This is a genomic window from Methylomonas defluvii (genome assembly GCF_033949435.1).
Classification (GTDB): Bacteria; Pseudomonadota; Gammaproteobacteria; order Methylococcales; family Methylomonadaceae; genus Methylomonas; species Methylomonas defluvii.
Genome location: NZ_JAXARY010000020.1, coordinates 1 through 57,671, shown reverse-complemented (window position 1 = coordinate 57,671; position 57,671 = coordinate 1). Strand labels below are relative to the sequence as shown.

The window sequence follows — 57,671 nt, the reverse complement described above, 5'->3', positions numbered from 1 at the left end:
AAAACCAATGCCCGCACCACCTCGCCGCTGGATGCCAATCTGCAAATCCTCGCAGGCGAACAAAGTACGGACGGCTTCGAAGCCGGTCTGGCCGGCGAAGTGTTGCCGAAATGGGATGTATCGCTGACCTATGCGTATCTTGACTCGAAAATCAGCAAATCCACATCAACAGCCACCGGCTCGGTCAGCGGCTTAGTGAAATCGTTCGAGGGGATGACGGCCGTCAACGTGCCGGAACACAGCGGCGTAGCCTGGAGCACTTATCATCTAACAGACAACTGGGAGATCGGCGGCGGCGTGTACTACGCCAGCCACCGTTATGCCGACAGCGTCAACGAAGCGGTATTACCGGGTTACGCCCGCCTGGACGCAGTGGTGGCCTATCATCAAAAACATTACGACGTGCAACTCAACGTGTTCAACCTGACCGATACCGTCTACTACGAATCCGGACAAACCAACTCGGCCTTGCCGGGCACGCCGGTATCCGGGCAGTTGACGGTGAGCTTTAAATACTAAACTCGACGTGTGCGAACGGTTAAACAACATCCGCTATTGGTGAGATGGTTTAACCGTTCCGCCCAATCCGCAACCCCCTTATTTGCAATTGCCATAGCCCGCTTTTGGACCCCGACTCATGAACACCGCAACCGACTCATTATTGACGCCAGCCAACCGCCCGCCCAAGAAAACCAACGGCGGCTACTTGTTTTTACCGAAAAGTCTATCGCGCGGCGCCTTTCTGAAATGGCTGCGCCGCACCCATGCCTGGTTCGGGCTGTGGGGCGCGGCGTTGGGCTTGCTGTTCGGCTTTACCGGGATTTTAATGAATCATCGTGACATCTTGAAAATTCCGATTGGCCGCATGGAACAAAAAGAAATTCAGCTGGCCTTGCCGGAACCGCATCCCGCGGACCCAAAAGCAATGGCAACCTGGCTGGGTGAAACGCTGAGCATCGATACGTCCCACGCCAAAATCCGCAAGGAACCCGGTAAAACCGTGACCTGGAACAATCAGCCGGTTCAACAGCCGGCCTCCTGGCAGATCAACGTGCGCAATCCGCAAAAACTGTTGTCTGCCGACTATTGGGAGGGCAACGCCTTTGTCACGGTCAAGCAAGGCGAGGCCAACCTGTTGACCACTTTGAATAATCTGCATAAGGGCACCGGCATGGGCATGGGCTGGGTCTTATTGGTGGATACCTTGGCAGGCGGTTTAATCTTGCTGGCCTTGACCGGCACCTTGTTGTGGACCAGGCTGCACGGCAACCGTTTAGCCGCCGCCGGTTTGGGGCTGGGCTCCATGAGTCTGGCGGTGTTTTTTGCCTTGCAAGCCATCTCGGGTTAGACCATGTTGATCCAAATTCCGGAAGTTCTTTCCCCTGCCGAACTGCAACAGCTCGGCGATATGCTGGCCGACGCGCCTTGGGCGGATGGCCTCATCACTGCCGGCAGTCAGTCGGCACAGGTCAAAAACAATTGGCAACTGCCGGAGCAAACCGAGCAAAGTCAGGCGGCCCGTGCCATCCTGCTGAACGCCCTGAATCGCAATCCCCTGTTTCTGTCGGCTGCTCTGCCGAAAAAGATTTTCCCGCCGTTGTTCAATCGCTATGCTGGAGAACACAACACCTTCGGCAACCACATCGATAACGCTATCCGCCACTGCCCGATCAGCGGCGAACGGGTGCGTACCGATTTATCGGCGACGGTTTTTCTGGCGGAGCCTGACAGCTACGACGGCGGCGAACTGGTCATCGAAGACACCTACGGCGAACATGCCGTGAAACTCGCGGCTGGGGATATGGTGTTGTATCCCGGTTCCAGCCTGCATCGGGTGGAACCGGTGACGCGCGGCGCGCGGCTGGCTTCGTTCTTCTGGCTGGAAAGCATGGTGCGGGAAACCGAACGCCGCCGCCTGTTATTTGAAATGGATATGGCTATCCTGGAATTGCGCAACACCCAAGGCGACACCGCGCCGACCGTCAACCTGACCGGCTGTTACCACAACCTGCTGAGAATGTGGGCGGAGGTGTGAAACCCGCCTGATAGTTATTCCGGCTCCTATGTAGACCCAGTATCGTCATCCCTCGAAAGCGGTAACCTTAGCGCAGCCCTTTTGGCCCTGGGCGGCGCGGGGCCGCTGACATATCAGGGCCGGGGAACAACAAACTGCGTCAGCTTAAGTCCTCGTGCCACTGCCGTTGGCATACCGCTGAAAACTTTATCTTCATCCCGCCACCAACGGCCAACAGCGCATCCCCTCCTCCCCTATTTGCTTGGCCCTCACGCGCAGCACATTCCATCGCACCTGTCAGGGCAGAACGCTGTCAGTCGACAGATTGACCTATTGACCGGCCTTTTCTTGCGTTCACCATTTCCATTAAGGCGGGCAGCATGATACTTGCGGTCCGGAATGGCCAGCACCTTTATGCGCCTGACAAAGTAGAATGCATAAATGCTACAAAAACTTTGTGATAAATCGATGCTGCGCTACATTTGCAACTGAAGAATTAACCCGAGAGACACGCTGTCTCTTGCCATGCCCAATTTGCTACAGAATGAAAAATACCTTTTACCCCGTTTGGATAGGCGCGCTGTGCTTGGCTATTCATACGGAGATTGCTTCGGCCGATACCGATTTAACCGAGTTGAATTTAGAAGAACTGCTATCGGTAAAAATCACGTCCGTTTCCAAAAAAACCCAAGCGCTAGGCGATGCGGCGGCGGCGGTATTTGTCATCAGCAACGACGACATCAAACGCGCCGGCGCCACTAACATTCCCGATGCACTACGTTTGGCTCCCGGCATCGACGTCGGCCGCATCGACGCCAACAAATGGGCCGTCAGCTCACGCGGTTTTAATGGCCGGTTTTCCAATAAATTACTGGTGCTGATCGACGGTAGAAATATCTACACGCCGGCTTTCTCGGGTGTGTATTGGGAAATGCAAGATGTCATGCTGGAGGACGTGGAGCGCATCGAGGTGATTCGCGGCTCCGGCGCGGCACTGTGGGGAGCCAACGCCGTGAATGGCGTCATCAACATCATCACCAAACACGCCGCCGATACCCAAGGCGGCTTACTCAGCGCCGGCGGCGGTAGCGAGGAACGCGGATTCGGTGCATTCCGTTATGGCGGCAAACTAAACGAAAACACCAGCGGCCGCGCCTATCTCAAAGGTTTTGATCGTGACACGCTCAGCAGAGCCGACGGCCAGCCCGCCGGCGATGCCTGGAGCAAAATGCAAGGCGGCTTTCGCATAGACTCCGACTGGTCGGCCGCCGACTCCGCCACCGTGCAAGGCGATGTTTATCATAGCAATTTAAACCAGCAAATCGGATTAGCTATGTTCACCGCGCCTTATCGAGAAACGATTGCCGACCAGGTACAAGCCACCGGCGGTAATTTGCTGGGCCGACTACAACATCGCATTTCCGACACCTCAAATTACGCTCTACAACTCTACTTCGACAGCTATGACCGCAGAGAAAGTTTTATTGAAGAAGAGCGTTATACCGGCGACGTCGATTTTCAACACCGCTTTGCGCTAAACGACTGGAACGACATTATCTGGGGAGCGGGTTATCGGTATACCTATACCAAAGAAAACCAAGTGAAGCAGACCTTAGTTAATTTCACGCCACCTCAACGCGGCGAGAGTTATTTCAGTACCTTTCTCCAAGACCAATTAACCTTGGTGGACGAGCAGCTATGGCTGACACTGGGTTCCAAACTGGAGCATAACGATTACACCGGCATCGAAGTGCAACCCAGCGCACGCTTACTCTGGGGACCTGACCCCAATCACCGGCTGTGGGCGGCTATCTCCCGAGGCGTGCGCATTCCGTCGCGGGTGGATGCGCATATGGAGTTAATCGGCCAAGTGGTGCCGCCGCTGACCAGCCCCAACAGCACGCCCTTACCCCTGGCCCTCGCGGTAACCGGTTCCAACGCTTATCAATCCGAAGAGGTGTTGGCTTATGAAACCGGCTATCGATACACCCCCAGCAACAGCTTCTCCCTGGATGTATCGTTGTTTTATAACGATTATCAAAATCTGCGCTCCTATCATCCTGGAGCGACAGACCCGGCAAATGTACCGTTTTTTATCAAACAGCCTTTGATCATCGATAATACCGGCAAGGGCAAAACCTATGGCGTGGAAACTGCAATAGTTTGGAAGATGCTGGATTGGTGGCGCTGGGACCTCAGTTATAGCGTTTTGAAAACCGAACTATCCAGCAACCCGTATTACCAGGAAGCGGTGTCGCCGCAGCACAAAACCTCATTGCGGGCGATGCTCAATCCGACACCGGACGTTACCCTGGATGCCTGGCTGCGATATGTGGACAACGCCAGCGCCTTTACCCTAAGCGGGCCGGCATATATCAAAGCCTACACCACCCTGGATTTGCGTCTGGCCTGGAAGCTCAATCAAGCCGTCGAATTATCGCTGGTCGGCCAAAACCTGTTGGACAACCAACATCTGGAATACATTCAGGAAACTTTCACCCAGGCTGCCGAAGTGCAACGCGGCGTTTACGGCAAAGTGGTTTGGGAGTTTTAAGCCTCCGGTCTCGAACCGCTCGCTTAAGGCTTTAAAAATCGCAGCGTCATTCGATCACTTTCGCCAATCGCGGCGTATTTATCCCTATCCTTGCTGCCTTGGCTGAATGCCGGCGGCAAGCGCCACACGCCACCCTCGCGGTCTTTGTTGTCCAACGGGTTGGCGTTGATCTCGCTGGCAGCCTGCAATACAAAGCCAGCGGCACCGGCCCAGGCAATCAGCTGATTTTGGCCGATATAACCGGAGAAATCGTCGTTCGCCACATCGCCATTTGCCCGATGTTCGACCAGCCCCAGCGTACCGCCAGGTTTAAGCACGTCGAAAAAACCTTTGAACATCAACGCCACGCTATCCGCTTCCCGCCAGTTATGGACATTGCGAAACGTCAGCACCACATCCGCTGAAGCGGGTGCGCCAAACGTCGGCTTGGCTTCGTCATACAGCCGAATCTCCGGGCTGCCGTATAGGCTTGGTGCAGCACGCAATTTGCGCTCAAGCGCGTTGAGTTGCTTTGCATAATAATGCTTGGCGCTGTTCTTGACGGCACTCTCAGGGTTTATCACCGCGGCGATGTAATGGCCGTTTTCCCGGAGCAAAGGCGCCAGAATCTCCGCGTACCAACCATAACCCGGCGTAATTTCGATCACAGTCTGTTGCGGATTCACGCCGAAGAACGTCAGCGTTTGCAACGGATGCCGCCAGTTGTCGCGGGCGACGTTGGCAGGGTCGCGCCACTTGCCGGCAACCGCTGCTTCCAGTGTCAGCACCGGCCCCGCCCCCGTCGCTGTGGAATGTGCGTCCTCCGACGCAGGACAGGCAACCAGCGCGGCGATAACTGCGGTGGCAAGCAGTATTCGAATCACAGTCGCTTCAGCCCTCTTTGCATTCGGCTTATATTCAAGGCAATCCAAAAGACTACGGCTTTTTAATGCACAGTGCTTCAAAATCAGCCAACGGTATCGGCTTACTGAACAAGTAGCCCTGATATAACTGACAGCCTTGCCGTTCCAAGAATGTCAACTGCTCTTCGGTTTCAACGCCTTCGGCGATACTTTCGATACCCAAGTTATCGGCCATGCCGATGATGGTTTGCACAATCACCGCATCACTTTGGGATACCGTAATATTGCGCACGAAGGACTGATCGATCTTCAATTGGTCTATCGGTAACTTGGTCAGATAGTTCAGCGACGAATAGCCGGTGCCAAAATCGTCCATCGAAAAACGCACGCCAAAATCACGCAGTTGCTGCATCTTCACAATCGCATCGTCAATGTCATCCAGCACCAAACTCTCGGTGAGCTCAAGTTTCAGCCGATTGGGGCTCAAGTCGTAGCGCGCCAGGGCAAGCCGCACTTGCTCAACGAAATCATCCTGATGAAACTGCAGGGCGCTGACATTCACAGCAAGCTGTAACTCAGACTTAAGCGGATCGTTTTCCCAGGCTTTGAGCTGCGCACAAGCCGAGTCCATGACCCATTTACCAATCGGCAAGATCAAGCCAGTGTCCTCAGCCAATGGAATAAATTCCGCAGGCGAAACCAGGCCGCGCTCGGGATGGAGCCAACGTATCAAGACTTCTGCGCCAAGAATCTGACCGGCGCGGTTGACCTGCATCTGGTAATAAAGCACCAATTGCTGCTCGCTTAGCGCCACACGCAAATTGCTTTCCAATACCGCGCGGGTTTCCAAAGCGGCCTGCATCACCGGATCGTAAAACAGCAGCTTGTTACGGCCGCCGCGTTTGGCTTGGTAAAGCGCGGTATCGGTGTATTTCAGCAATTCCTCTGCCGTAATATGTTGGTTGCGAAACATGCAGATACCCATGCTGGCCGAGCAATGGTGATCGTATCCCTGCAACGAATAAGGCTGATTAATGGCAGAAAGAATTTTACCGGCCAGCATTTTGGTATGGGCAGACGCCCGGGTTTCGTCCGCACTTAGGCTGTTCAATATCATCACAAATTCGTCGCCGCCCAACCTGGCGACGGTATCGCCTTCGCGCACGCATTCTCGCAGACGTTGGGCAACCTCGATCAGCAGCAAGTCGCCAATTGTATGGCCTTTGGTGTCGTTGAGCGCTTTGAAGTTATCCAGGTCAATAAACAAGGCCGCGCCATGCTTATCATGCCGGGCATTGGTGACTATGGCTTGTTGCAGGCGGTCGTAAAGCAGACGGCGATTCGGCAGATTGGTTAACGGATCGTAAAACGCTAGGCGCTCGATCTCGGCTTCCGCCTGTTTTTGAGCCAACGCGCGGCTGAAATTTTCCAAGGCGAAGTTAATATCCATGGACATTTCGACCAACAGGTCCCGCGCCGCATCGTCGAAGGCGTTCGCCTCGTCGGCGTACAGTACGAATGCGCCGACCGCCTGGTCGTTTTTGAGTAAAGGCAACGCAGCCGACGCCGCCCAGCCGGCGCGCAAGCCTTGCTCTCGCCACGGCACGGTCATCGGATCGTTAATAAAATCCTGACACCAACAAGGGCGTTGTTCGCGGATTGCCACGCTGGCGGGACCGCGGCCGAAAGCACTGGCGGCATCCATGCACATATCGATAGTAGCCAACTCTTCCGCGCCTTCCCCAAAACTGGCGACCGGGCGTATCGAGCACTGATCGGCCGCAAACAAGCCAACCCAAGCCATTTTCATACCGCCAAACTCCACGGCAGCGCGGCAAATTTCCAGAAACAGTTCGGTTTCATCGGCACTGTGGACGATGGCTTTATTGCAATGACTCAAGGCCGCATAGAGCTGCATATGGCGTTGGACTTTCGCTTCTGCCGCTTTACGCTCGGTCACGTCGCGGGCAATGCCGAGCACGCCTATCGGTTTGCCGTCCTGATTCAATACCGGTGTCTTCAGAGTTTCGAACAAGCCGTAGTAACCGTTATCAGCGAAAGTCAGCCATTCTTCGTTGGCGCAAACCTTGCCGGCGGCCAGAGCTTTGCGATCATGGTCCCGGAAAAAATCGGCCAGTTCCCTGGAGGTAAATTCGTAATCGGTCTTGCCGACGATGTCGGCTTCCTTGGCGCCGTATAAGCGTTCGAATTGCAGATTGCAACTGATATACACACCCTGCAGATCCTTTAACCAGACCAGATCGGGAATAGTCCGCAGCAAGGTGTGCATGAGGCTATGGGCCGCAACCAGATCGTTCAGACTGGCTCTGAGCTTTTTCTCGCTCTCCAGGAGCTGGTGGCTACGCTCTTCCACCAACTCTTCCAGATGATTGCGCAGCCGGTCGATTTCCAAATGTGTGCGCACGCGCGCCAGCAGCTCCTCACGTTGATACGGCTTGGTGACAAAGTCCACCGCGCCCAGCTCAAAGCCTTGGACTTTTTCGTCCGGGTCCGACAGCGCACTGATGAAAATAATCGGCACATGGCGGGTATCCGGATGCGCTTTGAGCAGACGGCAAACCTCAAAGCCGCCCATACCCGGCATCAAAATATCCAGCAACACCAAATCAGGCGGATTGGCAGTAGCAAAATTAACGGCCAGCTCACCGTTTATCGCCGAGCGCACCTCGTACCCTTCAGCCTTAAGCAGGTCCGACAGTAACTTCAAAGACGCCGAAGTGTCGTCAACGACCAGAATTTTGCCTGCATTTACCATGATGTTTTAGTGAGTTCCCAATACATTAAGAATAGTCGGATATTCATAAGCTTCGGCAAGCCGAGTCAATGCAGCGGCCACCCGCAGATCATAAGCCGCAATCTGTTGAATAATCCCGCCTATACGCTCACTGTCCAGATTATTCACCGCCAACTGCAAATCCTCGCGTAAATTCTGCGGCACGACCGACAGCATCTCCGGCGTCAAAATCACGTCCTCCGGCATCATTGCCGATGAGTCTGCATAAACATAGCGCACGCCCAAGAGCCGGCTCAGACAATCGTAAATTTCGTTGGCCCGGAAAGGCTTACAGATTAAGTCGTCCATGCCGGCCGCCATAATATCCGCCCGTTGCTCGGTGAAAGCCGACGCCGTGACCGCCACTATCTTCACCTGTTTGCCGCCCGGCAAGCTTCGAATGATTCTGGTCGCTTCCAAACCATCCATTACGGGCATCTGTCTATCCATCCAGATTAAGTGTGGTTGCCAACTTTGGAAACATACCACGCCCAACTCGCCGTTCTCGGCTACCTTAACCTGAAAGCCCACGGCCTCCATCAGATTCACCAGCAATAATCGATTCTCCAGCTGATCTTCGATTACCAGAATCCGATAATTATCCTGCCCCGGCATCAGCCCCAGCACCATGCGTTCTTCCAATCGGTACAAATCGGTAATATCGGCGGCCTGCGCCTGCTTCAGCGGCACATCAATGCGAAACAGCGAACCCTTTCCCGGTGAACTCTCCAGACTGATTGAGCCCTTCATTAATTGCACAAATTGGCGGGTGATGCTTAAGCCCAGCCCGGTACCTTTGTTGTTGGCCAGGTGTCCTATCTGCACAAACGGTTCGAAAATGTGCTTTTGGTCTTCAGCGGCAATCCCAGGACCGGAGTCCTCCACTTCAATCAACAGATGGGCGATGGCGTTGTTCTTGGTGGACAGGCGTATGACCACCCCGCCTTGCTGGGTAAATTTCAACGCATTGCCCACCAGATTGATCAATATCTGGCGCAAGCGGGCCTGGTCACCGATGATATAGCGCGGAAATGAGGAAGACTGATCGACGACTATTTGCAGATTTTTCTCGGCCGCGCGTACCTGCATCATCTTCATCACATCCAGCACCATTTCCCCCAAATCGAATGGCGCGTCTTCCAATTGGACCCGGCCCGCTTCTATCTTGGCCATTTCCAGCACGTCATTAATCAAATTCAGCAAGTGCTCGCCGCTACGATTGATAATTTCGACATTGGCGCGATCACCGTCTTGTAGCCGGGCATTTTTCAGCAGAATGGCGGAAAAGCCGAGAATCGCGTTCATCGGGGTGCGTAATTCGTGGCTCATGTTAGCCAGGAATACGCTCTTGGCTTTATTAGCCGCTTCGGCGGCGTCGCGAGCCAACAGCAATTCCGCCGTCCGTTGCTGCACAGTGTTTTCCAACTCGTTTCGGTAGCGCATCAGTTCGTTTTCTGCGCGTTTGCGATCAGTGATGTCGCGCGCAATTTTGGAAGCCCCGACAATTTCGCCTTTTGAATTTCGTAGCGGCGACACCGTTACCGAAACGTCAATCAATTGCCCATCCTTACGGCGGCGGATCGTCTCGTAATGCCTAATCGATTCTCCCCGCCTGACTCTATCCTGAATTTCCCGCTCCTCATTTTGGCATTCTCCGGGTATCAAAATAGCAATCGAATGACCGACGATCTCGTCGGCCCTATAGCCAAACATGCGTTCCGCACCCTTGTTCCAGCTGGTAATGACGCTATCGAGAGTTTTACCGATGATGGCATCTTCAGTGGATTCAATGATCGCGGCGTATTCCGACAACAATTTCTCGGCGTTCTTGCGTTCGCTAATATCCCGGCAAATTGCCAGATTGTATGTCTTGCCATCAAACTCAAAACAGTTACCGGTCACTTCCACAGGGAAAACCCGCCCATTACGTGTCCGGTGACTGGTTTCGAATTGCATTTGGCGACTCACGGACAACACCGGCCAAAATTTCTCCCACACGTCCGGCGACCAGCTGGGATCAATATCAAACACCCCCATTCCGCGGGTAAGCTCATCTCGACTATAGCCTAATCGGTTGGCGGCCCCCTGATTCGCATAAAGAAATTTCGGATCGTTCCCCGGCATCAGGAATATGGATTCCTTCACTTGATCCAGGGCATAAGTCAGCAATTGCAGTTGGTGCTGCGCCTGTTTCCGCTCGGTCAGATCATAAACCAAGCCAACGAACCCGCTAACGGCGCCGCCCTCTCCCTGTAAGGCCGTTATAGACAGATTGACCGGCACGCGCGTCCCGTCCTTGCAGATAAAAGTCCACTCGTTTTCTTCGCGTAGACCCCGTTGAGAATGCGCGGTAAACACTTCAAATCCCGGATTAATCAAGACACCCAGTTCTGCAGACAATGTCTGAGCACGCCGTTGGATCTCGGCTGCATCGTGCCAAAGTGCCGGGGTGTGTTGGCCTATCAACTCGTCGGCCGTATACCCCAACAAGCGCTCCGCGGCTAAATTGAAGCTGGTAACAGTGCCGTCGGCGGATGTAGAGACGATGGCATAGGCCGCGTTGTCCAAAATCGTACGATGAAAGGCGTTAAGCCGGGACAATGCCATTTCACGTTCTTCAACCGCTTCCAACATGGCGTTGAAGCTTCCCCCCAAGCGCGCCAATTCATCGGCGCCGACGACAGGAACCCGGTGCCGGTAGTCGGCGGACAGCCGAACCCGCTCCGCAGCGACGGTTAAGGAAGCAATCGGCTGAATGATAGTCCGCCGCAGCACCGCCAGTTGCCCTAAGGTAGCGGCCAACAGCACCAGCATACCGGCACCGAATAACCAGAGCAGCTGGTGAGTTTGCTGACTCAATTGCTCCAAACCCATCACGATGCGCAAGCGCCCGCCTTTGCCTAAACCCTGCAGTAACTCCGCGGTATCGTGGTTTAGATAAATGCCATCGGCTAAGGTTGGCATACTCCGCGGCGGCTCGGAGGCAGTGTGGTTGAGGCTGGCCAGCATCCGCCCGTCATCTAAAAAAATATCCGCCTCTTGAATTTGCGGATTGGCGCGCAAGGTATCCAGCACTTCCTGAGCCCGCGAGGGATCTTCGAAAGCCACCGCCGCCTCTGTGCCCACAGCAACCAACTGCGCGTAAGGCTCCATGATCTGCCGCACGCGCTGTTCCAGGGTCATACTGTGAAACAGCGCCAGCCCCGCCACAGCCAACACAAACGCCAACAGCGCCGCTCCCCAGAGCACTGCCGCAAGTCTGTTGTAAATAGTGGCTTGGATGGACATGACTTATCTCATTCGGCGCAGCTCGCCGTTTTCCAAAATCTCACTGGACACTTCCAACATTTTGGTCTGAATCGTCAAGGAAACCGCTCGGGCTTGATCGAGGTTGACGCTCATCCGCACCCTATCCGTCACTTCAAATCCTATGACTCCACCATCCGGCAAGAATTCCGGCTCGTCACTGACCGTCAGAACCGGTTGCTGTTTCAACACCGCCAGCGCCGTGCGCCGCTTTGCGGCATCCGCATAAGCCATGAAAACTATCTGACACGGCGGCAATTCTGCCACCGTGGCGGCGCGAACAATGACAAAGCTGCGGCCCTGCTCGGTTCGTCCACGCAAGGTGGTTTCTAAAATATCGCCAAACGGATCGGGCCCCAGCACACCGATACACCAAGGGGCATTTCCGGCGGGAAGCGCCTGTTTCGGCCAAACCACGTAATGAGCAAAATTACGCAGAAAGGCCGCTTTTACTTTATAGGGGTTATCGACTATCACCTCCTGGCCGACTGCCAAACCCGGCAGCAACAACAGCGCAGCAAGCCAAAGGGCCGCCCTGGCATGGCGCCTCGGACATAGCTTATTGCCTGCACATTGATCGCAAGCCCCTGATGAATTCACAGTCAAAACCGCACTCCTTGCGTAACCCATCCGGCATAGCGCCCAACATCGGCAATGTCCAATACTAACCGGCTTGCCGCTGCGAAACAGTACCGATAGTCGGCTAGTGTCATAGTCTTAGCCCCGGTATCAAAACTTCACCGAAAAGTTGATCATCAACTCGCGGGGCCTGCTACGGCTGCTTTGCGAAGGCCGGTATTGTTCGTCCAGCAGGTTTTTGCCCATCAGATCCACGCTCATACTATGCCCTCCCACTTCCCAGGTATAACCGATGAGGGCGTTCAACAAAGCATAAGTCTGCCGCGAATTAGCCGGGCTATCGGGTAACAAAGTCTGATCGAAGACCAGATTGACACCGCCGCCCAAATGCAGGCCGCGCAACGCCTCAATGCTAAAGTCGTAACGTGTCCATAGATTAGCCAGATGCGGCGCACTCATTTGCAGCGGCGCGTTGTGGAAGCGATTGACGTTCTTGTAGTTAGCCAGCCCCGCTGCATCGAGCGTGCCAGGGTCTTGGGCGAGGATGGCATGATCCTGACCGCTGAATTCGGTGATCCTGGCATCCATATAGCTGTAGGACAGATACAGTTGCCAGTCGTCTGTCAGTTTAGCGGTGGCGTCCCATTCAATACCCCGGGAACGCTGTTCACCGCTTTGCAGACCGTAAATGGTGATGCCGCCGGCGGAATTGGTCAACGCCATATCGTTGACGATGTTTTTATTTAAGATCTCGAAGTAAGTCAGCGTGCTGGATAAACGACCGTCAAACCAGTCCGCTTTAATGCCGACATCGTAACCCCAGCCCTCAGTCGGCTTGGGAATCGACGTGCTACCGTCCAGATTGTTGGCCGGAAAAGTGCCCGGCACGAACGATTCCGCGTAACTGGCGAACAACGACCATTCGGGTGTCAGCTTGAAGAGCAGCCCGTATTGAGGTGTGACCGCACTTGCGGTGGCGCCCTGTGCTTGGCCGGTCAGACGGTTTGTGTATTGGCTTTCTGTTGATGTCCAGCGCCAACCGGCCAACAGCAGCAAACGGTCATCGAAAAAACCGAAGGTAGAGCTGCCGTAGACCGATTTGTCGACAGCGTTCACGTTCTCGTCCGTGAGGCTTGTCGTCAGCCGGGATAAGGGTATCGCCGTATGGCGGTTCCAGGTGTTGGGATTGCCGAGATCCCACAAAGGCAAGGGCGAAGCGGTGGGATTGCTCCCCAAGGCCGGATCATTGGGTGCCTGGCCGGCGGCGCGATGGAAGTTGCGGTCAATGTATTGACCGCCCAGCAGCAAGCGCAGACTGGCGACGCCCAGGTCATACTTACCCACGCCTTGCAGTTCTATCGTGTCGTCACGGTTGCTGTAGGCTTGCTGCCTGACTCGGCGACCCTGCATCAACGTCGTGTTATTACTCATGCCCAAGTTACCGGTAAACAGCGCATCGACATCGTATTCCAGATGCGAATAGCCGGTACGTAGATTCCAGTGTTCGTCGGCCTTAAAGTCTATCCAGGTACTGAGATTGTGGGTGTGACTATGCCGATAGTCGCTGTAAGCCATGCTGTTCCAATTGTCGGGCAAGCCCGGCACATCGACGCCGGAAAGGTTGGGGTCCGCGGCAGTGGGCAATATGCCGGCCTGCGTGTTGTAGCCGGGCTTTTGCATCAGCTGGGGCTCTTCGATCTTTTCGAAGTTTTCGTATTTTACCGAGACACTCAGGCGGTCGCTGGGTTGCCAAAGCAAAGAAGGCGAGATATTCCAGGAATGCGCATCATAAGGCTCCCAGTAATGCATATCCTGATCATAGGAAGCCGCCAGCCGGTAGAACAGGTTTTTTGTAGCCGGTCCCGTTACGTCAACATCAAAACGGTACTCACCGTAGGAACCGTAACGCGCATCCGCAGCAGCGGCAAACCGGCGCTGCGGGTTTTTGGTAATGACGTTGACGATACCGCCGGGTGCGACCTGACCGTACAGAAACGATGCCGGCCCCTTGACCACTTCAAGCCGCGAGATATTGGTGAAATCCAAAATGGACGGACCGTGGACGCCGTCGCGCAACGTGTGAATATTGCCGCCGGCCAAAGAACCCACCGCAAAGCCGCGAATGGCCAAGTTGGCATTGCCTTCGTTGAAGTCGTTGCTGCGGTAAGTGACTCCCGGCGAATAGCGGGCTATGTCGAAAATATCGCGGGGTTTTTGATCCTTGATGAACGACTCGGTAAAGGCTTGGAGCGCAAACGGCAAGTCGCTGATCGGTGCATCGAAACGGGAGCCGGACACCGAATTCGAGGCAAGGTATCCGCTATCAAGCTGGGAAGACACATCGAACGGCGACACCTTGACATTCACCAGCTCCAGCAGATCCATATCCGCCACATCCCTGCCGACCTCATCGGCCTGTTCGGAAAGACGGGTGTCGATAACAGCATCGTCAGCCGCTTTCAAATCAGTCGAAAACGTCCGGCCAGCCTTGGAATCGGCTTCAAAGTCGCCGCCGGGTTCCGCCGCCAGCGTTAATGGCTGGCGCAGCACGCTAAACACAAAAACCAGTCCGATAGACCAGCCGACGCCAAATTGAGACCCACAGTCTTTCATTTTGCATCCCCCCAGTGAGATTTATTAACCCGGCCCTTAATCATTGCCCACACCAGCCTGGACTTCGACGAGCTCAGCCCGGACGGCATACCCGCGACCATAGGGCCGGGTTAATAACGCGAAGATCTAGTTATTTTTATGAAACCGCGGGACAACACCCGCCGTTCACTAAACAGCTTAGTTCAGTTGGTAACGGAGGGCAATTTCTACGAACGTGGGGATGGGGTTTCTCGCCAGCACCCGGCGAGAAGGAAGAAACGACGGCTGGATAGACTTGCCGCCGTCTATTTAGCCTGACTTAACACAGAGGCCAGATTGACGCCCTTGGGACTGGAAATACACAAAATGATAGGCCCGACGCTGAGCATTGCCAGCTTGTTGACGGCACCGACAATGACGATCTGTTCGATCTCGCCCAAACCCAGCGAGGTTTCACCGTGCTGTGCAGCACGAATGGTTTCCTGAATAATCGCCCCGAACGCATCCATATTGGGCGCTTCCGCGGATTGGGCCAGAATCAGGCCGTCGTGGTAGGCTGCGCAAGCGCTTACGCCATTGATCTTGACCACTTTATCCACGACAGACTGCACGGCGTCAATGAATGCCGCACGCTTTAAGCGGGTGGCTTCGCTGACATTGACGATGTCGGCCGCAGGTTGCCGGCGCGCGGTGAGATAATCGTCGGCGAGCGTATCCAACTGCGCCAACTGCGATTCAAACCAATGCATAGTTAAGCTCTAGACGGCGGTTAATTGGCCAGATAACTGGTGAACAATTTTTTCAATACCGGAATGGTTTCTTTTAATTCAAACCGCACCCGCCCCAACAACGCTTCCCGCTGGGTGACCAGAGCCAAAATAAAGCCCGCGTCTATCGGCGTCGATAAAATGTAGCCGTCGTTGTTTTCGCAGATCACCATATTGGTTAAATGATGGCCGACATGTTGCGCCGCTTTGGCCGCCGCGCCGAATACCACCTGTACCGAAGCGCCGATGGCGTCGGTGTTGATTTCAAAATCGCGGTGAATATGCGTGACAAAGCCGTCGCTATCGACAATGGCCGCCGCCGACACGCCCTGGATGTTCATCAGATTGCGCAAGATGGAATCGATTTCGTTGTTCTGAGATTTGCGCGGATCGAGAAATTGGACATTACTACTCATGTTGCTCTCCTGATGCTTTTAATAATTATCAACCTACAGTAAATCGACGCGGATTAAACATGTCTTGTCGCCCAGCGCGTTGCACTTGGTTTCGGTGGCCTTTACATTACGATTGAAAAAAGTTTTGACAATACCGCCGACCATGCCGGCTTCGAAATGGCAAATAGGCGCCGACACATGATGAATACCGGCGCAGGACACGCATTCATCCACTCTTAACTCCAACACGCCCGCGGACAAGTCCACTTTATCCGGCACCACCAAACCGATACTCAACTGCCGGCACAGCAATTTGATTTTGCCGACATAGGTTTCCAGGTCTTTATCGATATTGGCGGCGGCAATTTGGCCCATCGCCAAACCCAAACTCTGGCCCGAGTGATAAACCAGCGAAGGAGCACCCTGGCCTAATATGTCTTCTACGTTGGAACCCAAAGCCACCATGCGCAAGGCTTGAAACAAGCGAATGGGAATCAGCGGGCCCAGATCGTTGCGATTTTCTATATCGAACTCGCCGGAAATAATACCGTCGAGAATTTGCTGCTGGGCTATCTGATAGTCTGATTTACTGTTTTGTATCATAGCGTCTACCCTCTTCAATTCGGTTAATTATCCACACACTGCAATTCGACCCGACGATTTAAGGCCTGGCCCTCTTTGGTATCGTTCGGCGCCGCCGGATTTCTCATACCTTCCGATGCGGTGAAGATGGCTGTTGAGCCGATACCTTTGCCGACCAACAGTCTTTTAACGGCATTAGCCCGCGTCAAGCCCAACTGCACGTTGGCGGCATCACTACCCAAATTGCAGGTATGCCCGGTTAGTTTGATCCGGCTTTGGCAGCTTCTGGCCGCGCTCAAAAGTTCGTTGCTGCTGTTCGCAGATTCCGGCGTTAATTTGCTGGAATCGAATTTGAAATACACGGTAAAAGACGGCGTGCCAGAGATTTGCGCCGCAGTATCCGGCGAGACTTTAGGAATACCCGCCGCGGTCGGCTCAGTAGGTAACTCAGGCATCGGATCCGATGTTTGCGGATTGTCGTTGGCGGATGCCGACTGTTGCGCCTCTTGCTTAGCAGCAATCGCTTGATCCGGTTTAGCGTCGGCAAGCAAGGTTGGAGCGGCTTCTGTTGAGGGCTGCGGCGCTTGGGTATCGGGGGTTGCCGGCTCAGGACCGGTGTCTGGTGTTGCTGGTTTATTCAAGGCTGAGGTCTGGGTAATAGCTGCCGGCTTTTGCGCTAAATCAGGCACTAAAACCGCCACCACGGCCAGCAAACCAATCACGCCAAGCAACCACGGCACATTGCTGCGCAAGGGTTTTTTAAAGGTTTTGTCTGATTTGCCTTGCGGATTGGCAGAACTCAGCCGCGCTTTGTCCGTAGACGGAATAATGCCATCCAGGCCGTCGTGATCGAGTGATCGAGGTTTTTTCATGGAATTCCCTTAAGTTCCGTTTGCCAGAAGCCTGCTGAATATTTGCAGGGACAGTGTGAGCAAGCACCGACTTAAATTTGTTGGGCTATCATATGCAAGTTTCCCTGCAGAATCAAAATTGATGCTGGTTCAAATAATTAAATCTTAGGATTTGACACTGAACTATTTGGGTGAACCCCGAACCGCACCATCGAATATTTGCGAAGCAAATGATGATTCGCATCAACTTCGCTACACTTGATAATGACGATTACCAGGGAAGCAAGCCTGCTCAAGCAAGGATGATCAACATCCTGACATCGATTTCGAGAATCCGTTATGCCAGAAAAAACCACGCCAAATTCGCCACAGACCAACACCAATACCGACCTGCCCAGCTGTAACCGTTGCCGAGACCTGGAAGAACTGGATTTCGATTTTAGTTTTGCCTATCAGCCCATCGTCAATTTTTTTGCCCGCACCGTTTTTGCCCACGAAGCGCTGGTGCGCGGCGTTAACGGTGAATCGGCCGCATCGATACTCGCCAAAGTCACCGATGCCAACCGCTATCGCTTCGACCAAAACTGCCGGATTAAAGCCGTGGAAGGCGCAGCGAGGTTGGGTATCCAGGAGTTTGTATCGATTAACTTCATGCCGAATGCGGTTTACCAACCCGAAGCCTGTATCCGCTCGACTTTTGAAGCCGCGCAACGCTACAACTTTTCCAAAGACCGCATCATTTTCGAAGTGATTGAAGGCGAGGATGTGTCCGACCGTCCGCATTTAATCAATATATTCACCGAATACCGGCGCTTTGGTTTTAAAACCGCTATCGACGACTTCGGCGCGGGCTACGCCGGCCTGAACCTACTCGCCGAATTCCAGCCGGATGTGCTGAAACTGGATATGGATTTGGTGCGCGACATCAATCTCAGCAAACCCAAACAGGCGATAGTGGGAGGGGTTGTGCAAATCTGCCGCGAACTCGGCATCGAAGTGCTGGCGGAAGGCATCGAAACCAAGGCCGAACGGGATTTTCTGCTGGGCTGCGGCGTCACGCTGTTTCAAGGCTATCTATTCTGCAAACCCACATTTCAGGCTATCGGCCAAATCAATCCGGATGCCTGGTCTTAAACCTTAAAACTTGACTGCCTGGCGCTTGGCGCCCCAATCGCCGGGTAAAGGATTAAACACCCCGGCACAAGAACATCCGCAAAACCGGCAGTTGCCGGCGGCATCCAAATTCCAATCCGACAGTTCGTACCAATCACGACCGATCAAAATTTTCCCGCAGCCGTGGCAATAGGTGCTCTCCGCCGATTTGTCGTGAACATTGCCGACATAGGCGTAACGCACGCCGTTTTTCAAGGCAATGCTGCGCGCCAGCAACAATGTGGACCGCGGCGTGTGCGGGGTATCCGTCATTTTCCAATCCGGATGAAACGCGGTGAAATGCATGGGCACATCCGGACCAAGATGCTCGACCACCCATTGGGTCATGGCTTCCAATTCCGCCTCGGAATCGTTGGTGCCGGGAATCAGCAACGTAGTCAACTCCAACCAGACCGGGGTTTCGTGTTTTAAATATTGCAGCGTTTCCAGCACCGCTTGCAGATGGCCACCGGTGATCTTGTGGTAAAAATCCTCGGAGAAGGCTTTTAAATCGACATTGGCCGCGTCCATGTAGCGATAAAACTCGGCGCGCGGCTCGGCGCAGACATAGCCGGCGGTCACAGCCACGGACTTCAAACCCAGCTCCCGGCAGGCTTGTGCCGTATCGATGGCGTATTCGTGGAAAATCACCGGATCGTTGTAGGTATAGGCGACGCTACTGCAACCATGTTCCAAAGCGGCCCTGGCTATTGCTTCCGGCTCGGCCCGGCTCATCAGCGTATCCATCTCCCGCGACTTGCTGATGTCCCAATTCTGGCAAAACTTGCAGGCTAAATTGCAGCCCGCGGTGCCGAAGGAAAAAATCGGCGTGCCGGGTAGAAAATGGTTTAACGGCTTTTTCTCGATGGGATCGATGGCAAAACCGCTGGAGCGGCCGTAACTGGTCATCACGATTTGACCATGCAGATTCTGCCGCACAAAGCACAAGCCGCGTTGGCCTTCATGCAATTTGCAAAAGCGCGGACACAAGTCGCACTGCACCTTGCCGTCCGCCAACACATGCCAATAACGGGTGGCTGCTGTATCCGCGCTGAGTAAAGTAGTCATGGCGATGCTCCTTGAACCCCAAGCATAAAATCGGGTCGTTATCGGCGAGAGTTAGCAGTAGAATAAACCCAAGATGGGCGGGGTATTCAATTTTTTGATGCGCCGCTATCCGCCCGGCCTCTGATCGTATTAAAACTTTAAAAAAGGATCAGCGCATGAATAGAAAACCCGCCGTAGCAGGACGGTTTTATCCTGCCCACCCCCAACAACTTCATGACGCGGTGTTCGGCTATTTGCAGGACGTACGCTCCACCGGCAAAGCGCCCAAAGCCATGATCGTGCCGCATGCCGGATACGTTTATTCCGGGCCGATAGCCGCTACCGCTTACGCCCGTTTAAAGCCCGCCGCAGCCAGCATTACCCGCGTGGTATTGATCGGCCCTTCGCATCACGTGGCGTTTCGCGGCTTGGCAGTCAGCAGAACCCACGCTTACACCACCCCGCTCGGCGATGTTGAGGTAGACCAGGCCGCTATCGAGGCCTTAGTGAGTTTGCCGTTTGTCGAATACATCGAACAAGCCCACACGCTGGAACACAGCCTGGAAGTACATCTGCCGTTTCTGCAATCGGTTTTACAGCAATTCACACTGGTCCCCATCGTGGCCGGCGACGCCAGTCCCGAACTAGTCAGCCAGGCGCTGGAGCTGTTGTGGGGCGGCGATGAAACCTTGCTGATCATCAGCTCCGATCTTAGCCATTATCACGACTACGACACCGCCAAACGTCTGGATCAAGCGACTAGCCGAATGATAGAGCAGTTGCAATACAACGAAATTTGCGGTGAGGCCGCCTGCGGCAAGGTGCCGGTCAACGGCTTGTTGAAGCTACTGAAACAAAAAGGTCTGTCTATTAAAACCATAGATCTGCGCAATTCCGGCGACACGGCCGGAAACAAACAGCAAGTGGTGGGATACGGTGCCTATGTCGTTGACTGAAACCTCGCAAAATCGCTTGCTGGCACTAGCCCGGCAATCCATAGCCCACGGCCTGCAAACCGGTCGGCCGTTACCGGTCGATTTGGATGCTTATCCAGCGGAATTACGCGAAATCCGCGCGACTTTCGTCACCCTGGAAAGCCGTGGCCAATTGCGCGGCTGTATCGGCATGCTGGAAGCGGTAAGGCCTCTGGCGGAAGATGTGGCCGAAAATGCCTTTGCGGCAGCGTTCCGGGACCGGCGCTTTCCGCCATTAGCCGCTGGTGAACTGGCCGATCTTGACTTACATATCTCCGTGCTTAGCCCCGCCGTAGCGCTGACATTTTTGTCCGAAGCGGATCTGATCGCGCAACTGCGCCCCGGCATAGACGGCATCATTTTGCAGGAAGGCGCCCGGCGCGGCACCTTCCTGCCCTCGGTGTGGGAAGATTTACCCAACCCCACCGAGTTTTTACAACACTTAAAACAAAAGGCCGGCTTACCCGCCGCCTATTGGTCTGACAAGATACAAGCCTATCGTTATACCACCGAGATGTTCGGCTAGCAGTCAAGCGTTTTGTGCGCCGCCAACCCCTATAAATCCGGCCTTGGCGGCCTTTGATCTTGTTCCAAACCGACAACGAACATTATAATGGCGGCATTTTCGACTGATCCGGGCTCAGAGTTTCCTGCAACGTGCGTTTAGTTTGCGCGCGGAAATCGACATGCCAAAGCCGATCAACCCTCTTCTTCATTCCTAGTATCACTGATGAAAAATCAAAATTACAAACCTTGCGACCTGGTGATTTACGGCGCATTGGGTGACCTATCGAAACGAAAGTTACTAATTTCGTTGTATCGTCTGGAAAAATCCAATTTGCTGGAAGCCGATACCCGGATTATCGGCGTCGACCGTTTGGAGGAAACCAGCGAAGGCTTCGTCCAAATTGCCCATAACAGCCTGAAATCGTTCTTAAACAAAGAGATAAACCCGGAAATCTGGGAGCGGCTGTCGCAAAGATTATCGTACTTGAAAATCGACCTGACTCAACCGGAGCAATATCTGCAGTTGAATGCCGCAGTCGATCCGGAAAAGCGGGTGATGGTTAACTATTTTGCGGTAGCGCCGTTTCTATTCAAAAGTATCTGCCAGGGTTTGCAAAGCTGCGGCGTATTGACCGCCGAATCGCGGATGGTGATGGAAAAGCCCATCGGCCACGACTTGAAGTCTTCCAAGGAGATCAACGACGTCGTCGAAGAAGTCTTCCAGGAAGATCAGGTCTATCGTATCGACCACTACCTGGGCAAAGAGACGGTACTGAATCTGCTGGCCCTGCGTTTTGCCAACTCGATTTTCACTACCAACTGGAACCACAACACCATCGACCATATCCAGATTACGGTGGGTGAAGACATCGGCATCGAAGGCCGCTGGGAATACTTTGATAAAACCGGCCAGTTGCGCGACATGCTGCAAAATCACTTACTGCAAATTCTGACTTTCGTCGCGATGGAGCCGCCGGCCGATCTGGAAGCGGAAAGCATCCATATGGAAAAAATCAAGGTCTTGAAAGCCTTACGGCCAATTACCGCGCGCAATGTCGAGGAAAAAACCGTGCGCGGCCAATACACCGCCGGTTTCATTAAAGGCGCGGCGGTGCCGGGTTATCTGGAAGAGGAAGGCGCCAACAAGGAAAGCACCACCGAGAGCTTCGTGGCAATTAGGGTAGACATTGATAACTGGCGTTGGGCCGGCGTACCGTTTTATATGCGCACCGGCAAACGCATGCCCAATAAACGTACGGAAATCGTCGTCAACTTCAAACAATTGCCGCACAACATTTTCAAAGACAGCTTCCGCGATTTGCCGGCCAACAAATTGGTGATTCATTTGCAGCCCAATGAAGGTGTGGACGTCGTGATGTTGAACAAAGTGCCGGGCATAGACGGTAATATCAAATTGCAACAAACCAAGCTGGACTTGAGTTTTTCGGAAACCTTCAAGAAAAACAGTATTTTCGGCGGCTACGAAAAACTGATTCTGGAAGCCCTGCGCGGGAATACCACGCTGTTTTTAAGCCGCGAGGAAATCGAACAAGCCTGGGCCTGGGTCGATTCGATCCAAGACGCCTGGGCGCAAAACCACAGCGCTCCAAAATCTTACCCGGCTGGCAGCTGGGGGCCGATTGCCTCCGTGGCATTATTGGCCCGCGACGGCCGCGCCTGGGAAGAGTAATCAATCTGTATCCATCACGAGAACAACGAACATGGTTAGAGAATTTTTTTTCGAACAACGTAACCACCTGTTTACCGCCTTGGTGGCCGAATGCCAGGATGTGTTATCCGAAGCCGTCAGCAAACACGGTCAAGCCACTTTATTGGTGTCGGGCGGCAGCACCCCTGCCCCGCTTTATGAAGCTTTGTCCAAATCTGACTTGAATTGGAAAAAAATCAAGGTGGCGCTGGTGGACGAACGCTGGGTGGACAATCAACACAGCGCCAGCAACGAAGCTTTGATTCGCCGCAGCCTGCTGATCAACAACGCCAAAAACGTTGAGTTTATCGGCATGAAAACCCCGGCTACCAAGGCCAAACAAGGTCAGGCCGAGGCTGAAGGCCGCTACGCCAAACTGCCGCAGCCTTTCACGCTGAGCATCGTCGGCATGGGCCCGGACGGTCATACCGCTTCGCTGTTTCCGCACGCAGAAGGTCTGGCCAACGCATTGAGTGAGGACAATCAAAATCTGACCGCGGCCATCACCGCCATTCAAAGCGAAGTGACCGGCGCCAATACAGAACGCCTGACCCTGACCCGCAACGCTTTATTAAAGTCGGAACGCATCGTGATTTTGTTTACCGGCGAAGATAAGTTAGCGGTGTTCAACAGCGCCCAGAAACAGGGCCCGGTAGAGGACATGCCGATTCGGGCCTTATTGAATCAGGAAGACGTGCCGGTGGAATTGTACTGGGCACCTTAGCCGCTTAAATTTAGGGTGGGTTAGACGCGCATAACCCGATCACTCTCGATTCCAAAACGCCGTTCGGCGCGTCGACACCACCCCATCTGCTGCCCTGGAGAGCTTATGCATCCTGTTTTAGAAAAAGTGACCGCCGACGTGGTGGAACGTAGCCGGGAAAGCCGCGCTGCTTATCTGGCCCGCATCGACGCCGCCATTGCCAACGGCCCGCAACGTACCAATCTGCCTTGCGCGAATCTGGCCCACGGTTTTGCCGTCTGTTCGGCGGCTGAAAAAGACGCTCTGTCGCATGCCGTGAAAGCCAACGTCGGCATTATCTCTGCCTACAACGACATGCTGTCGGCACACGAACCGTACCAACACTACCCGGAACTGATCAAACAAGCCGTGCGCGAAGCCGGCGGCGTCGCCCAGTTCGCCGGCGGCGTGCCGGCCATGTGCGACGGCGTCACCCAAGGCATGCCGGGCATGGAATTATCGCTGTTCAGCCGCGACGTGATTGCTTTATCCACGGCGATTGGCTTGAGCCATAACATGTTCGACGCCGCCTTGTATTTGGGCGTCTGCGACAAAATCGTGCCCGGCTTGCTGATCGGCGCCTTGAGTTTCGGCCACTTGCCTGCGGTTTTTGTGCCCGCCGGGCCGATGACTACCGGCATCTCCAACAAGGAAAAATCCCGCACCCGGCAAAAATTCGCCGAAGGTAAAGTCGGCGAAAAAGAACTGCTGGAATCGGAATCCAAGGCCTACCACAGCCCCGGCACCTGCACCTTTTACGGCACCGCCAACAGCAATCAGATGATGGTGGAAATCATGGGTCTGCACTTGCCGGGCAGTTCTTTCGTCAACCCGTACACCCCGCTGCGCGACGAATTAACCAAAGCCGCTGCCAAACAAGTGTTGAAGTTCACCGCGCTGGGTGACGACTTCCGGCCGATTGCCCATGTCGTCAACGAAAAAGCCATCATCAACGCGATTATCGGCTTACTGGCGACGGGCGGCTCGACCAATCACACCATCCATTTGATCGCCATCGCCCGCGCGGCCGGCATTATCATCAACTGGGACGATTTCGATAATCTATCCAAAGCCATCCCGCTATTGACCAAGATTTACCCGAACGGTCCGGCCGACGTCAACCAGTTCCAAGCTGCCGGCGGCATGGGCTTACTGATTCAGGAATTGCTCGAGCATGGTTTACTGCACGGAGACATTTTGACCATAGGCGACCAGCGCGGCATGGCGCAATACAGCCAAGTGCCGACGCTGAACGACGGCAAGCTCAGCTGGGAAGCAGGGCCAGCGGTTTCGCTGGATCTGGATGTAATTAGCAGTGTGGCACAACCCTTCGCTGCGGGCGGCGGTCTGCACGTGATGCACGGCAACCTGGGCCGCGGCGTCTCAAAAATTTCCGCGGTCGCGGAAAAGCATCAGGTGGTTACCGCACCGGCAATGGTGTTCGACGACCAACTGGACGTGGTGGCTGCCTTCAAACGCGGCGAACTGGAAAAAGACGTGATCGTGGTGTTGCGCTTCCAGGGCCCAAAAGCCAACGGCATGCCGGAATTGCATAAATTGACGCCGGTATTGGGCGTATTGCAAGACCGCGGCTTTCATGTCGCCTTGGTCACGGACGGCCGCATGTCCGGCGCGTCCGGCAAGGTGCCATCGGCGATCCACATGTGGCCGGAATGCATAGACGGCGGTCCGCTGGCTAAAGTCCGCGACGGCGACATCATTGCCTTAAACACCCAAACCGGCGAAGTCAACGTCCAAGTGGATCAAGCCGAATTCGATGCCCGGGTGCCGACTGCCAACAGCGCTACCGGCCATCATTTTGGTATGGGTCGCGAACTGTTTGGCGCAATGCGGGCAAACGCATCGACTTCGGAAACCGGAGCGACCAATCTGTTTTTCGTGGATTGAGATTCACACGCTTTAAGCAATGCCGTCTTAGTTTCACTTTGCCAAATCCGTCCTTCCACGGAAGGACGACTTTCTTGAAACCAGAATTAAGCAACATTGTGTCATCACCCCACAACGACAACGTTTACAGCAGGCAAACACATGAAAGCAAATATTGGTTTAATCGGCTTGGCGGTCATGGGACAGAATTTGGTTCTGAACATGAACGACCACGGTTTCAAAGTGGCGGTGTATAACCGCACCACCAGCAAAGTCGATGAGTTTCTCGACGGCCCGGCTAAAAACACCCAAGTCATCGGTACGCATTCTCTGGAAGAGCTGGTCAACAGCCTGGAATCGCCGCGCAAGGTGATGTTAATGGTCAAGGCCGGCACTGTCGTCGATCAATATATCGACGACTTGCTGCCCTTGCTGTCAGCCGGCGACATCATCATCGACGGCGGCAATTCGCTGTTTACCGACACCAACCGCCGCACCCAATATTTGCAGGAAAAAGGCCTGCTCTACGTAGGCACCGGCGTATCCGGCGGCGAAGAAGGCGCCCGGCACGGCCCTTCCATCATGCCCGGCGGTAACCAAGCAGCCTGGCCGGCGGTTAAGCCGATTTTCCAAGCCATCAGCGCCCATGTCGACGGCGACCCTTGCTGCGAATGGGTCGGCGATAACGGCGCCGGTCACTATGTAAAAATGGTGCATAACGGCATCGAGTACGGCGACATGCAGCTCATTTGCGAGGCTTATCAATTGCTGGCTGAAGGCTTGAACTTGAGCACCGACGAGATGCAAGCGATTTTTGCTGAGTGGAATCAAGGCGAATTAAGCTCGTATTTGATCGAAATCACCGCCAATATCCTGGCATACAAAGAAGACAACGGCCAAACTTTACTGAACAGCATCCTGGATACCGCCGGCCAAAAAGGCACCGGCAAATGGACCGGCATCAATGCGCTGGACCTAGGTATCCCACTAACCCTGATCGGCGAATCGGTCTTTGCCCGTTGCCTATCCGCGCAAAAAGACGAACGCATCCGCGCCGCCCAAGCCTTGCCGAAAACCAGCGCCAGCTTTAGCGGCGACAAAGCGGCGATGATTCAGGCCATTCGCCAGGCCTTGTACGCCTCTAAAATCATTTCCTATGCGCAAGGCTTTAGGTTGATGCGCGAAGCCGCCAAAGAATACAAACTGGCGCTGAATTACGGCGACATTGCCTTGATGTGGCGCGGCGGCTGTATTATTCGCAGCCAGTTTTTGAACGACATCAAACAGGCTTACCAGCAAAATCCCGATCTGGAAAATTTGCTGCTGGCCGACTTCTTCGTCGAAGCGATGAAGCAAGCCGAAGCGGGCTGGCGCCAAGCGGTGATTTTGGGCATACAATTGGGCATCCCGACGCCGGCCTTCTCCTCCGCCCTGGCTTATTTCGACGGCTACCGCACCGAACGGCTGCCCGCCAATCTGCTGCAAGCGCAAAGAGACTATTTCGGCGCCCATTCGTACGAACGCATCGACCGGCCCAGAGGCGAGTTTTTTCATACCGACTGGACCGGACACGGCGGCAAAACCGCATCGACAACCTATACGGTTTAGGGCTTACCCATTAGACCGTTGTCGTTTTGTCAAACACGCACGCTTCACGGCGTGGGTTTTCCAAGCACCCTCACATTAGGAAAATAACAAATGACCGTATCAATAAAAGAAGTCATGACCACCTCCCCGGTAATGCCGGTGATGGTAATCAATCAACTGGAACAAGCCGTGCCACTGGCGCGCGCGTTGGTTGAAGGTGGATTGAAAGTATTGGAAATCACCTTACGGACGCCCGTAGCACTGGACGCTATCCGCCGCATCAAAGCCGAAGTACCGGGCGCGATTGTCGGTGCCGGCACCATCATTAATACCCAAACCCTGAAAAACGCGATTGATGCCGGCGCGGAATTTATCGTCAGCCCCGGCGTCACCGACAGCTTGCTGGATGCGGCTCTGGCTTCCGGCGTGCCGATTTTGCCTGGCGTCATCACCCCCAGCGAGGTGATGCGTTTGATGGACAGAGGCATTACCGCGATGAAGTTTTTCCCGGCCGAAGCGGCGGGCGGCATCCCAATGCTGAAATCCATCGGCGGCCCGCTGCCGCAAGTGACCTTCTGCCCGACCGGCGGCGTCAATCCGAAAAACGCGGTGGAATATCTGGCGCTAAGTAATGTGGCCTGTGTCGGCGGCTCCTGGATGGCACCGTCCGAGCTGGTCGATGCCGGCGATTGGGCGGAAATCACCCGCCGCGCCGCAGAAGCCTCCGCTTTGAAAAAATAAACCCATCGCTAGGTTTTTAAATCATCCAGTCGCGGGCATCGTTTGGCAAATCGGCTCATTGCAAATTCGGCGTATTATCATTTTCTCGGAAAAAAGGAGTAATTAACGATGCAAAACCATGCAAACGAACGCTATGGCACGATGACGATTGCCTTGCACTGGCTGACATTCATCGTGATGGCAGCCGGGTATGCCTGTATCGAGCTACGCGAGTTGTTCCCCAAAGGCAGCGACCCGCGTGAAACCATGAAAGCCTTGCATTTTATGCTGGGTTTATTGGTGTTAATGCTGCTGTTACCGAGACTGGGTTTCCGTCTGGCCGGCCCCACACCGGCCATATCGCCGGAACCGCCGGCCTGGCAACGGCAGGCGGCACGTCTGGTGCATCTATTGCTTTATGGATTGATGTTGGGAATGCCGATAGCCGGCTGGTTGGCATTAAGCGCGGCAGGTAAAACAATTCCATTCTTTGGCCTGGAGTTGCCGGCGCTGATCGCCGAAAACAAGGAACTGGCCAAAACGATCAAAGAAATACACGAAACGGGCGGAGTGATCGGCTATTACCTGATTGGCTTACACGTATCGGCGGTACTATTTCATCATTACGTGCAGCGCGACAACACCTTAAGCCACATGCTGCCGGCGCTGAAGAAGCCAGACTGATACTGTCCAGCCATTCCTGGCTACAAATCCGGGAAACGGCTGGTCACAACGTCATTACTCGATAAAATCATAAACCTTATATTTATCCACCAAGGGCCGCAGCACCTGTTGCGCCACACGCAGATATTCCGGATTCTGTAAAAACGCCTCGTAAGCCTGCTGGCTTTCGTAAATGCCGGATACGGCCACATCATAGCTTTCATCTAAGGCAGCATTCGCGCGTCCACGCTTAATCGCCGCCGGTGTACCGACATCGTAAGCCAGCACGCCCGGCAATTTCGCCAAGCCTGCACTCTGTTGAATATAGTGTTGGCGCAGCTGTTCGTCTCCAGCCTGTTTCAACCAAACGATAACCACGTGATGCACTTTGCGATTTTGCGCCTGCTGGTCTGGTTTGGCAGTATAGGCACAACCGGTTCCGCCGGCTGCCAGCAGCCCCGCCAGCGCGAGGACATAAAGACGTTTCATGGTGTTTTATTCTCCTGATACCTATAAATGGATAGCCAAAATACTCCGGCTACCGAGCATTTTACAGCCCGCGCAAGCGTTTGATCCGTTCTTCGGTATTGGGATGGCTGGATAAATAATCCAGCGCTTCAAGCGATTCTACGGGTTGTTTGGGTACTGTGGTTTGATGGGCGGCCTCCAGTTTTTCCAATATATCGGCCAGCCGACTGACCGGAATAGCGTTGGCGCGCAACAGTTCTGCGGCAAAAGCGTCGGCACGGCGTTCAAAATCGCGCGAATAGCGGGTTTGTAATAATACGGTCGGCGCGACGGCCAGCAGACTGCTGACATCGCCAATGTACCAAGCCATCGCCAAACCCACCACAGAAGCCTGTAGCATTTGCCGCAGAGCATGTTTTTCGTGGACATGGCCCATTTCGTGGGCCAGCACCGCCAAAATTTCTTGGTCGTTGCTCGCCAAACTCACTAAGTCGTCGAGCAGCAGCACGTTGCCGCCCGGTAACGCGAAAGCGTTGGCACCCAATGTCGGGCTAGCGCGAAATTCAATATGCGCCGGTCTATCCTCACCCGGCGGCAAAGCCAAGCGCTGCCAGCCATCCTGAATAGTTTGCCGACGTTCGTCGGATAGTGTGCTGGGCTTCAATAAGGTTTGATCAAGGCTGGCGAAAAACTGCGTATCCATCCGTTCCAGCAAATAAACCGGCACTTGGTCCGCCGCCGCCCGCGCCGCATAAGGTAATCCAAACAAATACGCAACAACGAGCAGGCTCAAAGTTAACAGCAGCGCCGCCAACGCATACCACCAACTATTTTCCATACCCGCTACCGCGCTACTACCTGCATCCTGCAACATCTCGGCAAAGCCTTGCCGGTCGGCGACTTCGCAACGGCCGCCGTCGGCGAACAGAATCAGGCGCGGCGTGCTGCCGAGCGGTGGCGGAATTTTCAGACTGGCTAAATCTTCGCGGCGGACAATGTCCCTGCCCTGCAACAATAATTTGTCACCCTCTAAGCAGAGGGTAACAGGGTGCGGCCGGGCTTGCCGCCCGTCGTAGTAAACGGCCGTAAGCAACATTTACAAGGCAATATCGAAATCAAACATCTCGGCCATTTCCTCGCCGGCGGCAGACGTATTAGTCTGCAAACCGGCCACAAACTCGTCGATGCTGCCGCGTGGCAATAATGCGACGCGCTCGATGCGATACAGCACCAAGCGAATAGCGGCAAACTGCTTGTACAAGCCCAAAGTCCACAGTACATTACCAAACATAATACCCACCATCTCCCGCGCCACAAACCGGGCCTAAAAACCAAGCGGTCCAAATTGCGTGTTATTTCTGACTAAGTTCTGCGAACGCGCCGCGACGCAGGGATAGGCCAGTAAAAACAAGGCCAAATAAGTACCCCAAAAACACTCATCGCATCCACATGATGTGCAGAGTCAGATGCTGCAGAGCAAACAAATACAACGCGACAAGCAGACTCAAAGTTAACAACAACACTGCCAACGCATACCACCAGCTATTTTCCATACCGGCCAGTGCTCTATCCGGCAACATCTCGGCAAAACCTTGTCGATCTGCCACTTCACAACGGCCGCCATCGGCGAACAAAATCAGGCGCGGCGTGCTGCCGAGCGGCGGCGGAATTTTCAGACTGGCTAAATTTTCGCGCCGCACAATCTCCCGGCCCTGCAACAACAGCTTGTCGCCCTCAACACAGAGGGTAACGGGATGCGGCCGGGCTTGCCGCCCGTCGTAGTAAACGGCCGTAAGCAACATTTACAAGGCAATATCGAAATCAAACATCTCGGCCATTTCCTCGCCGGCGACAGACCTATTAGTCTGCAAACCGGCCACAAACTCGTCGATGCTGCCGCGTGGCAATAATGCGACGCGCTCGATGCGATAGCGCGCCAAACGAATATCAGCAAACGGCTTGTACAGCCCAAAGGTCAGCAAAGTCAACAGGACGTTGCTAAACATAATACCCAGCATCTCCCTCGCTTGAAGCTGGGCCTGAAACCCGTGCGGACCCAATTGCGTGCTATTCCAGACTAAGTTCTGCAGACGCGCCGCGACATAGGGATAAGCCAGTAAAAACAAGGCCAAATAGGTGCCTATCGCGGCTACCAATACACTCATCGCCACTAATTGCTCAGCCTCGACCGGAATCAGCTCCTTGCTACCCAGCAACATAACGCTGACCATCAGGCCGGCAAACACCAGCACACCTATGAATATCGTCATCAGATAGATGCGGTAGTAGGCGCCAATGCCGGCAAAGAATTTAAAAAACTCATTACCGTACGTGCTGTTTTCCCGGTTGTAACGAGCCATGCGCTGTTGCGCCAGCGGCCACAGCAACCCCAGAGTCAAAGCCGATAATACCGGCAATAGCAGAAAATTGAAGTACGCCTCTCCGGTGCTGCCATGAAACGCAAAACGTAAGCCTCGGTAACTGGTGTTATGCATTCTAAAGCGGAGCGAACGCATCAACAGCCAGGGCATCACCGATACGATCACCAGCAAAATTGCCAAGCCTGCAACCCGATCGAATTCACCGACCAAGGTATAACCAGCAAACAACAGAAAAGCGACGATGCGTCCTTTCAAGATCGCCTTGGGATCGCCGTGGTAGTCAAAACCCGCACCGGCTAAGGTAGTGTGGCGGTAAAAATATTGGTTACGTTTGACTTTGGCCCAGGCTGAGTAAACGCCCAAGGTGACGATACTCAAGCAGACATTGACGATCCAAATCCGGAAATACTCGCCACCGCTGCCGCTGAATTGCAACTGCCGTGATTGATATTCTGTCATTTCCATCCTCATTTTAGGTTTTTCCGTTGCAAGCATAGTGCATCGCCGCTATCTAACAATAAAAACGGCCTGCAGATAACACACGCTAGTCAGGGGCCGGCTTTTGCAATCGCCGTAAAGCCTTTTATACTTCGTCGACAAAAGCGGTGCAGACCAGTCAGCCAGCGCTTGCGTGGGAACTTACCTTTCTATCTCTGCCGACCCGGTACAAAAATGAGAAAAAACCTACCCGTTACCCAACGTGAATTGATTTACTCAGCTTCGGCTACCATCACCTCCGGGACCGATTCCGCCGGCAAGATCAATTATGTTAACCAAGATTTTTTGAACACTAGCGGCTTTAGCGAGGCAGAGCTGTTAAACCAGAGCCATAACATCGTTCGCCATCCCGACATGCCTTCCGCCGCATTCGCCGATTTGTGGCAAACCGTGAAGAGCGGCCGGCCATGGATGGGAATTGTCAAAAATCGCTGTAAAAACGGCGACCATTACTGGGTGGATGCTTTTGTCACCCCGCGCTTCGAAAATAGCAAGATTGTCGGTTACGAATCGGTGCGGGTTAAACCGGACGTGACCTGCGTGACCCGCGCCAATACTGTCTACGAAAAGCTGAACCACGGCAAAAATATCGATTCGCCTTTGAGCCGCATCGGTTTGTCCGGCAAACTGACCGGCGGTTTTGCAGTGATTCAATTAATCACCGCCATCAACCTTTATCTGAGCGAAACGTGCAGTTTTGGCGTAGCGACAGCAATCTTCGCCGGCCCCTTAGCGGTCGGTTATGCCTGGGTTTGGCTTGTATTACAACCTTTAAAAGACGCAGCGGCGGAAGCGCGCCGGGTGATCGACAATCCGGTGATGCAGCAGATTTACACCGCCGATGGCGGCGAAGTTGGACAATTACTGTTGGCGGTGAAGCTGTTAAAAGCCAAATCCCGAACCATCATACGCCGTCTAACTCAAGCCACAGAACCCTTGGCAGGTAAAGCCGATACGAGCTACCAGGCAGTCAGCCAAGTTAGCGCAGCGATGGATAGACAGCTGGCGGAAATTGAACAGATTGCCTCGGCGATACACCAAATGAGCGCCACCGTCAGCGAGGTCGCCCGCAGCGCCGCCAACGCCGCTCAAGCCGCCAATGATGTCAATCGGCAATCGCAAGAAACGCTTTCGCGGGTCAACAATACCATCCAAATGATAGACCGCTTAGTGGTCGCGGTCGGCCAAGCCGAAACAGTCATTAAAATTGTGGCCGATCACAGCAAGAAAATCGGCGGCGTCCTTGATGTGATTCAAGGGATTGCCGAGCAAACTAACCTGTTGGCGCTGAATGCCGCCATCGAAGCAGCGCGCGCCGGCGAACAAGGCCGGGGATTTGCCGTCGTGGCCGACGAAGTCAGAACCTTGGCCGGACGCACGCAAAAATCCACGGAGGAAATCCATAAAATGATCGACGGCCTGCGCTCCGGCGTCAATAACGCCGTACAGGAAATGGCTAAAGTCAGGGAAATGGCGGCAACCGGCGCGGAACACGGAAAAAACTCCACCGAATCGCTGCAACAAACCACACTGTCGGTCAATATCATTAACGACATGATCGTGCAGATCGCCAGCGCCGCTGAACAGCAACATATTGTTTCCGAAGAAATTTCCAGAACGGTAGAAGCCGTCGGCAGCTTATCGCGACAAACCACAGAGCATGCGGTTCATGCCAGTACGGCCAGCGGCGGTGTCTCGGCACTCAGCAAAGAGCTGGATATGTTGGTTGAGCAATTCGACGACGTACCACGCTAAAAACGCACCGTGCCGAAGACTGGGGGCAATGATTTGTCAGCCTGAATACACCCCTGCGCAAGCCGCCGCCAGAAAAGTTCAAAAACCTGAGCGGCGGTTTTTACCGAAGTGACAACGGATTGCGGATTACCGGCATTTACTCCGCAAGTTTCCATTTGATGTTACAGCCGATGCTGGGAATTTGTATCGTATCGACAGGCTTTCCCGCCAGTAAGTTATCCAGGGCATTGCGCAAATCTTCGCCGGTAACCGGCACATCGTTCTTCGGCGTGGCGCCATCCAGGCGGCCCCGATAAACGCAAGCCAAATCGGCATCGAACAGATAAATATCCGGGGTGCAGGCTGCCTGGTAGGCTTTGGCCACCGCCTGCGATTCGTCGTACAAATACGCGGCAAAAGGATGTCCCCAGTCTGCCATCATCTGCTGCATTTTATCCGGCGCATCCTGCGGATAGTTTTCGATGTCATTGGCACTGATCGCCACCGTCGAAATGCCTGAGGCCGCGTATTGCCGGGCAATGGCGATCAATTGCTCTTTGACGTGCAACACATACGGGCAGTGGTTGCAGATAAACAAAATCAAAGTGCCGCGTTCGCCTTTCAAGTCCTGCAAAGCATACTCGCGGCCGGTCACGGTGTCCGGCAAACAAAAGTCCGGGGCGATACTGCCCAGAGGCAGCATAGTGGAGGCTGTCGCGGCCATGGCTAATCCTGTTGAGTCAAAACAAGACTAGAATTATAAAACAGCCCGCCCCCGGAACTGCCGCGAAAATCGCCTTAACTTTCCCACTCGCCAGCGCATGATCGATATAAGCACCCGAACCGTTCCGCTTCAAAACGCTCCGCAACTGGACAGCTATGTGCTGACCGACAAACTCGGCGAAAGCCTGCAAGCCACGGTTTATAAGGGCTATCACAAACATGTGCCGGAATACCCTCTGGTGGTTAAATGCCTGAAATTGTTGTCCAGTTGGGACGACCAATCCCGGCATCTGCGGCAAAAAATCGAACGCCTGAAAGTATTGCACGACCCGCGCGTCTGCACGCCCTTGGCTTTGGAATCCAACGACGGCGATCAATTCATCGTCCAGCCTTGGTTCAACGGCCAACCGTTGAATGTATGGATCGCTCAACAACAGGCGGTGAATCTGAGCGATTTTTTTACATTGGCCTGCTCCTTGGCCGACACCCTGCAATCGGTGCACGATGCCGGCATTACCCATGGCGGCATCAAACCGCACAATATTCTGGTGCAATCCGGCAGCTTGAATTTGCGCCTGACCGACTTCATCACGCCGCTGGACATCCGCGATGTCAGTCATTTCATTTACGATCCGGAATTCGTCCGCAACACCCTAGCCTATACCTCGCCGGAGCAAACCGGGCGCATCAACTACCGGGTCGATTTCTCCACCGATTTATATTCGCTGGGTATCGTGTTTTACGAACTGCTGACCGGCCGACTGCCGTTTTTTTCCGACGATCCACTGGAACTGATTCACTCGCATCTGGCCGAGGAAGCCATCAAAATCCACGACATTAGTCCGGGCATCCCCAACACCCTGAGCGAAATCATCGCCAAACTGATTTTGAAGCAACCGGAAAAACGTTATCAAAGTGCTTCAGGTTTGTTGGCCGATTTGCTGCGCTGCCAAAAAGAACACGAAACCACCGGCAGCGTATCGAATTTTGGCATAGGCCAACACGACCGCAGCCGCCGGGTGGTTTTCATTTCGAAAATGGTCGGCCGCCAAAGCGAAGCCGAGCTCATTCGCCAGGATTACAGCGAGGTGACCCAAGGCCGGTTTCGTTCGGTGCTAATTTCCGGCCTATCCGGCATCGGCAAAACCCGGCTGATTCAGGAACTCCAAAAACCACTGGTGAAAAATCGCGGTTATTTCAGCTCCGGCAAGTTCGATCAGTACCAAAAAAATATTCCCTACAGTTCGCTGATTCAGGCCTTGCGCAACCTGATACGCACCTTTCTGACCGAAAGCGATGCCCAAGTGCATGATTGGTCCGCAAAAATTCTCGACGCGCTGGACAATGCCGGCGGAGCGATCATTGATGTGGTGCCGGAGCTGGAATTCATCATCGGCCCGCAAGCCGAAGTACAGCCCTTGCCGCCGGTGGAAGCGCGTAACCGTTTCAACAATTTGTTCGGCCGCTTCCTGGCTTGCCTGGCCAGCGAGGACAATCCCTTGGTGTTATTCATCGACGATCTGCAATGGTGCGACAGCGCCACCTTCGATTTTTTGCAAAACCTGTTCGCCAATCACCGTGAACACCCCTATCTATTTTTGCTGGGCGCGTATCGGCATAACGAAGTCGATAGTGGTCATCCTTTGACCAAACTCATCCGTAGCGTGCGAGAAAACGCCGGCCCACTGGCCGAGATCCATTTGACCGAACTCAGCGACGCCGATTGCCACGAAATGGTTGCCTACATTCTGGATTCGTCGCTGAATGCCACCGCCAATTTGGCCGACTTTATCGCCCATCTGACCGAAGGCAACCCCTTATTCGTCAGTGAAAGTCTGGCCTGGTTGTACAACGAAGGTTTACTCAGCATCGACGCCAATCAACACTGGCAATGGGATATGAACCGCATCCGCGACACGCAAATGCCGGCCAGCGTGGTGGAACTGTTCAGCGCCAAAGTGCGTAAATTGCCCAACCAGACTTTGGATATTCTTTATCATTGCGCCTGTATGGGTAATCGCTTCACAGCGGAGGATGTCGGGCTGGTGCTGGACAAGCCCATTGAGCGACTGTTCGAGGACTTAAAACCGGTATTAAGCATGGGCCTGATACTGGAAAATAAAGCCGACCTGCAATTTGTCCATGACCGGGTACAGGAAGCGGTATTGCAGCAAGTTGCCGCCGCGGCGCGCCCCGGCATCCATTGGCGGATCGGCAATCGCTTGCTGTCGGTGGTGCCGCCGGGAGCCGAGCTGGTCAGCCTCGACAATTTATTCACCATCGCCGCTCATCTCAATCAAGGTTGCCCGAATGATCTGGACGAAGAAACCGCCTACTGGCTGGTGAATATCAACTTCAATGCCGGCAATAAAGCCCTGGATGCGCTGGCCGGGGATGCCGCCAACGAATTTTTCCTGAAGGCCCACCATTATTTGCCGCCGGATTGTTGGGAAACGGCTTACGCGCTGACGTTTCGGATTTATCAACGCTTGGCGAAAACCGATTTGATGTGCGGTCGCTACGACAGCTCGGAAGCCTTGCTGAACCGGCTGATCGAGCATGCGGTCAGCGACCTGGATAAGGCCGAGGCGTTGGCCGATCAGACTACATCCCTGTCCTCATTCGGCAACTTTAAGCAAGCTATCGCCACGGCCAACCGTGGCTTGGCGTATTTCAACAAATCCATTCCCGACGACCCCGAACAAGCCCGGCAACGCATGGAAAGTCTGATGCTGATCATTGACCAGCAAGACGATGTCTGGCAAAAAATCCTGAACATGCCGTTTACCCAGCAGCGGCAAAGCAAAATCGAACTGGCTTTTTATAGCGAGTTGATTCCGGATTTGTACATGTGCGGTCTGGTGCCGCAGCTGTATTTATCCGCCGCCCAATCCACCCTGCACTGCCTGGAAGGCGGCATGGACGAATCGGTGATTTATTCGTTTTCCATCATGGGCCTCAATCTGGGCGAACAGGGCAAATTCGACCAGGCGTTTCGATACCAGGATTTGGCTCACGATTTGTGCGCCAAATACCCCAACACCTTTGGCGCTACCCGAGGCATGAACGGCATCGTTTGGTGCAATATGCACTCGCGCAGCCACCCGGCCGATATTGTCGATTACGCGCACAAGGCCATTCAGTCCGGCAAGAACTGCGGCGATCTCTACAACGCCGGCCTGTCCTACGGCCCGCTGATGTGGAATCTAATGGCCCAGGGTAAAAACCTGCGCTGGGTCGAGGAAGCCGCCGATGAATGTCTGCAATTTTCCCGCAAAAACCAGTTGTCGTTTTCAATAGGTCTGGCCCAGGCGGTGCTGGCCGGCTGGGTATTGCCGATGAAGCCCGATTACCGCCCGCTCGATATGCAAACCACGCTGGCGGACTGGCAGGCCAATAACTATGTGGCCGCTACCGGCAGTTACTTCGCATTACTGGGTTTTGCCCAATATTACCTGGGCGACTATGGTGCGGCGGCAATATCGCTGAAAGCCGTGGAAAACTATTTGCACGGCTTAACCGACAATGTTTTGAAACGTCTTTGGTACGCCTTTCGGATCTTGAACTTGCTGCGCTCGGAAATGGATGCGGCGCGAATCGATGCCGAAATTGCGCCCTTGCTTGCGCAACTGGAAGTGTGGGGGCAACTTGGTCCCTTGCTGAAACCCTACCTAATGTTTGTCCATGCCGAGCTTGCCAGACAGCAGGGCCAATACCGCGAAGCGCGCAATCTGTACATGGATGCCATTGCCTTGTCACTGGCGCAGAACTATGGCCTGCTGACCGGCCATATATACGAAACGCTGGCAGATCTGTTGCTGAAGCACCGCTTGGGCGACGCGGAACTGTATTACGGCGAAGCGCGCCGCCACTACCGCTTATGCCGTGCCGATGCGAAAAGCAACCAGCTGCAGGAACGTCATCAATACGTCAGTCCGGAGACCGGCGCCAGAATAGCCAAACCTCAGCCCGCTCCCACCACCTTACCTAGTCTGGACATCAGCTATCTGATGAAATCGGCGCTGGCGTTATCGGCAGAAATCGATCTGACACAATTGATGCAAAAAATCATGGCCGTGGTCTTGGAAAGCTCCGCAGCCCAGCACGGTTATCTGTTGATCAAACAACAAGACGAATTATTGGTGGCCGCCGAGCAGCACGTCGGCAAAAAACGCACGATACACAAACACTATTACAGCTTGAACAAGGTGCGCGGCATCTGCCACGCCATCGTCAATTACGTGCAACGTACCCACGAAAAAGTCGTGCTGAGCGACGCCTGCAGCGAAGGCGAGTTTCAAAATGCGCCCGAGGTTGTGGCGTTTGGCTTACGCTCGGTATTGTGTTTGCCGGTGATCAAGCAAAGCGAATTAATCGGCTTGCTTTACCTGGAAAACCGGCTATCCGAAGGCGTATTCACCCCGGAAAAAATCAGCATGACCGAGCTGTTGACCGCCCAAGCGGCCATTTCGTTGGAAAACGCCCGCTTGCTGGAACAAACCCGCCAAGCTTACAAACAATTACAAGAAAACCAGGATCATATGCTGCAAATGGAAAAGCTGTCGGCACTGGGCACGCTGGTCGGCGGCGTGGCCCATGAGATCAACAATCCGCTGATGGGCGTGATGAACTTCGTCGAATTTGTCTCGGACCGCACGGAAGATGCCAAATCCAAGCAAATACTGGCGCAAGCCTTACAGCAAATTCAACGCATCAAAAACATTGTGTCGAATATGCTGGTGTTTATGCATCAAAAAACCACGCCAACCGGCAGTTGCTCGCTAGAGGAAGTTTTAGGCCAAACCTTGTTGTTGCTGGAAGGCGAATTGCGCAAAACCGCAATCCAAGTCCGTACCGAGATACCGGAAAACTTGCCCAAACTCGCCTGCACGGCGGAAAGCATGCAACAGATTCTGATCAATCTATTGATCAATGCCCGCGATGCGCTAAGCGGTATTGCGCAACCCGAAATTGAAATCAGCGTTCGTTGTGCCGAAAAAATGCTAGAGTTGAATATAAAAGACAATGGTCCCGGCATCCCCGACGAAGTACAAGGCCGCATGTTCGACCCTTTCTTTACCACCAAACCGCCCGGCCAAGGCACCGGCCTGGGTTTATCCGTCACCCGCCGCTTGATTCAAGATGCCGATGGCTCGATAGCCGTGGAAAGCCGCATTGGCGAAGGTTGCCGCATCCGGTTAAAATTCCCCCACATTTAGTATTTGTTAACGAATAGAGACACAGGCGATGGTAAACAACATTCTGGTAATTGACGACGATCCGGCGGTACGCGGCGCCTTCAAGCTGATTCTGGAAGAAGAAGGCTATCGTGTGCGCGAAGCCGAGAACGGTCTGCAAGGTATCGCCATGGTGGAAGCCGATCGTCCCGACTTGATATTTCTGGACTTACGCATGCCCGGCATAGACGGCGTGGAGACCTTACGCCGCCTGAAGGCCTTGGACACCAGCTTGAATGTCTATATCGTCACGGCCTTTGCCGCCGAATTCATGGATCAACTGAAAGACGCCCATGAAGAAGGCTTGCAATTCGAACTGGCCAGCAAACCCTTGTCGGCATCGCAAATCCGCAATATCGCCCAAGTGGTACATATCGCCAAAGTTCACGAAAAACGCCGGGCCAACCACCATAAGCTGGTTTTGACCTTATACGTGGTGTCGCTGAATCCGGAAACCCGCAGGTTGGTCGAGCAAATCAGCGCGGTGCTGGCCGGCATATACGAGCCGGGCCATTGGGTATTCGACGTGGTCGAAGTGTTGGGCATGCCGGAAAAAGCGCTGGAAAAAGAAATCTTTGCTACGCCGATGCTGGTGCGCGACCTGCCGGAACCGGTGTTGAAACTGCTAGGCGATCTTTCGCGAATGTCGTCGGTGATGGCGGCCATCACTACCCAAAATGTTGGTACAGGTGTGCAGACAGTGATTGTTTGATGCCCGGTCGTAACCCGTAAATGCCACAAACACTCAAACAACTCAATCTGATCCTGGACACCATTACCGACGGCGTAATGGTGGTCGACCCGCAAGGCGTCGTTATTTATGCCAATCAAGCCGCAGAACAATTGCTGGAACGCGGCAGCCTGATCGGCCATTCCCTAGCAATTCCGATTTCCGCCGACAAAATTCAATTTCAAGACATTAACCTGATTCGCCCCAGCGGCATAGCCTGGGCGGAACTGCGCTCCACGCCGCTGGAATGGGAAGGCGCGCAAGCCTATGTCATCGGGCTGCGCGACATCACGGCCCGTAAGCAAGCGGAAATCGCGTTGCAGGAAAGCGAACTACTCTTCCATACGCTATCGAAGATTGCCCCAGTCGGCATTTTTCGCACCAACGAAAAAGGCGAATGCGACTACGTCAACCATCGCTGGTGCGAAATCACCGGCTTGCATTTTATTGATTCGCACGGTGACGGCTGGATAGCCGGTTTGCTTGCCGAAGACCGCGATTCGGTGATTGCCGAATGGCAGCGTTGCGTATCCGCCTTGCAGCCCTTCAATATGCAATACCGTTTTCAACTGGCGAACGGCAGCGTGCGCTGGGTGGTGGGGCGCGCCGAACCGGAACTGGACGAAACGGGCGGATTGTGCGGTTACGTCGGCACCATTACCGATATTTCCGACATCAAAGCCAACGAGGAGCGCTTGGGACAAGCCGCCGCCGTATTCGAAAGCACCCGAGAGGGCGTGATGATTACCGACGCCCAACGCCGAATCACGATGGTCAACAAGGCCTTTAGCAACATCACCGGTTACGATAATCGGGATGTAATCGGTCATAGCCCCAGCATCTTAAGTTCCGGCCGCCACAACGCCGATTTTTACCGGGAAATGTGGGCCAATATTGCCACTACGGATCATTGGCAAGGCGAAATCTGGAATCGCCGCAAGTCCGGCGAGGTGTATCCGGAATTGTTGAGCATCAGCACCGTGCGCGACGGCAAAGGCGAGATCAGCCACTACGTGGGTGTGTTTGCCGACATTTCCAAGCTGAAGGCGTCGGAAATGGAACTGGAATTCCTGGCCCACCACGACCCGCTGACGAAATTGCCCAACCGCATGCTGTTCCTGTCGCGCCTGCAACACAACATCGAAAAAGCCCGCCGTCAGGCCAACAAGATGGCAGTGTTGATGCTGGATTTGGACCGCTTCAAGGACGTTAACGATAGCTTCGGCCATTTGGCCGGCGACGATTTGCTGCAAATGGTCGCCGAACGCCTGACTACCCGGCTGCGTACCAGCGACACCATTTGCCGGCTCGGCGGTGACGAATTCGTGGTATTGCTGGAGGAAGTCAACCAACCTGAAACCGTCGCTCATGTGGCCACGCAAATCATCAATGCCTTGAACCAAACTTGGCAACTACCCAGCGGCCATGAAGTACGCATCGGTGTCAGCGTCGGCATCGCGATGTTTCCCGAACACGGCGCTTCGCCGGACGAGTTGATCCAACAAGCCGATACGGCCTTGTATCAAGCCAAAAATGAGGGCAGGAACCGCTTCAAATATTTCTCGGAAGATTTGACCCGCGCCGCGCGGGAACGTATCGATATAGAAATCCGCCTGCGCCAAGCTATCGAGCAAGGCGAATTGCGGGTGTTTTTCCAACCGCAAATTTGCATCGAGAATGGCGCGATTATCGGTGCCGAAGCCCTGGTCCGCTGGCAGACTGCCAGCGGCGAACTGATACCGCCGCTGCGCTTCATCCCGATTGCCGAGGAAACGGGTCTGATTACCAGTATCGGCAATTGGGTGTTGAGAGAAACCTGTCACCACGGCCAGCGCTGGCGGAAAGCAGGTTTTCCAGCCTTGCGTCTGGCGGTTAACCTATCGCCGCAACAGTTTTTGCATAGTGATATTAGCGACGTGGTCGCCAGGATTTTGGCAGAGACCGGTTTTCCGGCCGAGTGCCTGGAACTCGAACTCACTGAAAGCGCGTTGATGAAACGGGAAAAAGAAGCTATCGAAATTTTACACAAGCTGCACGGGTTGGGTGTGCATCTGGCCATTGATGATTTCGGCACCGGTTATTCGTCGCTGGCTTATTTGAAACTCTTTCCGCTGGATGTCTTAAAGATCGATAAAAGTTTTATTGAAGACATCCCCAAACACACTGACGATATGGAAATCACCGCGACGATTATCGCCATGGCTAAGACGCTACGCATGCGCGTGGTAGCGGAAGGCGTGGAAACCGCCGAGCAACTGGCTTTTCTGAAAAGCCGGCAATGCGATCTTTACCAAGGTTATCTGGTCAGCAAACCGCTACCGATAGCGGAATTCGAAAAGTTTCTGACCGACTACGCTCTTAACAAAAATCTTGAGCCCGTAGTGTCGGCTTGAAACAAGCGCCGGCAGCCCTAAAGTGTGCAATCAATCCACTGTTTTAGCCAAACGCCGGAAAAAAGTTATAATGCCGGTTTTTTAACCTCACCAAAAGGATCAAAAGATGGCTGACAATCTGATTGCACCTTCCATACTCTCCGCAGACTTCGCACGCTTGGGCGAAGAAGTTGTTAACGTCTTAAATGCGGGCGCAGACATTGTGCATTTCGATGTGATGGACAACCATTTTGTGCCCAATCTGACTATCGGTCCCTTGGTTTGCGAAGCGCTACGCAAGCATGGCGTTACCGCCCCAATCGACGTCCATTTGATGGTGGAACCGGTAGACCGCATCATCCCGGATTTCGCTAAAGCCGGCGCCAGCTACATTACTTTCCACCCGGAAGCCTCCAGACACATTGACCGTTCACTGCAAATGATCAGAGACTTGGGCTGCAAGTCCGGTCTGGTATTTAACCCAGGCACGCCGTTGCATTTCCTGGAACACGTACTCGACAAAGTCGACATGATTTTGCTGATGTCGGTCAACCCTGGCTTCGGCGGGCAATCTTTCATTCCATCCGCGTTGGATAAATTGCGCCAAGCCAGAAAAATTATCGACGACAGCGGTTTGGATATCCGCCTGGAAATCGACGGCGGCGTAAACGTGGCTAATATTCGTGAAATCAAGGAAGCCGGTGCGGACACCTTCGTAGCGGGCTCCGCTATTTTCGGTAAACCGGATTATAAAAAAGTCATCGACGACATGCGCGCGGAATTAGCCGCAGCCAAATAAGTCTGAAATAAAGACAGCCGCTGCGGGATGTCCCGCAGCGGCCGCCTCCCCAAAGCATTCGCTAAATTCCTTAAAACGGAATTCTCGCCCCCAACTCGATAGTGTGATCGGTAATATAGGCCTGCCCTAAGCGGTATTCGTATCGCAAAAAGCCCGCCCGACCTTCCGGCAAACTCAACGCCAACGACGTACCGATATTGAAATAGTCGCGATCCGGCGTATCGGTTTTTACGCTGAATCTGCCGGCACCGGCAGCCGCCTGACTAAAGCGCGCCTGAATCAAACGGCTTTCGTCCAGATACTGATGCACCCATTCGAAACGCACGCCGGGTGACAACACACCCCAAGAGGTACTGATCGCGTTACTGGCTTGACCGCCGATAGTCGATGTCGCCGAATCGATAGATTGGCCGGCAAACTCCATGGCTAAACCACCACCGCCGCTTTCCTGATAGCTATCCACTTCGGTTTTGCTGTAATCCAGCCTCACATAGGGATTAATCACAAAACTTTGCAGCGCAAAATCTTTACCAAACCCCAAACTAAAGCCGTACTGGTCGCCATTAGCGCTACTGGTAGCCGTATTATCGAATCCGGTATATTGGATGCGCCGATTGATATCGAAGGAATGCAGCGCATAACTCATAATCCAGTCGATATAAAATGACTGCGGCAGGAAATAACTGCCATACGACGAAAATTCGTACGCATCGGTCGACATACTGCCGCTGTTTAAATTGTAATTGGTATCGGTAGAGCCGTAACCGAAGGCCACACCCAACACCAATTCATCCATAAAACTGTAATCCAGACCGAAGGTAACCGCCTTTCTGTCGGCTTTGAAGCCCCGCTCGCTGCCGGTATTGGCTTTTTCGCCGACGTTGAATTGACCTTTCAGAAAGAAACCTAACGGGCTATCGCGAAACGGCTGTTCGTTTGGATCATCCCCAGCCGCCCCGCCCCGAGCCGGGCCTAATGCTGTCATCAACGCCTTGCCGACCGGTATGGTTTCGCCGTTGACATTAATGGTGGAATAACCCAGTAACGAGGCGCTTTGCTGTTGGGAGTTGCGCAGATTAACGATGCGGCCATGCACCACGGAAAATTGCTTGTAACCAAAATCTACAGCCGCCGCACCTTGCGCGGCCACCGCATCCGGAATCACCGCATTCAGGTCGGCGTTGTTTATTTCATTGCAGCGGGCCAATAAATCGCCGCCAGCTCCCGAGCAAGCACTGGTTAAACCTTCGTAAATTGCTTGCTGATTAGGGGTAAAGGTCGGATCGGCGGTTAATTTGGGCGTCGAGGTTATTGGCGTAGTGGGCGTCGTTGGCGTGGTGGGGGGCGGAGCGACGTCGTTGTCCGCAATGCTGGCAACTGCTGACGCGCCCGCCGACACCGAATCACCGGTACAGCTTGGCGTTACATTCTGAAGAGATAAGGTCACAGTTTCAGTGCTTTCTACCAATGCATCGTCGATAATATTGATGGATACCGGCGCACTATCGGTATGAGACCCGCCAAACAAAAAGGGAACGCTGAAAGAAAAGGTGCCGCTCGAAATATTGTAGTCACTGCCTGCGGTTGCACTGCCGCCGACAGCGACGACATCGCCGCTTATGGTGCAGCCGCCATAATCACCGGAGCTGCTAGCCAGACTAACGTTAGCCTGGACAACACCATCCGCTTCGTTAAAGTTATAGGATCTGGAAGAAAAATCCAGAGTCCAGGCTTGTACTGAAAATGGCGCGAAAGATAAAGCGGCCGCCGCTGCCAGCAATACTTCCTTGGAACTGAATGCAAGGGGTCGAATTGCCCGGTTTAAGCACTGGCGCGAAGACATTGGCGGCATTGCCGTTAGTCCGCATAAACCTGATAATTTTTCTGAATGTAATATAGGTAGGATCATGAGAATTTAGCAGGTTAGATACAGCGTAATTAAAGAATAAAAACCTTGTATGCTAATTATGGCACTGAATACTATCGATGATTCCAAATCATTAGCAAACGGTCTGAATTCTATTATTGACTGCCATCATGAGCATAGATAAATGCTAGCGCATAAATTCTCAAACCAGTTGTTTCAACAAAAGTTATTGCTAAACGCTGTAGACAAACTCCAACTTCAACCTTTTGTGAAGCAAATCCACTGCCATGGCTAGAGTCCTGTATTGCTGGGAATTAGGGGGCGGCTACGGCCACACCGCCGCATTTCTGCCCATAGCCCAACAACTTAAAAGTCTCGGGCACGAGGTCGTATTCGCGCTTAAAGATTTGGAATACGCCGACACTTGGTTAGCTGCCGATCACTTTTGTTACCTACAAGCCCCGATACGCTGGCCTGACAGTCGTCCGCAAGCACCAGCCTCCAGTTATCCGGGAATTCTACAAAACGCCGGCTATACCGATAAAACCGGTCTGTTAACCCGAGTAAAAGCCTGGGAATGCCTTTATCGCCATGTAAGTCCTGACTTGATCGTATGCGACCATTCACCGACCGCGTTACTGGCTGCCCGCAAATTTGACACGCCTCGAGCGGGGTTCGGCACCGGCTTTTTTTCGCCGCCGCGCATCAGTCCGATGCCCAATATTCGCCCCTGGTTGCGCGTTAGCGATAAGGCCTTAAACATTATCGAAAGCCAAGTGTTAAACACGACTAACTCGGTTTTAGAGCGTTTGAATACACCACCATTAAGGATTTTGGCGGACTTGTTAGAGTTTACGGAAGATTTTATCTGCACGTTTCCGGAGCTGGACCATTATCGGCAATACCGTAACGCAAATTATTGGGGGCCGACCATTTTGCAGACGGACGGCATGGAGCCGATCTGGCCGAGCGTCGGAGCCGAAAAAATATTCGTCTATTTGCACCCGGAATATCCCGGCCTGGAAGTGTTGCTAAAACAGTTGCGCGCGTCACCTTGGTCGATATTGGCGCACATACCCGGCACAACACCTGTATTTATAGAAAAAAACAGCAGCGCCAATCTACACATTACTCCGCAGCCGGTAATCATCTCGGCTGCTGCCAAACAATGCGATTTGGCTGTTTGCCATGGCGGTGTGGCGACATTGTCGGCATTTTTACTGTCCGGCAAACCCTTGCTGGCATTGCCATTTCAGCTGGAACAACTGATCAGCGCTCAAAACCTCGCTACTCTCGGCGCGGGCACTTACATCGCCGCGGAAAGCAAAAATCCCAACTACAAAACAGCCGTAACTGAGCTATTACGCCATTCGAAACACACACAGACCGCCCAACAGTTTGCGGATAAATACGCCGGCTTCTCGTCCGCACAACAAGCTAGCGATATTGCCAAACGCTGCGAGATGTTGATGAAAGACGCTTACATCAAAGGCAATAGCTGATCGAGAATTTTGCCGTTAGTCGCAAACACCTGCTTTGGAAACACACCAGGATTGCCTTTAAAATCGGTGATGGTTGCGCCGGCTTCTTTGGCTATCAACACGCCCGCGGCAATGTCATACAGATTGAGTTCTTGTTCCCAAAAAGCATCGACCTGGCCATCCGCAACCGTGCATAAATCCAATGCCGCCGAACCCAAGCGCCGTTGGCCGGTGGTAGCCTGCGCGATACGGTTGAAACGCGGCAGGTTGTTATCTTCCAAATACTGGCGCAGGCAGGCAAAACCGGTAGATACCATGCTGCTAGCCAGATTGGTTTCATCAGAGACCCGGATAGGTTTGCCGTTTTTCCAGGCGCCCTTGCCTTTTTCCGCGCAGTAATAATCGTCCAAGGCCGGGCCGTAAACCGCGCCCATCATCAATTCACCGTCGATTTCCAAGGCTACGCTGACGCCCCAAAAATATTGGCCTTTCGAAAATGAATGAGTGCCATCGATCGGATCGACGATCCAGCGGCTGGTTTGGTTGGCGGTTTGGCCGCTTTCCTCCCCCCAAAAACCGTACTCCGGACAATGCTCGCTGAGCGCTTGTTTCAGATAATTTTCCACTGCGACATCGGCATCGGTGACCAAGTCGCGAGCGCTTTTTTTGTTAATCGCCAGAGAGTCCAGATCGTTGAAATATCGCATCGCCACATCGCCCGCCGCGCGGACGATGGTTTCTAAAGCTTCAAGAGTGATGGGCATGATTTTCCTGATTTTGTGGGGATGCGGGCAGGCGGCGATCCGCCCTGCCCGCTATGAAAAGCGTAGATTCTAACCGCTAATGGTTACAGATTGTGATAGCCGGTTTCTTCGTGCAACACAATATCCAGACCTTGCTGCTCTTCGTCTTCGCTGACGCGCAAACCGATGAACACGCCGATGAGTTTCAATAAAACATAGCTGAATAAAGCGCTCCAGGCCGCCGTCACTAAAACCGCAAGCGTTTGCACGCCGACTTGCTGGGCAATAGTCACGCCGTTCAATCCCAAGCCGCCGAAACTTTCAGCAGCAAACACGCCGGTTAAAATCGAACCGACGCAGCCGCCGACGCCATGTACCGGAAACACGTCCAAGGAATCGTCGATTTTCAAACGGCGTTTGACGAATTGCGTGGCGTAAAAACACACGGCGCCAGCCACAATACCAATAACCAAACCACCCATGGGCCCGACAAAGCCAGAGGCCGGCGTAATGGTGCCCAAGCCGGCGACCATCCCGGTGACGATACCTAAAACACTGGGCTTACTAAAACGCAGCCATTCAATGGTCATCCAGGTTAAAGCACCGGCTGCCGCGGCGATATGCGTCACGGCAATCGCCATCCCGGCACTGCCGTCGGCTTTTAACGCGCTACCACCGTTGAAGCCGAACCAGCCGAACCAGAGCATCCCGGCACCCGTAACCACCATGGTCATATTGTGCGGCGGCATCGCCACCGTGGGAAAACCTTTACGGCGCCCCAACACTAATGCCGCCACCAGAGATGCCACCCCGGCGTTGACGTGAATCACAATCCCGCCGGCGAAGTCCTTCGCACCCATCGCCGCCAGCCAGCCGTTGCCCCATATCCAATGGCAAATCGGCATATACACCACAATCAGCCAAAGTCCGCTAAACCACAGCATGGCTGAAAACTTCATCCGTTCGGCAAACGCGCCAACGATCAAGGCCGGGGTAATAATCGCAAAAGTCATTTGAAACATGAAAAACACGGTTTCCGGAATATCGCCGATCAAAGTTTGCGTGTTCATGTCCGGCAGAAAGATCTTGCTGCCGCTCCCCAAAAACGGCTGCCAGCTGCCGCCATCGGCAAATACGAAGCTGTATACACCGGCCAACCACAGTAGCGATACCAGACAGGTAATCGCAAAACATTGCATCAATACCGACAGTACGTTCTTGCTTCTGACCAAACCGCCATAAAACAGCGACAGGCCAGGAATGGTCATGAATAAAACCAGCGCGGTGGAGGTTAAAACCCAAGCGGTGTTGGCTTGGTTAATGCCTTCGGCCCAAGCCTGCTGCGGCAACATCAAGCTGTATGCCATTAGCATCAGCGTTCTTTTTATTGTTGTCATTGTCTTTCACTAGATGATGGTGTGTTGTTATTTTTAAGCTGTCTATAAACAACAAAATCGCCCTGGTCTGCGAATTTCGCGCAGACCAGGGCGATTTTTGATGTTCTACTGCTTTTTATTTTTTGTTGAAGACTTAGATAGCGTCTTCTCCGGTCTCGCCGGTTCTGATACGGATAATCTGTTCCAGGTTGGTCACAAAAATCTTACCGTCGCCAATTTTGCCGGTGTTTGCGGCTTTGACGATGGTTTCCACGGCTTGGTCGACAACGTGTTCCGCCACTGCAATTTCCAGCTTGACCTTAGGCAGAAAATCCACCACGTACTCAGCGCCGCGATATAACTCGGTATGGCCTTTTTGCCTGCCAAAGCCTTTTACTTCGGTTGCCGTTACACCCGCCACCCCGATCTCGGACAAGGCTTCCCTGACGTCGTCCAGCTTGAATGGTTTGATAATCGCTGTAATTAATTTCATGCTATCCCCAAATTCGAATGATTAAAAAGCTGTTTCGTCACTGTTGCCACCATAATAAATAATTCCGGTAGAACCTACAATTTACCCGAGCAAAAGCACCAAAGTAGTGCTTCATGATAACAAAAACGGGCAGCCATCGCCGACCACCCGTTTCTTTTCGCGTTAACCGCAGCTTTCAACCCTAAACGTGATAAGCGGTTTCGCCATGCTCGGTGACATCCAGACCTTCGCGCTCAGTCGCTTCGCTAACCCGCAGACCAAGAGCCACATCGGCAATTTTGAAGGCAATGAAGGACACCACGCCGGACCAAACGATGGCGATGCCTACACCCCAAGCTTGGCTGGCAAGCTGGGTAAGCACACTGTAGTCAGGCAAGGTTGCGTTGGTGACGTAGTCCCAGACGCCGGTACCACCCAAATCAGGGCTGGCAACCAGAGCAGTACCCAAGGCGCCGATAATACCGCCCACCCCATGCACACCAAACGCATCCAGCGAATCGTCGTAACTCATCGCGTGTTTCAAAAAGGTTACCGACCAGAAGCATACTGCACCGACTACTAAGCCCAAACCGATAGCTCCCATCGGCCCTGACCAGCCGCAAGCAGGCGTAATCGCAACTAAACCGGCCACCGCACCTGACGTAGCGCCCAACATGCTGGGTTTACCACGCACAGCCCATTCCGCGCCCATCCAGGCCAGAGTTGCCGCCGCTGCCGCCAACAATGTGTTAACGAAAACCAATGCTGCCAGACCGTTGGCTTCCAGGTTGGAACCTGCATTAAAGCCAAACCAGCCTATCCATAACAAGGATGCGCCTATCATGTTCATCGTCACACTGTGCGGCGCGATAAATTCTTTACCATAACCAATACGCTTGCCTATCATTAAACAACCGACCAAGCCGGCGATACCGGCGTTGATATGTACCACGGTACCGCCGGCAAAATCCAAGGCGCCTTTTTGGAATAAAAAGCCCGCCGTCGCACCGGCTGTTTCCGCTGCGGCCGCATCGGTATAGGCATCGGGGCCAGCCCAGAACCAAACCATATGCGCCATCGGTAAGTAGCAGAAACTGAACCAGATGACAGTAAACAACAGCACCGCTGAAAATTTAACCCGCTCGGCAAATGCGCCGATGATCAAGGCCGGCGTGATAGCCGAGAATGTCAGCTGGAACGCTACATAGATGAATTCCGGTACATAAGCCCCCTTGCTAAAGGTCCCCGCCATCGAATCCGGAGTAATACCCTTCAAAAATGCCTTGCTGAAACCGCCGAAGAAGGCGTTACCTTCGGTAAAGGCAACGCTGTAGCCGAACGTCGCCCACATAATCGCCGTCAACGAAAAGATCACAAAGACCTGCATCAAGATAGACAACATATTTTTGGCTCGCACCATACCGCCGTAGAACAAGGCCAAGCCAGGTATTACCATTAACGCAACCAATACGGTGGCAACTATCATCCAGGCGGTATCGCCTTTGTTAACGGTGGCTTGCACGGCTGGTGCCGCCACTTCTTCCGCAAACGCCATGCCCGAGAGTCCAAACAGCGCGAACAGCGCCATGCCTGTTAAATATTTCATTGTTGGTTTCCCCATCTTCATATTAAAGAGCTTCTTCGCCGGATTCGCCGGTTCTAATCCGAACCACCTGCTCCAGATCGGTTACAAAAATTTTGCCATCGCCGATCTTTCCGGTGTTGGCTACTTTCACAATCGCTTCGACGGCTTGCTCAAGCAAAGCATCCGCAACCGCTACCTCGATTTTTGCTTTGGGTAAAAAATCCACCACATATTCGGCACCACGATACAGTTCCGTATGGCCCTTTTGCCGACCAAAGCCTTTTACTTCAGTAACCGTCACGCCAGATACACCGATATCCGACAACGCCTCACGCACGTCGTCTAGCTTAAACGGCTTAACCACCGCTGTTATCAGTTTCATAGTTCAACACCTCTTTGCTTGAGTTAATAAATTCCCGAAACAAGCGAAGCATGATGCATGCCACTATTTATTCCCATGATTTTTAAAGCTTTATTAAACACATCCATTAAAAGAACAACAGAATCGCACCAAATCAGTGCAACGCTTTTTGGATTGCACCATTGCAACTCAATACCACCCTACAGGCCTTGATCTGCCAGTTTCAGTGGTTTGCTTTAAGAATAAACGGGGCGTTGTCGCAACATAGCAACACTGCATTACTTTGGTGCAACAAAAAGAATTTGCACCATTGCGAATCATGAACTAGTCTACATATACCACCTATCTTATTGATTTTTAATAAATCGAATATGGCCTAAAAACTGCTATAGAATCTTCAGTAGTCACTGAACCAAGGGGATAACCACCATGAGAAACAACACAACGTTAACAAAATCACACAGCCGCGCTTGCTTAGCCGGATTAATGGTGATTTGCAGTGCCTCCGCTAGCGCGGACAGCTGGACAGAAGCATCCGGACTACTGGGTGCAGCGGGGATTGACCCAAACGCATCGAAATTCATGACCGATCATAATCTGAAGGTTGGCGGCTGGCTGAACAGTAGCGTCGGCGCCAACATGAATAGCAACGGTGACGGTTTTAACGGCCCAGTGACATTCAATGATCGTAGCGGTGAATTGCAACTCAACCAGCTGTATCTGTATTTGCAAAAAGCTATCAATGTGAACGGCGACTCTTTCGACATCGGCGGTCGCGTCGATGTGATGTACGGTACCGATGCCGCGTTTACACAAGCTTACGGTTCATTCGGATTCGACCCCGGCACCCTAGCGGACAGTGACCGTGGCAACTGGGATCTGAATTTGAGCGGACACGGGGAGCGCTTCTACGGTTTGGCATTACCACAAGCATACGCCGAGTTTAACCTCCCATTCGGTAATGGTATCGCAGTCAAAGCCGGGCACTTTTATACTCCAATCGGTTACGAAGTAGTTACCGCTCCCGATAACTTCTTCATCACCAAACCCTACACTATGCAATATGGCGAACCATTTACCCATACTGGCATACTCGCAACCTACGCATTCAATCCGAATTGGACAGTAATGGGCGGTGCAGTTACCGGAAGCAACTCGGGCGGCTGGGACGGCAACTGGGACAGAGACCTGGGCAACTGGGCTTGGTTGGGCGGGGTAACCTGGACAAGCGACGACGCCGGCACCTCTCTGGCTATTACTTCAACGGCTGGCGAACGCTCCGAAAACAGCAAAGACACATGGGCCATGTACAGCATCGTCGGCAAGCACAATTTCACCGACAAGTTGCATTACATCATTCAACACGATCACGGTTTTGCCAATAATATCTGGACCGGGAACGCAAGCCTTGCAGGGCTTCCAGACGGCAGGGAAGACGCCGAATGGTATGGCGTCAACCAATATTTGATTTATGACGTCAACGACAAAGTCTCAGCCGGTCTGCGCGCAGAATGGTTCCGTGATCATAACGGCATCCGTGTTCTCGGCCCTGGCCGTTGCTATGCTGCGGCAGGCACAGTCGGCGACAACTTCGCTTGTGGCAGCAACTACGGCGCTAACTATGTTCCCTTTCAAGAAGCCAGCGGATATTACGCCGTTACAGCCGGCTTGAGCTACAAACCGGCAAAATGGTTGAACTTGCGTCCAAACCTGCGTTACGACTTTACCGATAATGCTAAAGCGTTCGACAACGGTACACGCCACAACCAATTCTTGGTTACTGCGGACGTAGTCATCACTTTCTAAGTTGGTAGCCTAAGTAAATCATCGTTATAAAGCTGTACGCCTCCATTGCGTTGAAAGCCCTTTGGAGGCTCTGTTTGTTATAGCTCTTTACTACGTTTGATGATATTGTTAAATCGTTTAAGCTTCTCAACCAAAACAACTACAACCTACGGAGACCCTCACTAATGTCTGTTGATCACGTTCTGAAATTAATCCAAGAAAACGACGTCAAATTTGTCGACTTCCGCTTCTGCGACACGCGCGGTAAAGAACAACACGTTACTTTCCCAGCGCACACCATCGACGAAGACACCTTTGAAGAAGGTAACATGTTTGACGGTTCGTCCATCGCCGGCTGGAAACACATCAACGAATCGGACATGATTCTGATGCCGGACCCCAGCACCGCGGTTATCGATCCTTTCTTCGACGACAAAACCCTGATCTTGCGTTGCGATATTATCGAACCGAAAGATATGCAAGGTTACGCTCGCGACCCGCGCTCTATCGCCAAACGCGCTGAAGCCTATTTGCAATCTACCGGTATCGCCGACACCGCGTTCTTCGGTCCTGAAAACGAATTCTTCATTTTCGACGACGTCCGCTGGAACACTAGCATGGGCGGCTGCTCCTACCAAATCGACTCAGAAGAAGCAGGCTGGAACTCAGAAAAAGTTTACGAAAACGGCAACATCGGTCACCGTCCAGGCGTTAAAGGTGGTTACTTCCCCGTACCGCCCGTCGATTCATTCCAAGACATGCGCTCTGCAATGTGCCTGGTTCTGGAAGAAATCGGCCAAACCGTTGAAGTACACCACCACGAAGTGGCAACTGCCGGTCAGTGCGAAATCGGTGTTAAATTCAATACTTTGGTTAAAAAAGCCGACGAAGTACTGGGCTTGAAATACGTGATTGCCAACATCGCGCACGCTTACGGCAAAACCGCAACCTTCATGCCTAAACCACTGGTTGGCGACAACGGCAGCGGCATGCACGTTCACCAATCTTTGGCTAAAGGCGGCGTCAACCTGTTCACCGGCAACCTGTATGGCGGCTTGTCAGAAACCGCGCTGTACTACATCGGCGGTATCATCAAACACGCTAAAGCGTTAAACGCCATCACCAATCCATCAACCAACAGCTACAAACGTCTGGTTCCTGGCTTCGAAGCGCCTGTGATGCTGGCTTACTCAGCACGTAACCGCTCTGCGTCTATCCGTATTCCTTACGTCACCAACCCTAAAGGCCGCCGGATCGAAGTACGTTTCCCAGACTCCACTGCTAACCCATACTTGGCGTTTTCTGCCATGTTGATGGCCGGTCTTGACGGTATCCAAAACAAAATTCACCCAGGTGAAGCGATGGATAAAGACTTGTACGACTTGCCGCCAGAAGAAGAAAAAGCGATTCCACAAGTGGCTTTCTCTTTGGACGAAGCCTTGGCGGCTCTGGATGCAGACCGCGAATTCTTGACTCGTGGCGGCGTATTCACCGACGACGTAATCGATGGCTACATCGCATTGAAACAAGAAGATGTGACTCGTCTGCGTATGAGCACTCACCCTGTTGAGCTGGATATGTACTACAGCCTATAAATAGTTAAGCCCATTCTTAACGGGCCCGCACTATCCCAAAGCCCCGCAAGTCATCGGCTTCGCGGGGTTTTTTATGCCCTGGCGCGTACCTCACACACCTGCGCCGCTTTTTAGCTGCGTCGAAGAACAAGCTATTTGTCATCCTCCGGCAATTCAGGCGCCTTCCATGATCCGCGCTTATGGGCTTCCATCACGGTTTGCCACCCATTCTCCAGCTCCTTTTCCGTGATACCAAATTGCTGAAGAATGCCATTAAGGCCGGACGGCACGTCAAACGCTGGCTTGGCAATATTATTGGCACGCGGCACGCTCGTTGGAGAAGATGAAATTATTACGCTGCCATTAATAGGTTTGACGTCTCCTTTAGCACACCGCGCCTGATCATCGGTATACAACGTTTTTCCATCGACCACACATTTCATAGGTTCGGCCAACGCCTGACAAACCGGAAAAAATGCGGATATGCTAACGCCCATTAAAAATAGTATTTTCACGGCCTGGTCCGATTAGTTCAAAAGAAAGACATTCGCAGCTGGAACGCAAAGTGCGCCGGAAAAACCGACAGCCAATTTGTTTTCGCAAGCAACCTTTACCGACAAGTCTAGCTTGGAATGCCCCTGCCCATTCGATTGGAGATGCTGTTTATAATCTCGCAGCGGAGGTACATTAATTGCTTTGCAACTGAAGGGGGCATAGCTCCTTTATTCCCGACACACTTTTCTTAGCACTATTTAGGCGACAATTATGGCTATCAGCGTCTTCGATATTTTTAAAATCGGTATCGGACCTTCCAGTTCTCATACTGTGGGGCCCATGCGGGCAGCAATGACGTTTGTCAATAATCTGGAACAGCGAGGTTTTATTGATGAGGTACAGCGCCTGCGCATCGAATTATTCGGTTCGCTTGGTGCGACAGGTAAAGGCCATGGCACCGACAAAGCGGTTTTACTTGGCCTGGAAGGCGAAGCACCTGACTTGATTGACCCCGCCATCATTCCACAACGCCTGGCCACAATCCGCGAATCCGGAGCAGTTAGGCTATTGCAACGATACCCGGTACCGTTCAACGAGAAAGCCGATTTGCTGTTTCAACGTAAAGTACTCCCCTATCACTCCAACGGCATGCGCTTTAGCGTATTCGGCGCAAACGGCGCCGAACTGCTGCAAAGCGATTACTATTCGGTAGGCGGCGGGTTTGTCGTGACCGACGCGGCAGCCGCAGCGGACAGGCTGAGCAATGACGACACCTGCCTACCCTATCCTTTCAAAACGGGTGCAGCGATACTAAAACTGTGCGCGACACATAACAAATCAATCAGCGATTTGATGCTGAGCAATGAAAAAGCGTGGCTGGGTGAAGAGGAAATCCGCCAGAAATTATTGAACATTTGGCAGGTGATGCAAGCCTGCGTCGAACGAGGCTTGCACGAAGAAGGGGTTATGCCGGGCGGCATGAAAGTCAGGCGCAGAGCGGCCAATCTCTACCGGCAGTTGAGCGGCGAAATTCCTCGGCAAACTCCCAGCATGCCGGTGGGAACCATGGAATGGGTAAACTTATTTGCACTTGCCGTCAGCGAGGAAAATGCCTCCGGCGGGCGCGTCGTGACCGCACCCACCAACGGCGCTGCCGGCATTATCCCGGCGGTATTACATTATTACTGGCGCTTTTGCGATGGCGCGAATGAAGAAGGGGTGATTCGCTTCTTACTGACAGCCGCCGCAATAGCGATTCTGTATAAAGAAAACGCCTCGCTATCCGGCGCCGAAGTCGGCTGTCAGGGCGAAGTCGGCGTTGCTTGCTCTATGGCTGCCGGCGCACTGGCTGAAGTATTGGGAGGCACGCCCGAGCAGGTGGAAAATGCCGCCGAAATTGGCATGGAGCATAACTTGGGCTTAACCTGCGATCCTGTTGGCGGTTTGGTGCAGGTGCCCTGCATCGAGCGTAACGCGATGGGTTCGGTTAAGGCTATCAACGCGGCGCGCATTGCCCTGCGCGGCGACGGCAAACATTTTGTATCGCTGGACAAGGTAATCAAAACCATGCGCGAAACCGGCGCCGACATGAAAACCAAATACAAGGAAACCTCACGCGGCGGTTTGGCGGTGAATCTGATTGAATGCTGACAACGGCTTAAACGCAATCTCAAGCTGTTTTATATACCCTCTTTCGCAAGAATCTCCAGCGGAGCGTCGCCCCTGCATGGAAACGGGTAGCCAATCACATAAATGGTACGCTGCGAATAAGATTTTCTGCGCGGATCGGCTTTGAGAACCTTCTGCATGAGGGAATGACGAGCTTTTAGGCGCCGGTTTTAAACGCTATTCACGCTATCCTTACAAATTACCTTTCGCCTTAATGCCTTTAGTCTATTGAAGGCCACACAAGCCCGGGCCTCGACGCGCACAGCCTGAACGGCATAAGCGTAATAAACAGGACCGGGTAAACAATAAAACTAGCCATGCGTCCGGAAGTCGGTCGTTTTTTCACCATCATCATAAATAGCTTGGCCCCTGCCCAGAATACCGTCCCAGCCGGAAGCCGCGAATGCCATGATCTGCTCAGTCGTTTCCTGCGGAACTTGCAATTGATTGAGGCTGCTTTGCAACAGTTCCAACACCACATCGTAGTTATCGTCAATGGGCTGTAATCTTAAAAAATGGGAATGTCCGGGACAGAGCAGGGTCAGATGGGGTTTCTCGTCGCTACCGACTAGATCGCCCGTAACGAACATCTCCAAAAACGCAAAGTCTCGATTATTGACCAAACTGGGCTTGGCGTTCCCTCTGGCAAAAGCCGCCGCAAAGTAATCATCAGCCAATTCGGCAAGTTTTTTAGGCTTGACCGGATCTGCGCTGAGCAAAGCATTGACAAGTTGCTTCAGCGGTTTGGTTTGTTCTTCTATGGGCCTGGAGTAAAAATACCGGTTTATACGATAGTCATCGAGCATGCCGGCATAGAAAATGTCCACGATTTTGGACACCAGGTTCTCGTCAATTTTTGGCAATAGTTTATCGTTCATCGTTTTATCCCCCGTTCTTGTAGTTAACCAGCTTATTTGCTTAAGTCAAATACCGCATGAGTAGATACTGTTATCCAAGTCAAGCCAAATGAATAGCCGAATCGAAGGGTTTGGCGGATTTTAAGACGCCGAACGCCACATGAATCAATTTTCGCATCATGGCGCCGATAATGAGTTTATT

At 53.3% G+C, this 57,671-nt stretch carries 46 protein-coding genes and 1 pseudogene (1 of these 47 running past the window's edge); 22 read left to right on the top strand and 25 right to left on the bottom strand.

Annotated features, from left to right (window positions below; genetic code table 11):
- From QLH52_RS18895 to QLH52_RS18880, 4 genes are all read left to right on the top strand, one after another.
- Positions 1-519, top strand: partial view of a TonB-dependent receptor gene (locus QLH52_RS18895; RefSeq protein WP_319962575.1) — the end only. It extends 1,674 nt beyond the left edge of the window; only the last 519 of its 2,193 coding nucleotides appear in the window; the start codon falls outside the window, past its left edge; its stop codon occupies positions 517-519.
- A gap of 118 nt (positions 520-637) precedes the next feature.
- Positions 638-1,348, top strand: coding sequence for a PepSY-associated TM helix domain-containing protein (locus QLH52_RS18890; protein WP_101055219.1), 711 nt, complete (start codon positions 638-640; stop codon positions 1,346-1,348).
- 3 nt (positions 1,349-1,351) lie between these two features.
- Positions 1,352-2,035 (top strand): Fe2+-dependent dioxygenase, encoded by a 684-nt coding sequence (locus QLH52_RS18885; RefSeq protein WP_319962574.1) that lies wholly within the window; start codon positions 1,352-1,354, stop codon positions 2,033-2,035.
- A 523-nt stretch (positions 2,036-2,558) separates the two neighbouring features.
- Entirely contained in the window at positions 2,559-4,568 is a 2,010-nt protein-coding gene (locus QLH52_RS18880) for a TOL_0244 family TonB-dependent receptor (protein WP_101055215.1), read from the top strand.
- Positions 4,569-4,591: 23 nt separating this feature from the next.
- Here the strand turns inward: QLH52_RS18880 and QLH52_RS18875 are convergent, their stop codons facing one another.
- The 9 genes from QLH52_RS18875 to QLH52_RS18835 form a co-directional block, all read right to left on the bottom strand.
- Complete coding sequence (locus QLH52_RS18875; RefSeq protein WP_319962573.1) at positions 4,592-5,431, bottom strand: class I SAM-dependent methyltransferase; 840 nt, start codon at positions 5,429-5,431, stop codon at positions 4,592-4,594.
- A 52-nt stretch (positions 5,432-5,483) separates the two neighbouring features.
- The gene (locus tag QLH52_RS18870; RefSeq protein ID WP_319962572.1) at positions 5,484-8,186 is read right to left on the bottom strand and encodes an EAL domain-containing protein; all 2,703 of its coding nucleotides are present in this window, start codon (positions 8,184-8,186) and stop codon (positions 5,484-5,486) included.
- A gap of 6 nt (positions 8,187-8,192) precedes the next feature.
- On the bottom strand, positions 8,193-11,492 hold the full coding sequence (locus tag QLH52_RS18865) for a PAS domain S-box protein (protein ID WP_319962571.1): 3,300 nt from the start codon (positions 11,490-11,492) through the stop codon (positions 8,193-8,195).
- A 3-nt stretch (positions 11,493-11,495) separates the two neighbouring features.
- A complete protein-coding gene (locus QLH52_RS18860; RefSeq protein ID WP_319962605.1) occupies positions 11,496-12,110 on the bottom strand; it encodes a YfiR family protein in 615 nt (204 codons plus the stop codon).
- A 129-nt stretch (positions 12,111-12,239) separates the two neighbouring features.
- Positions 12,240-14,702 (bottom strand): TonB-dependent siderophore receptor, encoded by a 2,463-nt coding sequence (locus QLH52_RS18855; protein WP_319962570.1) that lies wholly within the window; start codon positions 14,700-14,702, stop codon positions 12,240-12,242.
- A 284-nt stretch (positions 14,703-14,986) separates the two neighbouring features.
- On the bottom strand, positions 14,987-15,430 hold the full coding sequence (locus tag QLH52_RS18850) for a roadblock/LC7 domain-containing protein (protein WP_205450735.1): 444 nt from the start codon (positions 15,428-15,430) through the stop codon (positions 14,987-14,989).
- 20 nt (positions 15,431-15,450) lie between these two features.
- Positions 15,451-15,864 carry a roadblock/LC7 domain-containing protein gene (locus QLH52_RS18845; RefSeq protein ID WP_033155353.1) on the bottom strand — a complete coding sequence of 138 codons (414 nt, stop codon included), beginning with the start codon at positions 15,862-15,864 and terminating at the stop codon, positions 15,451-15,453.
- A 33-nt stretch (positions 15,865-15,897) separates the two neighbouring features.
- A complete protein-coding gene (locus tag QLH52_RS18840) occupies positions 15,898-16,446 on the bottom strand; it encodes a V4R domain-containing protein (RefSeq protein ID WP_051669630.1) in 549 nt (182 codons plus the stop codon).
- Between the two features lie 23 nt (positions 16,447-16,469).
- The gene (locus QLH52_RS18835) at positions 16,470-17,297 is read right to left on the bottom strand and encodes an OmpA family protein (protein ID WP_319962569.1); all 828 of its coding nucleotides are present in this window, start codon (positions 17,295-17,297) and stop codon (positions 16,470-16,472) included.
- A gap of 318 nt (positions 17,298-17,615) precedes the next feature.
- Between QLH52_RS18835 and QLH52_RS18830 the strand changes: the two genes are divergently transcribed.
- Positions 17,616-18,410 (top strand): EAL domain-containing protein, encoded by a 795-nt coding sequence (locus QLH52_RS18830; protein WP_101055199.1) that lies wholly within the window; start codon positions 17,616-17,618, stop codon positions 18,408-18,410.
- 3 nt (positions 18,411-18,413) lie between these two features.
- On the opposite strand, the gene amrS is transcribed toward QLH52_RS18830, so the two are convergent.
- Complete coding sequence (gene amrS / locus QLH52_RS18825; protein WP_101055197.1) at positions 18,414-19,496, bottom strand: AmmeMemoRadiSam system radical SAM enzyme; 1,083 nt, start codon at positions 19,494-19,496, stop codon at positions 18,414-18,416.
- Between the two features lie 155 nt (positions 19,497-19,651).
- Between amrS and amrB the strand changes: the two genes are divergently transcribed.
- The 8 genes from amrB (at position 19,652) to QLH52_RS18785 (ending at position 28,284) form a co-directional block, all read left to right on the top strand.
- Complete coding sequence (amrB, locus tag QLH52_RS18820; RefSeq protein WP_319962568.1) at positions 19,652-20,431, top strand: AmmeMemoRadiSam system protein B; 780 nt, start codon at positions 19,652-19,654, stop codon at positions 20,429-20,431.
- Positions 20,418-20,975 carry an AmmeMemoRadiSam system protein A gene (gene amrA / locus QLH52_RS18815; RefSeq protein WP_319962567.1) on the top strand — a complete coding sequence of 186 codons (558 nt, stop codon included), beginning with the start codon at positions 20,418-20,420 and terminating at the stop codon, positions 20,973-20,975. Before amrB ends, amrA begins: the two co-directional genes overlap by 14 nt.
- 204 nt (positions 20,976-21,179) lie before the next feature.
- A complete protein-coding gene (gene zwf, locus QLH52_RS18810; protein WP_101055191.1) occupies positions 21,180-22,646 on the top strand; it encodes a glucose-6-phosphate dehydrogenase in 1,467 nt (488 codons plus the stop codon).
- A gap of 31 nt (positions 22,647-22,677) precedes the next feature.
- Positions 22,678-23,388 (top strand): 6-phosphogluconolactonase, encoded by a 711-nt coding sequence (gene pgl / locus QLH52_RS18805; protein WP_319962566.1) that lies wholly within the window; start codon positions 22,678-22,680, stop codon positions 23,386-23,388.
- Positions 23,389-23,493: 105 nt separating this feature from the next.
- Entirely contained in the window at positions 23,494-25,314 is a 1,821-nt protein-coding gene (gene edd, locus QLH52_RS18800; RefSeq protein WP_319962565.1) for a phosphogluconate dehydratase, read from the top strand.
- 141 nt (positions 25,315-25,455) lie between these two features.
- Entirely contained in the window at positions 25,456-26,901 is a 1,446-nt protein-coding gene (gene gnd / locus QLH52_RS18795) for a decarboxylating NADP(+)-dependent phosphogluconate dehydrogenase (protein WP_319962564.1), read from the top strand.
- Positions 26,902-26,991: 90 nt separating this feature from the next.
- Positions 26,992-27,621, top strand: coding sequence for a bifunctional 4-hydroxy-2-oxoglutarate aldolase/2-dehydro-3-deoxy-phosphogluconate aldolase (locus QLH52_RS18790; RefSeq protein ID WP_101055183.1), 630 nt, complete (start codon positions 26,992-26,994; stop codon positions 27,619-27,621).
- Between the two features lie 108 nt (positions 27,622-27,729).
- Positions 27,730-28,284: a cytochrome b gene (locus QLH52_RS18785; RefSeq protein ID WP_319962563.1), complete on the top strand. Its 555-nt coding sequence runs from the start codon at positions 27,730-27,732 to the stop codon at positions 28,282-28,284.
- Positions 28,285-28,338: 54 nt separating this feature from the next.
- Here QLH52_RS18785 and QLH52_RS18780 read toward each other — a convergent pair whose 3' ends face one another.
- From QLH52_RS18780 to QLH52_RS18760, 5 genes are all read right to left on the bottom strand, one after another.
- Complete coding sequence (locus QLH52_RS18780) at positions 28,339-28,752, bottom strand: Dabb family protein (protein WP_319962562.1); 414 nt, start codon at positions 28,750-28,752, stop codon at positions 28,339-28,341.
- A gap of 61 nt (positions 28,753-28,813) precedes the next feature.
- A complete protein-coding gene (locus tag QLH52_RS18775; protein WP_319962561.1) occupies positions 28,814-29,827 on the bottom strand; it encodes a M48 family metallopeptidase in 1,014 nt (337 codons plus the stop codon).
- On the bottom strand, positions 29,828-30,034 hold the full coding sequence (locus QLH52_RS18770; protein WP_275899117.1) for a DUF898 family protein: 207 nt from the start codon (positions 30,032-30,034) through the stop codon (positions 29,828-29,830).
- 133 nt (positions 30,035-30,167) lie between these two features.
- Positions 30,168-30,533 (bottom strand): DUF7092 domain-containing protein, encoded by a 366-nt coding sequence (locus QLH52_RS18765; protein ID WP_205450749.1) that lies wholly within the window; start codon positions 30,531-30,533, stop codon positions 30,168-30,170.
- On the bottom strand, positions 30,534-31,571 hold the full coding sequence (locus QLH52_RS18760) for a YjgN family protein (protein WP_319962560.1): 1,038 nt from the start codon (positions 31,569-31,571) through the stop codon (positions 30,534-30,536).
- 213 nt (positions 31,572-31,784) lie between these two features.
- Here QLH52_RS18760 and QLH52_RS18755 point away from each other — a divergent pair, with 213 nt between their 5' ends.
- Positions 31,785-33,365 (top strand): methyl-accepting chemotaxis protein, encoded by a 1,581-nt coding sequence (locus tag QLH52_RS18755; protein ID WP_319962559.1) that lies wholly within the window; start codon positions 31,785-31,787, stop codon positions 33,363-33,365.
- Positions 33,366-33,501: 136 nt separating this feature from the next.
- Here the strand turns inward: QLH52_RS18755 and QLH52_RS18750 are convergent, their stop codons facing one another.
- The gene (locus QLH52_RS18750) at positions 33,502-34,068 is read right to left on the bottom strand and encodes a thioredoxin family protein (RefSeq protein WP_171695937.1); all 567 of its coding nucleotides are present in this window, start codon (positions 34,066-34,068) and stop codon (positions 33,502-33,504) included.
- A gap of 97 nt (positions 34,069-34,165) precedes the next feature.
- On the opposite strand from QLH52_RS18750, the gene QLH52_RS18745 reads away from it, so the two are divergent.
- From QLH52_RS18745 to rpe, 4 genes are all read left to right on the top strand, one after another.
- Positions 34,166-39,286 carry an AAA family ATPase gene (locus QLH52_RS18745; protein ID WP_205450753.1) on the top strand — a complete coding sequence of 1,707 codons (5,121 nt, stop codon included), beginning with the start codon at positions 34,166-34,168 and terminating at the stop codon, positions 39,284-39,286.
- Between the two features lie 28 nt (positions 39,287-39,314).
- On the top strand, positions 39,315-40,016 hold the full coding sequence (locus QLH52_RS18740) for a response regulator (RefSeq protein ID WP_319962558.1): 702 nt from the start codon (positions 39,315-39,317) through the stop codon (positions 40,014-40,016).
- A 20-nt stretch (positions 40,017-40,036) separates the two neighbouring features.
- On the top strand, positions 40,037-42,427 hold the full coding sequence (locus tag QLH52_RS18735; protein WP_319962557.1) for a sensor domain-containing protein: 2,391 nt from the start codon (positions 40,037-40,039) through the stop codon (positions 42,425-42,427).
- Between the two features lie 106 nt (positions 42,428-42,533).
- Entirely contained in the window at positions 42,534-43,205 is a 672-nt protein-coding gene (gene rpe / locus QLH52_RS18730) for a ribulose-phosphate 3-epimerase (RefSeq protein WP_319962556.1), read from the top strand.
- A 70-nt stretch (positions 43,206-43,275) separates the two neighbouring features.
- On the opposite strand, the gene QLH52_RS18725 is transcribed toward rpe, so the two are convergent.
- Entirely contained in the window at positions 43,276-45,048 is a 1,773-nt protein-coding gene (locus QLH52_RS18725) for an autotransporter domain-containing protein (protein WP_319962555.1), read from the bottom strand.
- 311 nt (positions 45,049-45,359) lie between these two features.
- On the opposite strand from QLH52_RS18725, the gene QLH52_RS18720 reads away from it, so the two are divergent.
- Complete coding sequence (locus tag QLH52_RS18720) at positions 45,360-46,574, top strand: glycosyltransferase (protein WP_319962554.1); 1,215 nt, start codon at positions 45,360-45,362, stop codon at positions 46,572-46,574.
- On the opposite strand, the gene QLH52_RS18715 is transcribed toward QLH52_RS18720, so the two are convergent.
- The 5 genes from QLH52_RS18715 to QLH52_RS18695 all read right to left on the bottom strand — a co-directional run bounded on the left by QLH52_RS18715 (position 46,553) and on the right by QLH52_RS18695 (position 51,111).
- Complete coding sequence (locus QLH52_RS18715) at positions 46,553-47,317, bottom strand: inositol monophosphatase family protein (protein ID WP_033155372.1); 765 nt, start codon at positions 47,315-47,317, stop codon at positions 46,553-46,555. The two genes, QLH52_RS18720 and QLH52_RS18715, sit on opposite strands and share 22 nt — an antisense overlap.
- Before the next feature lie 83 nt (positions 47,318-47,400).
- On the bottom strand, positions 47,401-48,669 hold the full coding sequence (locus QLH52_RS18710; RefSeq protein ID WP_205454462.1) for an ammonium transporter: 1,269 nt from the start codon (positions 48,667-48,669) through the stop codon (positions 47,401-47,403).
- A gap of 157 nt (positions 48,670-48,826) precedes the next feature.
- Entirely contained in the window at positions 48,827-49,165 is a 339-nt protein-coding gene (locus QLH52_RS18705; protein ID WP_020485493.1) for a P-II family nitrogen regulator, read from the bottom strand.
- Between the two features lie 181 nt (positions 49,166-49,346).
- Positions 49,347-50,750 carry an ammonium transporter gene (locus QLH52_RS18700; protein ID WP_319962553.1) on the bottom strand — a complete coding sequence of 468 codons (1,404 nt, stop codon included), beginning with the start codon at positions 50,748-50,750 and terminating at the stop codon, positions 49,347-49,349.
- A gap of 22 nt (positions 50,751-50,772) precedes the next feature.
- Entirely contained in the window at positions 50,773-51,111 is a 339-nt protein-coding gene (locus QLH52_RS18695) for a P-II family nitrogen regulator (protein ID WP_020485491.1), read from the bottom strand.
- Between the two features lie 408 nt (positions 51,112-51,519).
- Here QLH52_RS18695 and QLH52_RS18690 point away from each other — a divergent pair, with 408 nt between their 5' ends.
- The gene (locus QLH52_RS18690; protein ID WP_033155374.1) at positions 51,520-52,896 is read left to right on the top strand and encodes a porin; all 1,377 of its coding nucleotides are present in this window, start codon (positions 51,520-51,522) and stop codon (positions 52,894-52,896) included.
- 164 nt (positions 52,897-53,060) lie between these two features.
- A complete protein-coding gene (gene glnA / locus QLH52_RS18685; protein ID WP_020485489.1) occupies positions 53,061-54,470 on the top strand; it encodes a glutamate--ammonia ligase in 1,410 nt (469 codons plus the stop codon).
- 131 nt (positions 54,471-54,601) lie between these two features.
- Here the strand turns inward: glnA and QLH52_RS18680 are convergent, their stop codons facing one another.
- Positions 54,602-54,964, bottom strand: coding sequence for a hypothetical protein (locus QLH52_RS18680; protein ID WP_319962552.1), 363 nt, complete (start codon positions 54,962-54,964; stop codon positions 54,602-54,604).
- A 250-nt stretch (positions 54,965-55,214) separates the two neighbouring features.
- Here QLH52_RS18680 and QLH52_RS18675 point away from each other — a divergent pair, with 250 nt between their 5' ends.
- Positions 55,215-56,594 (top strand): L-serine ammonia-lyase, encoded by a 1,380-nt coding sequence (locus QLH52_RS18675; RefSeq protein WP_319962551.1) that lies wholly within the window; start codon positions 55,215-55,217, stop codon positions 56,592-56,594.
- A 329-nt stretch (positions 56,595-56,923) separates the two neighbouring features.
- Here the strand turns inward: QLH52_RS18675 and QLH52_RS18670 are convergent, their stop codons facing one another.
- Together QLH52_RS18670 and QLH52_RS18665 are read right to left on the bottom strand one after the other, a co-directional pair.
- A complete protein-coding gene (locus tag QLH52_RS18670) occupies positions 56,924-57,490 on the bottom strand; it encodes a globin family protein (RefSeq protein WP_319962550.1) in 567 nt (188 codons plus the stop codon).
- Between the two features lie 79 nt (positions 57,491-57,569).
- Positions 57,570-57,671 (bottom strand): annotated as a pseudogene (locus QLH52_RS18665) (IS110 family transposase); the annotation flags it as partial.

Coding starts and splice junctions, on each gene's coding strand:
- QLH52_RS18890 (WP_101055219.1), top strand. CDS start 638: ATGAACACCGCAACCGACTCATTATTGACGCCAGCCAACCGCCCGCCC.
- QLH52_RS18885 (WP_319962574.1), top strand. CDS start 1,352: ATGTTGATCCAAATTCCGGAAGTTCTTTCCCCTGCCGAACTGCAACAG.
- QLH52_RS18880 (WP_101055215.1), top strand. CDS start 2,559: ATGAAAAATACCTTTTACCCCGTTTGGATAGGCGCGCTGTGCTTGGCT.
- QLH52_RS18870 (WP_319962572.1), bottom strand. CDS start 8,186: ATGGTAAATGCAGGCAAAATTCTGGTCGTTGACGACACTTCGGCGTCT.
- QLH52_RS18865 (WP_319962571.1), bottom strand. CDS start 11,492: ATGTCCATCCAAGCCACTATTTACAACAGACTTGCGGCAGTGCTCTGG.
- QLH52_RS18855 (WP_319962570.1), bottom strand. CDS start 14,702: ATGAAAGACTGTGGGTCTCAATTTGGCGTCGGCTGGTCTATCGGACTG.
- QLH52_RS18850 (WP_205450735.1), bottom strand. CDS start 15,430: ATGCATTGGTTTGAATCGCAGTTGGCGCAGTTGGATACGCTCGCCGAC.
- QLH52_RS18845 (WP_033155353.1), bottom strand. CDS start 15,864: ATGAGTAGTAATGTCCAATTTCTCGATCCGCGCAAATCTCAGAACAAC.
- QLH52_RS18840 (WP_051669630.1), bottom strand. CDS start 16,446: ATGATACAAAACAGTAAATCAGACTATCAGATAGCCCAGCAGCAAATT.
- QLH52_RS18835 (WP_319962569.1), bottom strand. CDS start 17,297: ATGAAAAAACCTCGATCACTCGATCACGACGGCCTGGATGGCATTATT.
- QLH52_RS18830 (WP_101055199.1), top strand. CDS start 17,616: ATGCCAGAAAAAACCACGCCAAATTCGCCACAGACCAACACCAATACC.
- amrS (WP_101055197.1), bottom strand. CDS start 19,496: ATGACTACTTTACTCAGCGCGGATACAGCAGCCACCCGTTATTGGCAT.
- amrB (WP_319962568.1), top strand. CDS start 19,652: ATGAATAGAAAACCCGCCGTAGCAGGACGGTTTTATCCTGCCCACCCC.
- amrA (WP_319962567.1), top strand. CDS start 20,418: ATGTCGTTGACTGAAACCTCGCAAAATCGCTTGCTGGCACTAGCCCGG.
- zwf (WP_101055191.1), top strand. CDS start 21,180: ATGAAAAATCAAAATTACAAACCTTGCGACCTGGTGATTTACGGCGCA.
- pgl (WP_319962566.1), top strand. CDS start 22,678: ATGGTTAGAGAATTTTTTTTCGAACAACGTAACCACCTGTTTACCGCC.
- edd (WP_319962565.1), top strand. CDS start 23,494: ATGCATCCTGTTTTAGAAAAAGTGACCGCCGACGTGGTGGAACGTAGC.
- gnd (WP_319962564.1), top strand. CDS start 25,456: ATGAAAGCAAATATTGGTTTAATCGGCTTGGCGGTCATGGGACAGAAT.
- QLH52_RS18790 (WP_101055183.1), top strand. CDS start 26,992: ATGACCGTATCAATAAAAGAAGTCATGACCACCTCCCCGGTAATGCCG.
- QLH52_RS18785 (WP_319962563.1), top strand. CDS start 27,730: ATGCAAAACCATGCAAACGAACGCTATGGCACGATGACGATTGCCTTG.
- QLH52_RS18780 (WP_319962562.1), bottom strand. CDS start 28,752: ATGAAACGTCTTTATGTCCTCGCGCTGGCGGGGCTGCTGGCAGCCGGC.
- QLH52_RS18775 (WP_319962561.1), bottom strand. CDS start 29,827: ATGTTGCTTACGGCCGTTTACTACGACGGGCGGCAAGCCCGGCCGCAC.
- QLH52_RS18770 (WP_275899117.1), bottom strand. CDS start 30,034: ATGGTGGGTATTATGTTTGGTAATGTACTGTGGACTTTGGGCTTGTAC.
- QLH52_RS18765 (WP_205450749.1), bottom strand. CDS start 30,533: ATGTTGCTTACGGCCGTTTACTACGACGGGCGGCAAGCCCGGCCGCAT.
- QLH52_RS18760 (WP_319962560.1), bottom strand. CDS start 31,571: ATGACAGAATATCAATCACGGCAGTTGCAATTCAGCGGCAGCGGTGGC.
- QLH52_RS18755 (WP_319962559.1), top strand. CDS start 31,785: ATGAGAAAAAACCTACCCGTTACCCAACGTGAATTGATTTACTCAGCT.
- QLH52_RS18750 (WP_171695937.1), bottom strand. CDS start 34,068: ATGGCCGCGACAGCCTCCACTATGCTGCCTCTGGGCAGTATCGCCCCG.
- QLH52_RS18745 (WP_205450753.1), top strand. CDS start 34,166: ATGATCGATATAAGCACCCGAACCGTTCCGCTTCAAAACGCTCCGCAA.
- QLH52_RS18740 (WP_319962558.1), top strand. CDS start 39,315: ATGGTAAACAACATTCTGGTAATTGACGACGATCCGGCGGTACGCGGC.
- QLH52_RS18735 (WP_319962557.1), top strand. CDS start 40,037: ATGCCACAAACACTCAAACAACTCAATCTGATCCTGGACACCATTACC.
- rpe (WP_319962556.1), top strand. CDS start 42,534: ATGGCTGACAATCTGATTGCACCTTCCATACTCTCCGCAGACTTCGCA.
- QLH52_RS18725 (WP_319962555.1), bottom strand. CDS start 45,048: ATGTCTTCGCGCCAGTGCTTAAACCGGGCAATTCGACCCCTTGCATTC.
- QLH52_RS18720 (WP_319962554.1), top strand. CDS start 45,360: ATGGCTAGAGTCCTGTATTGCTGGGAATTAGGGGGCGGCTACGGCCAC.
- QLH52_RS18715 (WP_033155372.1), bottom strand. CDS start 47,317: ATGCCCATCACTCTTGAAGCTTTAGAAACCATCGTCCGCGCGGCGGGC.
- QLH52_RS18710 (WP_205454462.1), bottom strand. CDS start 48,669: ATGCTAATGGCATACAGCTTGATGTTGCCGCAGCAGGCTTGGGCCGAA.
- QLH52_RS18705 (WP_020485493.1), bottom strand. CDS start 49,165: ATGAAATTAATTACAGCGATTATCAAACCATTCAAGCTGGACGACGTC.
- QLH52_RS18700 (WP_319962553.1), bottom strand. CDS start 50,750: ATGAAATATTTAACAGGCATGGCGCTGTTCGCGCTGTTTGGACTCTCG.
- QLH52_RS18695 (WP_020485491.1), bottom strand. CDS start 51,111: ATGAAACTGATAACAGCGGTGGTTAAGCCGTTTAAGCTAGACGACGTG.
- QLH52_RS18690 (WP_033155374.1), top strand. CDS start 51,520: ATGAGAAACAACACAACGTTAACAAAATCACACAGCCGCGCTTGCTTA.
- glnA (WP_020485489.1), top strand. CDS start 53,061: ATGTCTGTTGATCACGTTCTGAAATTAATCCAAGAAAACGACGTCAAA.
- QLH52_RS18675 (WP_319962551.1), top strand. CDS start 55,215: ATGGCTATCAGCGTCTTCGATATTTTTAAAATCGGTATCGGACCTTCC.
- QLH52_RS18670 (WP_319962550.1), bottom strand. CDS start 57,490: ATGAACGATAAACTATTGCCAAAAATTGACGAGAACCTGGTGTCCAAA.